Below are 45,531 nucleotides of genomic sequence, written 5' to 3'. Positions count from 1 at the left end.
CAGCAGCCCCGCGATCGCCCGCAGCAGCGTCGACTTGCCCGACCCGTTCGACCCGATCAACCCGATCGCCTCACCCCGGTACGCGGTGAAACTCACCCCCCGCACCGCGTGCACCTTGCGCACACCCGGCGACTCGCCCCGCCGCACGATCCGGCTCAACGCCGCCGTCGCACTGCCCTTCCCCGTCTTCCCGCCGTTCACCCGGTACACGATGTGCAGCTCGTCGGCGATCACGGTGGGAGTGCGTTCGTGCTGCTCAGCCGCGTCCATAGGTGTCCTCCGCCTTCCAGAAGTAGATGAATCCGCCGACCCCGGCGAGCAGCGCCCAGCCCACGGCCCACGCCCACACGTGCGCGGGCAGCCGGCCCGCGTGGAAGCTGTCGATGAGCGCGAAGCGCATCAGGTCGATGTAGACGGCGGCCGGGTTGGCCTCCAGGAGCGCGGTCAGCGCGCGCGGCAGGTCCCGGTCGGCGAGGACCTTGTCGATGCTCCACATCACCCCGGACGCGTACATCCACGTCCGCAGGACGAACGGCATCAGCTGGGCGACGTCCGGGGTCCGCGCGCCGAGCCGGGCGAGGGCGAGCGCGAGTCCGGCGTTGAAGGTGAACTGGAGCGCGAGCGCGGGCACGGCGAGGAGCCAGGACGCGGTGGGCGGCACGCCGAAGCACAGCAGGATCGCAAGCAGCGCGACCATGGAGAAGAGCAGCTGCTGGAGCTGCTGGAGGCAGTACGAGATCGGCAGCGCGGCCCGGGGGAAGTGCAGCGCGCGCACCAGGCCGAGGTTGCCGGAGACGGCGCGCGTGCCCGCGAGGGCGGACTGCTGCGTGAAGGTGAACACGAAGACGCCGGTGACCAGGAACGGCACGTAGTCGGGCACGTCGTGCTTGGTGTTCATCAGGACGCCGAAGACGAAGTAATAGACGGCCGCGTTGAGCAGCGGCGTCATGACCTGCCAGAGCTGGCCGAGCCTCGCCTGGCTGTACTGGGCGGTGAGCCGGGCGGTGGCGAAGGCCGTGACGAAGTGGCGCCGCTGCCACAGCCGGCGCACATAGGTGCCGAGCGGGACGCGGGCGCCGCTGACCGTGAGGCCGTGGCGGGCGGCGAGCTCGGCGGGCGGCAGGGTCGTGGGCGGGGCCGGGGGCCGGGCGGGGGACTTCTCCAGGACTTGGGTCACGTCCGCTGCTTTCGCTCGGGGGCGCGGGGCGCGGGGGCGCCGACGGGGTGGACGGCACGGGGCGTCTCCACGTCGGGACGGGTCCGTACCGTCGTGACGTCGACAGTAGGACGTCCCGACGTCGGGACGCAACCGTTTCGTCGTCACGCTCTATGCTGTCCCCATGACGACGCGCGACAAGAAGCCGGGTGAGCAGGGCCGCAGGGCACCGGCCGGGGCCGCCGTGCTCCGCGAGGATGTGACCGAGGCCATCCGGGCCGCCGTCTTCGAGGAGCTCGCGGCCGTCGGGTACGCGCGCATGTCGATCGAGGGCATCGCGCGCCGCGCGGGCGTCGGCAAGACCGCCGTCTACCGCCGCTGGCGCTCCAAGCTGCACCTCGTCCTCGACCTGGTGTCGGCGGTCGCGGTCCAGGGCCTGCCCACGCCCGACACCGGCTCCCTGGAGGGCGATCTGCGCCTGCTGTACGAGGTGACGTCGCGCGCCCTGCGCCACCCCGTCGCCTCCCAGGTCATCCCCGACCTGATGGCCGAGGCGGCCCGCAACCCGGAGATCGAGGCGGCCCTGCAGCAGGCGCTCCGCGAGGGCCAGCACGGCGTCGCCAGCGGCATCGTGGCCCAGGCCGCCGCGCGCGGCGAACTGCGCGCGGGCCTGGACGAGGAACTGGCCCTCGACCTGATGTCGGGCCCGCTGTACTGGCGCGCGGTGGTGGTCCGCGGCGAGCTGCCCAAGGGCTATGTGGAGCGCCTGACGGGCGCGACGGCGGCGGCCCTCAAGGCGCTGTAGCCGACGGCGGCCGCCCCGGGGGTGTAGCGGGCTACACCCCCGATCTGGGAGCGTCCTCCCTGGCCCCGCACCCGCCCCGACCGGCAGGGTCGAGACGTACGGAAGTCCTCCGCGACCAGCGGACGCCCCGAAAGGCCTCGTCATGAAGTCCCTGCTCTGGCTCGTGCTCGCTCTCGGCGTGATCGTCAACGCGTTCAGCAGCGTCGTCTTCGACGGCGCGCAGCAGGTCGTCATCAGCGTGATCACCGGCCTCGCCGTCATCGGCTCGATCACGGGCCTGGTCCTGACCCGTGAGCGCCACTCGTAACCTGTGCCCATGCGAGAGACGCTGGAGCGCGCCGACCGCGCGTCCATGCAGCTGTTGGCGGGCGCGGGCCTCGCGCTCGTCTCGTACGTGTTCGTCGGTGTGCTGCTCTTCACGGCCGTCGCGTCCCTCATCGTCGTCGGCCTCGGCGTCCTGCCGGAGACGGTGCTGCTGCTGCGGCGCCTCGCCCGGTTCAAACGGCGGCAGGTCGCGCGCGGGTCCGGCGTCGAGATCCCCGAGGCGTACGCGCCGCTGGACGGTCCGCTCACCGCGCGCGTCCGCACGGCGCTGCGGGACCCCGGCACCTGGCGCGATCTGCGCTGGCTCGTCGCGCACTTCGCGTACGGGCTCGTCCTCTTCTACGCCATGCTCGTGCTCTGGGTCTTCGGCGCCTTCGTCGACGGCGTGTGGTGCGGTCTGCTGCGCCGCAGGGCCCTCGTGCTGCCGCTGCTCGGTCGGCTCGCCGCGCTCGACGCGGCCTGGTCACGGGTGCTGCTCAGGCCCGCGCCGCAGGCCCTGCGCGCCGCCGAACTCGCCGAGCGCGTCGAGGAGCTGACCGCCACGCGAGCGGACGCCGTCGCCGCGCACGGCGCCGAACTGCGCCGCATCGAACGGGACCTGCACGACGGCACGCAGGCCCGCCTGGTCGCCCTCTCGATGCGCGTCGGCCTCGCCAAGCGCGCCTACGACAAGGACCCCGACGCCGCCCGCAAGCTCCTCGACGACGCACAGCAACAGGCCGAGGAGGCCCTCACCGAACTGCGGCACGTGGTCCGCGGCATCCACCCGCCGATCCTGACGGACCGGGGCCTGGTCGGCGCCGTGCGCGCGCTCGCCGCGGGCAGCGGGCTCGCCGTGGCGGTGCGCGACGACGGCGTCGAGGACGGCCCCCGGGCCCCGGCCGCCGTCGAGGCCGCCGCGTACTTCGTGGTCGCCGAGGCCCTCACCAACGCCGCCAAGCACAGCGGGGCCGCGCACGCCTCGGTGGACCTGGCCCGGCAGCGCACGGGCCTGCGGATCGCCGTACGCGACGAGGGGCGCGGGGGCGCGGACGAGACGGGTACCGGCAGCGGACTGCTCGGCATGCGGCGCAGGGTCGCCGCGCTCGACGGGATCATGGAGGTGAACAGCCCCGCCGGGGGGCCGACCGTGATCGAAGTGGAGCTGCCGTGCGTGTGGTGATCGCCGAGGACAACGCCCTGCTGCGGGAAGGCCTCGTGCTGCTGCTCTCGACCTCCGGGCACGAGGTCGCCGCCGTCGCGGCCACCGGGCCCGAGATCCTGCCCGCGCTCCTCGAACACCGGCCCGACGTCGCGGTCCTGGACGTCCGCATGCCGCCCGGCTTCCGCGACGAGGGGCTGCGCGCCGCCCTCGCCGCGCGCCGTGAGCTGCCGGGCCTGCCGGTGCTCGTCCTCTCCCAGTACGTCGAGGAGACGTACGCGGCGGAGCTGCTCGGCGGGGGCGCGGGCGGGGTCGGCTACCTCCTCAAGGACCGGGTCGGGCGGGTCGACGAGTTCCTCGACGCGCTGGAGCGGGTGGCGGGCGGCGGCACCGCGCTCGACCCCGAGGTCGTCACGGAGCTCCTGACCCGGCGGCGGGACGACCCCCTCGACTCCCTCACGCCGCGCGAGCGCGAGGTCCTCCACCTCATGGCCGAAGGGCGGGACAACGCCTCCATCGCCGCCGCGCTCGTGGTCTCCGACCGGGCCGTCAGCAAGCACATCGGCAACGTCTTCCTCAAGCTCGGCCTGCCCCCGTCGGACTCCGGCCACCGGCGCGTCCTCGCGGTCCTGGCGTATCTGAACCGGGGCTGAGCCCTGCCCGTGCCGTGTGGACCCGGCCCGGCACGGGTGTGGCACGGCCCGTGCCGGGGCGGGCCGGGGTCAGCTGAAGACGACGGAGCGGAGCTTCAGCCGGTCGCCCAGGATCTTGCCCGGGTTCATGACGTAGAAGACGTCGCCGTCGCAGTCCGCGTCGACGAACACCGTGGCCACGGACAAGGTGAGGTTCTTGGGCGCGTACGCGGGGATCTCCTCCGTCGCGCCGGGGATGTTGATGCACTCCAGGCTCTTGGGGTTGGCGAGGCCGCCGGGGACGGGATCGCCCGCCGCGTTGCGGTAGGTGTAGAGGAAGTTGCCGGTGGCCGCATTCGAGGGTGTGGGGACGGTGACCACGAGCGCGAGCGCGCCGAGAGCGGAAGCGAGGGTGGTGCGAAGACGCATGGGGACATTCCTCTTTCCTTGGTGGTGTTGACCAGGGGGTCAATCACTCGGCAGCACATCTGCCCCGGAGCCATGGAGCGGTAAGCGGAATCGTTCCGGCGCACGGGGGGGGGATCTTGGGGGCGCGAGGGAGTGCGGCAGCGCACGCCGGGTGTGGCCGCGCGCCAGGTGCCGCTCGCGGCAGCCCCCCCGGCACCTCATGCCCGGGGATAGCGGCCCCGCAGCGCCCCACGGGCGGGCAGGAGCGTGCCCGCGCAGACCGTGGCGGAGGTCAGGGCGACGACGAGCGCGGCCTGGAGGAGCGGCAGGCGCGGGAGGGTCCCGGCCGAGGTGAGCGTGAAGGCAGTGAGGGGGACCAGGGCGACGGCCGTGCCGACGGCGAGGCCCGTGAGCGCGACGGCCCCGGCCTCCAGGCGCAGCATGCGCCGGAGCTGGGCCCGCCCGGCCCCCACCCGCCGCAGCAGCGCGAGCTCGGGCTGCCGCCCCACCCCGATGAGGGCGAGGGTGGACAGCACGGAGAGGGCGGTGAAGCCGCCGGTCGCGGCGACGACGGCCCCGGTGACCACGTCGGCCAGGGCCTGGTCCGCGGGCGCGACCCGCACCGCGTCCCGCACGGCACCGGCTCCCTGGGAGAGCCGCGCCCCGGGCACGGCGGACCGTACCGCGGCCGGGACGCCGGGACGCTCCGCGGCCACCAGGACGCGCCGCTCCCCGGGCCCGCCCCCCGACATGTGGCGGACCAGTTCGTCGCGGGGGAGCAGGAAGTCCCCGAGGCCCAGGCCGCGTTCGTAGACCGCGATGACGCGCGGGCGGACCGCGGTGCCGTCGCCGAGGCGCAGGGACACCGGGGAGCCGACGCCCGCGTCCAGGTCACGGGCGCGCTCCCGGCTGATCGCGACCGTCCCAGGGCGCAGCCGGGCCAGGGCGCCCTCGGTGACGGCGGGGTCCAGGGTCCGGAGCGGGCCGGGGGCCGTCACGCCCAGGACGGGGAGGCGGTCCAGGCGCGGGGAGCCCGCCTCGCTGCGGGCCACGACCACCGTGCTGTGGACGACCTCGGTGGCCGCCCGCACCCCGGGCGCCGCGCGCAGCCGGTCGAGGGCCCCGGCGGGCAGGCCCCCGTCGGCCCGGACGACGAGGTCGGCGCGGACGGCGTCGCGCAGCTGGGCGCCCGCCGCGTGCGTCAGCGTGGCGCCCGCCGACAGCTGGACGCCCATGAAGGCCGTGACGAGGACGACGGGCGTGATCGCCGCGCCCAGACGGCCCGCGGTGGCCGAGCAGTTGGCGGCCGCGAGGTGCCCGCCCGGTCCTCCGGCGCGCCGCAGCGGCCCGCCGAGTACGCACAGCGCGCCGCGCGCGATCCACGGCCCGAGCAGCGCGCACCCGATGACCAGGGCGAGGGCCGCGGCGCTCGCCGCGGCGGCGGCCGCCTGGCCGTGCTGCAGCGCGGCCGTCCCCGCCGAGGTGACGCCGACGCCGAGCAGGACGAGCCCGGTGACGCGGCGGGCGGTCCCCGGCTCCGGCTCGCGCAGGGCCTCGGCCGGGCGCGCCTTCGCCGTGCGCGCGCACGCGAACAGGGCCGCGAGGCGGGCGATGAGGAGCGTCACGCCCGCCGTGCCGAGAGGAAGCGCCAACAGCCAGACGGGAGTGGGCAGTTCCAGGCCGGGCGGCAGCGCGTCGCGGGCGGCGAGCAGGGCGCGCAGACCCGCGTACGCCGGGACGGCGAGCACCGCGCCGAGCAGCCCCGCGGCCACGGCGACGCGGCCCACCTCGCGGCCCACCGCGCCGCGCAGCTGCCGCGGTGTCGCGCCCACGGCCCGCAACAGGCCCAGCTCGTGGGCCCGTTGCCGCAGGGCCTGCGCCACCGTGGAGGAGACGACGAGGAGCGCGACGAGGACCACGGAGCCCGCCACCGCGCCGAGCAGCTCCAGGAGGCCCGCGCGGGCGGGCGCGGCGGCCAGGTGTTCCGCCGCGCCCCGGCCGTTCCCGGTGAGGACGCGCAGCCGGGCCGCGTCGCCCTCGGCCCGGCGGTCCGCGCCGCGCAGGCCCGCCCGCTCCAGGGCCGCGCGCACCCGGTCGTGGACGTCGGCGGTGCGGACGCCGGGCCGCGCCACGACGCCGACGGCGTCCACGGTGCCCGTCCCCGGGGCCAGGCGGCGGGCCTCGGCCGCGGTGAAGTAGACGGCCGACCGGGGGCCGTGCGCGGTGCCGACGACCCGGTACGCCGCCTCGGCGTCGCCGACCCGCAGCAGCACGCGGGACCCGGGGGCGTGGCCGCCGCCCACGACGATCTCGCGGTCGTGCCGGGGCGGGTGTCCGGCGCGCAGCGCGTACGGCGCGAGGCGGGCCGCCTCCCAGGGGCGGCCGGTCGCCGCGCGGCCCCCGGCACCGACGGGGAACACCCGGTCCGCCACCGCGTTCCGCACCCCGGGGACCGCGCGCACCACGTCCAGGGCGCGTTCCGGCACCCGGACGCGCTCGGTGAGCCCGGCCGTGGCCGTCTCGGGCTCGGAGCCCCACGGCTTGGTCGTGTAGCGGGTGTGCTGGTCCCCGGCGACCACGAGGTCGGCGGCGGCGTAGCGCTCCACGCGCGCGTGGCCGAGGCCCGCGGAGGCCACGGCGAGCGCGAACGTGCCGAGCAGGGCCGAGGTGAGCACCAGCGCGGCGAAGACGGCCGCCCAGGCCTTGCGGTGGGTGCGCGCCGCGCGGGCCGCGAGCAGCGACGCCGCCTTCACGCCGCCACCGCCGCATGGCCGACGCGGCGCAGCACGTCCCGCACGCGCGGCGCGTCCGGGCGGTGCAGCGCCGCCACGAGCCGTCCCTGCGCCAGGAACACCGCCTCGTCGCACCAGGCCGCCGCGGCCGGGTCGTGCGTGACCATCACGACGGTGTGGCCGTCGTGGTCCACGGCCTGGCGCAGGAGCGAGAGGACGTCGTGGGCCGTCTCGGGGTCCAGGGCGCCGGTGGGCTCGTCGGCGAAGACGACGGCGGGCTCGGTGACCAGGGCGCGGGCGATCGCGACGCGCTGCTGCTGGCCGCCGGAGAGCTCGGTTGGGCGGTCGTCGGCGCGGTCGGCGAGCCCGACGGCGGCGAGCGCCCGGGTCGCGGGGCCGTGCGGGTCGGCGGCGGCGCCGAGGAGCAGCGGCAGGGCGACGTTCTCGGCGACGCTCAGCGAGGGGACGAGGTTGTGGGTCTGGAAGACGAAGCCGACGCGCTCCCGGCGCAGGTCCGTGAGCCGGGCCTCCTTGAGGCCGTCGAGCGCGACGCCTTCGATCCGTACGGTGCCGGAGGTCGGGCGGTCGAGCCCCGCCGCGCACTGCAGGAGCGTCGACTTGCCCGACCCCGAGGGCCCCATGACCGCGAGGAAGCGGCCGCGCGGCACGACCAGGTCCACGGGGTGCAGGGCCACGAGCGTGCCGCGCCGGTAGGTGCGCCCGACGCCGTCGAGCGTCAGCGCGTGGCTCTCGGTGCGTCGTTCGCCGACCGTCTCCCGCGCGGGGCCGCGCCGCCTGAACATGCCGTACGTCCTCTCCGTGACCGTCGCGGCGATCGCGCCGCCCGCCGGAGGAAACGCTAGGAATCAGGGCCGGTGCGCCGCGAGGGAGCGCGGTACCGGAGCGAGGGTGGAGCCTGCTACACCCCCGGGTGTCCGGCGGGGTCGCGCAACAGCTCCACCAGGGCCGAGATGCTCTGGTCGCCGCGGCCCTCGGCCATCGCCCGGCGCAGCAGGTCGTGCATCGGCCCGTGCCAGCGCACGTCGAGGCCGTTCTCGGTGCCGATCTCCTCGTCGTACGGGATGCCCGCGTGGAAGATCTCGACGGAGGAGAGCGGGTCGGCGTAGTCGCCGCGGTCGATCTCCGCCGCGTAGTGCGGCAGCAGGGAGATGATCATCTCCAGCCACTTCTCGGTGTGCGGCACCAGCGTCTCCGCCTTCAGGCCGCGCGCGGTGACGAGGGCGGCGCCCTGGAAGAAGCCGAGCAGGGCGGGCAGCAGGGTGCCGCCGACGGCCAGCTCGTACAGGGCGGCGAGGTCCGGCTCCGGGCCGAGGAACTGGGTGTCGCCGCCCAGGACGCGCAGCGTCTGCTCGTGCTCGTCGAACACGGCCCGGTCGCCGCCGTAGTACAGCAGGGTGTCGGGCTTGCCGACGGCCGTCGGCACGTTCTTGACCGCGCCGTCGAGGAAGCGGGCGCCGTGCCCGGTGGCCCAGGAGGCCATGGTGCGGGCGCCGGACGGACTGCCGGAGTTGAGGGTGACCAGGGCGCGCCCGGCGAGCTCGGCGGCGGCCGGTGCCAGGGCGGCGAGGGTCGCGTCGTACGTCGTCAGGCAGACGACGGTCAGTGGGCTCGCGGCGACGGCCGCGCGGATGTCGGGGGCGTGCGCGGCGCCCTGCTCGACGAGGGGCGCGGCCTTCTCGGGGCTGCGGTTCCAGACGGTGGTGGGATGCCCGGCCGCGAGGTAGGCCGAGGCGAGCGCGGCGCCCATGGCGCCGAGTCCGACGACGGTCACGGGCGTGCGGGCAGGCGTGGGCATGGGGGCTCCAATGCTGGGGTGGGGTGGGGGCGTTGACCGCTCACCCCAGCCTGGATTCAGCTGTCGCGTTCCTCAAGTACCCACTATTTAGTGGGGTACTTACCGTTCGGTGCGCGTGGCGGGGCGCCTGCGCGCCCGGCGGGTCGCTTACGCGCGCTCCGCCTCGGGGTGCAGCCGCAGCCAGCCCGCCCACGCCGACTCGACCATCTCGCGCACGTCCCGCTTGGCCGACCAGCCGAGCTCGGCCGTGATGCGGTCGGCGGCGGCGACGACGCGCGCCGGGTCGCCCGCGCGGCGCGCGGTGACCTCGGCGGGGACGGCGTACCCGGTGACGTCGGCGATGAGGTCGACCATCTCGCGGACCGAGACGCCTTCGCCCTTGCCGATGTTGAGGGTCAGATCGGTGCCCTCGGGCACTTCGGTGAGGCGCCGGGCGGCGGCCACGTGGGCCTCGGCGACGTCGCTGATGTGGATGTAGTCGCGCACGCAGGTGCCGTCGGGCGTGGGGTAGTCGGCGCCGAAGATCCGCGGGGCCTCGCCGTGGGTGAGCTTCTCGAAGACCATCGGGACGATGTTGTAGACGCCGGTGTCGGCCAGGTCGGGGGAGGCCGCCCCCGCCACGTTGAAGTAGCGCAGGCAGGCCGTGCGCAGGCCCGTGGCGCGGCCCGTGGCGCGGGCCAGCCACTCGCCCGCGAGCTTCGTCTCGCCGTACGGGCTCATCGGCAGGCAGGGCGTTTCCTCGGTGACGAGGTCGACGTCCGGCATGCCGTACACCGCGGCGGACGACGACAGGACGAAGGCCGGGACGCCCGCGTCCGTCATGGTCTCCAGGAGGACCCTGAGCCCTTCCACGTTCTCGCGGTAGTAGCGCAGGGGCTGCTCCACGGACTCGCCGACCTGCTTCTTGGCGGCGAGGTGGATGACGCCGGTGACCTCGTGCTCCGCCAGGGCGCGGGCGAGCGGCCCGGCGTCCAGGGTCGAGCCGGTCACGAGCGGCACGTCGGCGGGCAGGCGCGCGGCGATGCCGGTGGACAGGTCGTCGTAGACCACCGTCCGCTCGCCCGCCTCGGTCATGGCGCGTACGACATGTGCGCCGATGTAGCCGGCGCCGCCGGTGATCAGCCAGGTCATGGTCAGCTCGTCCCGTCGTGTCGTCTGTCGTGTCGTTCGTCGTCTGTCGTGGGTCGTCCCGGAAGGTGCAGTCTCGCAGAGGCGGGGTGAGGGGTGTGTCAGTGGGCGTTTCCTCCCGGGCGCAGAGCGCGCAGCAGGCGCCCGAGCCGCCGCCGCGCGACCCCGGCGACGCCGAGCGCGCCCGGCGCGAGCCGCACGGCCAGGTTCCCGGCCTGGGTCGCGTACGGCTGGACGAGCAGGACGCCGCGCCGCCCGTTCGGCACCACCGTGCGGCGCAGCAGGCCGGGTCCGGTCAGCGCCCGGGCCGTGGTCTCGCGGGTCGTGCCGTCGTCGAAGAGCAGCCGCACCCGCAGGTCGAAGACGCCGGTGTCGAGCGCGCCGAGGTCGAGGCGCATCTCCGCCTCCCAGGTGCCGTCCGGCGCCACGGGGCCGAACGCGGCCGTGCGGCGCAGGCCAGGGCGGCCGCCGTCCCGGGGCACGAGCTCCACGTCGACCACGCCGGGACCGGCCTGTGCCACCCGCCCGTACAGCTCGTGCAGGCGCAGCCGCAGCGTGCCCGCGCGCGGGCGCAGCTCGGCGTCGACGGCGAGCGGGAGCAGCCGCAGCGGGCGGTGGAGGAGGTGGTCGAGGGTGATCTGCGGCAGGTCGTCGGACCAGACGGGGGTGGCGTCGGCCGCGCGCGCGTATGGCGGGGCGAGCCGGGCCGGGCGCGCGGCCACCTGCTGGAGCCGGGCCAGGTCGCGGGGGTGCGGCGAGGCGAGCAGGACCCGGGCGATGACGCGTCCGGGCGCGGGCGCGGCCTCCAGGTCGGCGGCGTCGAACTCCGTCAGGTACGCGCGCGTGAGCGCCCACCACTCGCGCTGGTACGCCGTGCCGCGCGCGGGCAGCTCGCGGGTGTACATGCGCAGGGAGTGGTCGAGGAACTTGGCGCGGGCCGCCCGCGCGAGCGCCTTGCCGCCGCTGTCCCCGGACGCGCGCAGGATGTCCACGGCCTGGCGGTGGGCGCCGACGCGGGCCTTCCAGTTGGCGATCCCGGACCGGTCGAGGGAGATCGACAGCTTGGCGGCGGCGCGCCGCACGTGCCACACGTAGACGGGGTCGGGGACGAGCGCGATGCGCGGCGCGGCGGCCAGGACGCGGGCGCCGAAGACGAAGTCCTCGTAGAGGAAGCGCCCTTCGGGGAAGCGGACGCCGTGCTCGCGCAGGAAGTCGGTGCGGTAGAGCTTGTTGACGCAGAGCGTGTCGTGGACCAGGCGCGGGCGCAGCTCGGGGCGGGCGACGAGCGCGGGCTTGCGGTACAGCTCGGGCTGCCAGGGCACCTCGCGCCCGGACGGCAGCTCGCGGCGCACGCACAGCCCGGACGCGACCTCGGCGCCGTGCCGCGCGGCGGCCGCGAGCAGGGCCTCGGCCGCGCCGGGCGGCAGCACGTCGTCGCTGTCGAGGAACATCACGTAGTCGCCGGTCGCGGCGTCGATCCCGGCGTTGCGCGGGGCGCCGCAGCCGCCGCTGTTGGCCGCGCGGCGCAGCACCTTGAGGCGTGGCTCGGTGTCGGCGAGGTCGTGCAGGACCGCGAGGCTGTCGTCCGTCGAGCAGTCGTCGACGGCGATCACCTCCCGTACGACGGGGCCCTGGGCGAGTGCGGAGCGCACCGCGTCCGGGAGGTGCGGGGCGTCGTTGTAGCCGATCACGACGACGGTGACACACGGGGCCGACGGCTGCGCCTGAGGTGAATTCCGTTCCACAAAGGAAATGTTAGATGTTGCCAGGAATTATCCGATTAAGGGCCCGTGGCGGGGCGTCTGTGGCATGTGCGGTTAATACCGGGCAGATCCGAGCAAAGCTCTTCTTCGTGCAGGTCACGCAGGTCACGCAGGTCACGCAGGTCACGCAGGTCACGCGGGTCAAGCAGGGCACGGGACGGCAGCGGCCGGAGCGGCTCCGGGGAGCGGCCGTCGTCCTCGTGCCCGCCCTCGTCATGCTCGCCGTCGGCCTGTGGGGCGTCGAGCGCGGCAACGTCTGGCGCGACGAGGGCGTCACCCTCCAGGTGGCGAGCCGCTCCCTGCCCGAGATCTGGCGGCTGCTGCGCACCGTCGACGCCGTGCACGGCCTCTACTACCTGCTCATGCACACCGTGCTCCCGGCCGGCGCGGGCGAGCTCGCGCTGCGGCTTCCCTCCGTGCTCGCGGCGGCCGCCACCGCCGGGCTCGTCGCCGCCCTCGGGGCGCGTCTCGCCCGCCCGCGCGTCGGCCTGTGGGCGGGGCTCCTGTACGCGGTGACGCCGCTCGCCGGGCAGTACGCGCAGCAGGGCAGGTCGTACGCGCTGGTCGCCGCCGGGGCCGCCCTGGCCACGCTGCTGCTCGTCCGGGCCGCCGAACGGCCCGCGCGGCCGGGCCCCTGGTGCGCGTACGCCGCCGCGGCCGCCGCCACCGCGCTGCTGCACGAACTCGCCGCCCTGCTGCTCGCCGCGCACGCCGTGACGCTGCTGCTCGCCCGCGCGGCGCCCCGCGCACGGCGGGCCTGGGCGGGCGCGGCGGGCCTGGCCGCGCTGCCGCTCGTGCCGCTCGCCCTCGTCTCGCACCGGCAGGCGGCGCAGGTCGGCTGGCTGCGGCCGCCCGACGGCACGGCCGCGGTGCGGCTCCTGCGGGAGTTCACCGGGCCCACGCTCGCGGTCGTCGCCGCCGAACTCGCCCTCGCCGCGCTCGCCCTGTGCGGGCCCTGGCCGCGCCGCCGCGCCGGGCTGTCCCTCCAGGCGGTGGCGCTTCCGCTGCTCGTCGTACCGCCCGTCGCGCTGCTCGCGGTGTCGCAGCAGTGGCCGCTGTACCACGCGCGGTACGTGCTGTTCGCGCTCGCGGGCGGGCCGCTGCTGGTGGCGGCGGGCGCCGACCGGGCGGTGCGGGCGCTCCCGGGCGGGTGCGGGCGCGGCGCCGTGGCCGCCGCAGGGGCGCTCGCCGTCGGCTGCGTCTTCTGGTGGCAGTTCCCCCTGCACCGCAGCGACCGGGCCGCAGGGCGCGGCGAGGACCACGCCGCGCTCGCCGCCGTGGCCGCCCGCGAACTGCGCCCCGGCGACCCGGTCCTGTACCTGCCGCTGATCGCCCGCCGCGTCCCGCTCACCTACCCCGACGCCTTCCGCGGCGTACGGGACGTGGCCCTGCGGACGCCGGGCGCCGCGTCCGGCACGCTCTACGGCCGCGAGGCCGACCCCGCCGAACTGCGGCGCAGGCTCACGGGCGTGGACCGCCTGTGGGTGCTCTCCGAGGCGGGCCCGCTGCGCGGCGCGGCCGGTGACCGGGACGGCGCGGAGGGCGTCAAGCTCGGTGTGCTGCGCCGGGAGTTCACCCGGCGCGCCGAGTACGTGACCGTCGGCGGGGCGCTGCGGCTCTACGTCCGCCGCTGACCCGCGCCGCCGACCCGGGCCAGGACCTCTCCCGTACGCGGCCCCCACGCCACCACCACCGCCTCCGGCGGCACCCGCTGCGCCGGGTCGAGCAGCAGCCAGCGCACGTCGTAGCGGCGGACGACGGCGGCGCGCTCGGCGCGGGTCGAGTCCGGCGCGAGGTACGCCCGCACCGCGCGCAGGCGCCGCTGGCGCGCCTCCTCGGCGAGCGAGGTGTCCGGCCAGGCGGGCGCGACCAGGTTGGCGCCGAAGGCGGGGAGCGAACGCGTGGGCCGGTAGCCGTCGGTGAGCACCACGTCGCCGGGGTGCATCCGGGCCGTCGCCCAGGCGTAGCCGGGCCAGCGCGGCGGCTGGTCGAAGCCGACCGGGTCGAGGGCGCGGGGCACCACCGCGCCCGCCTGGACCTGGCAGAACCCGACGGCCGCCCCGAGCGCGGTGGCCCCCGCGAGCGCGGCGCGGCGCGTCCCCCACGGGCGCGGTGCCGCCAGCTCGACGGCCAGGGCGAACTGGAGGGGGACCAGGGTCAGGCCGAGGATGCGGCCGTACGTGTAGTGGCCGCTGAGCCAGCCGTAGGCGACGACCGCGCAGTCCAGGGCGAACATCAGGACGAGGGGGTCTCTGCGGTCGCGGCGCCAGCGGGCCGCCAGGGCCGGGAGGCCCAGGGCCGCCAGCCAGAAGCGCGCGGGCATCTCCGTGTAGAGCTGTCGGTGGATGCCGTCGACGCTTTGGTCTCCGACCAGGGTGAACGGGTTGAAGTAGGGCCAGGTGATCGCCATGGCCACGGCTGTCGTGACGGCCAGGGCCCAGTGGAACAGCGCGGGGCGCTGTCGTGCTGCGCCCACCCGTGCCGCCCTGCGGCACGATTGCCCGCAGCGAGTACTCGGCCGCACGCCGCTGACAGCGAACGACGCCACCCCGATCACCGCCGCCACCGACGAGATCGGGTGGATGAGCAGGATCAGGCCGCACAGCGCGCCCAGGCCCCCGTACCCCCACGGCGACTTCGGGGGCGTGGCTGACCAGGACCAGGCCCAGAAGGTCAGGCCGATGGCGAAGGTCGACGGGTAGCCGAGGTTGCCCGTCATCGACATCAGGCCGAGGTAGCCGCTCCACCAGGCCGTGCGGGTGCCCCACAGGAGGACCATCGCGGCGAGGGCCAGGACCGGGGCCCAGGCCCGTGGGGTGAGGGCGCGGACGAAGCGGGCGAGTCCGGTGAGCAGGACGAGCAGGTTGAGCGGGCCGGACAGCTTGACCGTCTCCCAGCCGGTCAGGCCGGTGGCCTCGGCGAACAGGGCCTGGGCGACGGCGTACGGCGAGTAGTACGCGCTGCCGTCGCCCGGCAGGTCCGCCATCGGGTGGGCGGGGTGGAGCAGATCGGCCTTGAGGCGTTCGACGACCGCCGCGTGCTGGCCGAAGTCGCAGCACATCGGGACGCGCCAGTACGCGAGCGTCATGCCGAGCCAGAACAGGCCGCCGAACACCAGGAACGGCGTCGGCCGCCACAGCCGTCCCGCGCCGGACGCGGTGGCCCCCGCCGGGGCGCGCCGGGTCAGGAGCGCGGTCACCGCATGAGCCTCTCCGCGACGCGGGCCGCCGCCCGGCCGTCGTCGAGGTCGCAGTACTCCTTGCGGAAGGACGCGTAGGCCGGGGCGTGCCGGGCGGTGACCGAGTCGAGGTCGCGCAGGGCGGCCACGACGTCGGCGGTGGAGGCGAGCAGCGGCCCTGGGGCGCGGGTCTCGAAGTCGAGGTAGAAGCCGCGCACGGTGTCGCGGTAGTGCTCCAGGTCGTAGGTGTGGAAGAGCATCGGGCGGCCGGTGTGCGCGAAGTCGAACATCAGGGACGAGTAGTCGGTGACCAGGACGTCGGCGACGAGCAGGAGTTCGGCGGCGCGGGGGTGGGAGCTGACGTCGCGGACGAAGGGGGCGCGGGCGCCGGGCAGCCGGCCCGAGGTGAGCGGGTGCTTGCGGACGAGCAGGACGTGGTCGTCGCCGAGGGCGTGCTCGGCGGCGCGGAAGTCGAGGGCGGCCTCGTAGCGGAAGCGGCCGGGCGCGGCGGCGAGGTGGTCGCGGTACGTCGGCGCGTACAGGACGACCCGCTTGTCCGGGGCGAGGCCGAGGTCGCGCCGCACGCGCGCGGCGACCTCGGCGCGGTCGGCGGCGAACAGCAGGTCGTTGCGCGGCGACCCGGCCTCCAGGACCTCCCCGTCGTAGGCGAGGGCGCGGCCCAGGTGCCCGGTGGCGAAGCGGTTGGGGGAGACCAGGACGTCCCACTGCCGGGCCAGGCGCGGCAGCGCGTCGAGGTGGCCGTGGTCGGCGTACAGCGTGTCGGTCAGGTCGGTGCCGACGCGCTTGAGCGGGGCGCCGTGCCAGGTCTGCACGACGGTCTGGCCCGCGCGCCGCTCGAAGAAGTCCGGCAGGTGGCCCGCGGTGACGACGCGGCGGCAGCGGGCCAGGGCCTCGTACCAGGCGGCGCTGTGCTCCTCCACGCCGCGCGCGCCGGGCGGCACCGGCGTCTGCTGGTCGTGGGTGACCCACAGGTGCTCGACGTCGGCGCCGCGCCGCACGAGTTCGTCGTGGACGGCGCGCGGCGAGTCGCCGTCGAAGTACAGGACCGCGTCGCGCAGGGACTTGGCGCGCTCGCGCGGGTAGTGCTCGGTGCGCAGCCGGTGGCGCCGGTGCGCGCCGCGTTCGGCGCGCGCGAGCACGGACCCGGCCTCGATCAGGAGCCGGTCGCCGAAGCGCCGGTCGAGGGTGAACTCCCGGCCTTCGAGGGTGCAGTGGTCCGGCAGGGCCGCGCCGAGGGAGGCGAGGACCCGCACCGGCACGCCGGGGCCGCCGTGGCAGGGCTCCCGCAGGAAGGCGTACCAGCGGCCCTGGCGCAGCAGGCCGCCGCCGGGTGCGAGGGTCGCGCGGAAGCGGCCGCCGACGCGCTCCACGGGCACGGTCACCTCGTCGTCGCGGCCGCTGTGGCGCAGCACGAGTTCGGCCGTGGGCCAGCTGGCGGGCGTGGCCGTGCCCTCGATCGTGAGGCCGCCTCCGTCCGTCCAGGCCACGCGGTCGGCGACGGGCTGCCGGGTGAGTTCGACGACGAGGCGGCCCTGGTCGTCGGCGGTGGCGCACAGCTCGCGGCCCGGCCGGGACGCGTACCGGCCCGGCGGCAGGCCGAGGGCGGCGGCGAGCGGAGCCTCCTTGCCGTCCGGCAGTTCGAGCCGGGCCTGCCAGCGGTCGCCGTGCGGGGGCTCGACCTGGGCGGGCGCGTGCTGCGGCGCGGGCGGCACGTCCTCCAGGTCGGCGAGGCGGATCCGGGCGTCGAAGCGGTCGCCGCCGACCGTCACCGGGTAGCTGAACTCCGCCCGGCCGTTGCTCAGGCGCAGGGTCCGCGGCCGTGCGGGTCCGGTGAGGGTGCCGGTGAGCACGACGTCGCCGCCGTCGAGGCGGTGGGCGTCCACGCGCGCGGCGTACTCCTGGATCCGCAGGACGAGCCGCCCCTTGCTGAAACCCGCCGTCAGCCGGAGCCCGTCGTCGAGGTCGCGGACCAGGGACTGGGTGCTCGCGCCGTCCTGGGCGCGCACGGCGGCGCGCCGCACCGAGCCGTGGCCCGCGAGGACCACGCCGAACAGCCAGTTCCCCGGCTGCCAGCGGCCGCCGGTCTTCAGGCGCTCGGGGTCGACGGTCATCTCGAAGCCGGACAGGTCGTAGCTGTGCAGCTGCTGCCGCGAGGCCTCGGTGGCCTCGGGCATGGCGACGGTGCGGGTGGGCACGCGGCGGAACCGGCCCTTGCTGTGGGCGGACTTGAGGATCCCGGTCTTCACGCTCCTGGTGGGGCGGTCGGCCGGGAGGTTGCGCACGTACGCGTAGCCGCTGACGCGCAGCTTCCCCCCGTCGTCCCACGCGGCCTCGCGCAGCCGGGCCACGACGGGCAGTTCGCCGCGGCCGAGCCGGGTCAGCTCGCGCGGCAGCGCGCCGACGCCGGGGAACGCGGCGTGCCGCCTGCGGGCGCCGCGGACCGTGAACACGCCCTTGCCGCCGCGCCGTTCGCGGGCGAGCAGCTCGATCAGCTCGTCGGTGCGCCGCTCGCGCACCAGCTGCCACTTCACCCGCAGGTCCACGGGGAGCCGCCGGGTGAGCTCCGGCTCGGCGGCGGCCAGGAACTCCGCGGTGCCGTCGAGGAAGGCGGCCCGGTACTCGGGCCCGCCCATCGGCAGGCCTTCCAGGAAGTACACGAAGTCGTCGCGCAGACAGGACGCGTCGTACGTCGCCTTCAGCGCGGGCGCGTGCCCGCCGAGGAAGGCGCTGACGTGCGCGCAGGCCGCGATCCGGTCGCGCACGCCCTTGACGTCGGTGCGCCGCCGCGTGATGGAGCCCTCGCGGACCCGCCAGTAGTAGACGTGCTCGCTCAGCACGTCCACGGCGTCGGCGAGGAAGTGCGCGGGGATCATCACCGGCGTGTCCTCGTACAGCCGGCCCTCGGGGAAGGCGAAGCCGTGCCGGTCCCAGAACGCCCTGCGGAACACCTTGTTCCAGGCGACGCGGTCGGCGAGCAGCGCCAGGTCGCGGCCGATGTGGGTGCGGGTGCGCGGCTCGGTGAGCCACTGGTACTGCCAGGCCTGCGAGCGGCCGCGCTCGGTGAGCCGCCACACGTTGCCGGTGGCGAAGTCGGAGCCGCTCGCGTCCAGGCTCGCGATCATGCGGGCGTACGCGCCGTGCGGCACGACGTCGTCGCTGTCGACGAACGTCAGATACGTGGCGCCCGGATTCGCGTGCCGCACGCCGGTGTTGCGGGCGGCGCTCAGACCCGCGTTGGGCTGGCGCACGTAGACGAAGCGCGGGTCGCGGGCGGCGAAGGCGCGCGCGATGTCCGGGCTCGCGTCGGTGGAGCCGTCGTCGACGAGGACGACCTCCAGACCGCCCGAGGATCCGGAGCCGTCGTCGGGGCCCGGGGTCTGCCGGGCGATCGACTCCAGGCACTCCTCAAGGAACTCCTCGACGTTGTAGATGGGTACGACGACGCTGAGTCGGGGCTGCACGGCGACCGGCCTTTCCTGGGCACAGAGGGGTAATACGTCCATTACGGCCGTATCCATCCCGTTTGCCCGGTCGTGTCGCCCTTCTTCGCGCCGATCACCCCTACGAGTGAGGGTTCTTCGGCGGTCCGTACGCATTGGCTACCGTCGGTGCGCATGTCGCGCTTCTCCGTAGTCGTGCCCGTCCACCGCGTCCAGGGCTATCTCAGGGAGTGCCTTGACTCGGTGCTCGACCAGACCTTCGACGACCTCGAACTGATCGTCGTCGACGACGCGTCCCCCGACGGCTGCGCGGACATCGCCGCCGCGTACGCGCGCCGCGACCCGCGCGCGCACCTCGTCCGGCTGCCCGAGAGCCGGGGCCCCGGGCCCGCCCGCGACGCCGGGGCCGCCCGCGCCACCGGCGCCTACCTGCTCTTCCTCGACGGCGACGACCTGCTGCTCCCCGGCGCGCTCGGCGCCGTCGACGCCGCGCTCACCGGGGCGGGCGACCCGGACGTCCTGCTGTTCGGGCACGACAGGCTCAACTGGTGGGGCGACGTGCGCGCCGGCCGCGACGACCTGCCCTGCGACCCGCTCGCCGTGACGCCCGCCGCCTGGAACCGCGTCGTGCGCAGGGAGTTCTGGACCGGGCAGCGCCTGGCGTTCGCGGCGGGCCCCTACGAGGACGTGGTGCCCGCGCACCGGGCGACCCTCCAGGCCGGGGACCGCGTCTCCGTGCTCGACCGGGTGTGCGTGCGCTGGCGCGAGCGGCGCGTCGGCGGCTTCGCCAACGCCCCCGGCGAGCGGCACCTCACCGTGATCGAGCGCTACGAGGAACTCTTCACCGGCAGCTACGACCGCCCGGACGCCGTCGCCCGGCTCTACCCGCACGCCGTACGCCATTTGCTCGCCGTCCTCGGCGACTCCGGGCGCGTCGCCCCGCGCGACCGGCCGGAGTTCTTCCGCCGCGCTTCGAGGCTGCTCGGCGCGCACCGCCCGGAGGGCCACGAGCCGGCCTCCGCCGAGGAGCGCGCCCTGACCGACGGCGCGCACCGCGCCTACGAGCGCCTGGAACGCTCCGCGAGCCGGGGCGCCGCCCTGCGCGCCCAGCTGGCCCGGCGCAAGAAGCAGCTCGCCGCCCGCGTCAAGCGCACCGCCTACCGCGCCGAGCTGCGCACCGCGCGCCTCGACCCGCAACTCGCCGTGTACGGGGCGTACTGGAACCGCGGCGTCGCCTGCAACCCGGCCGCCATCCACGCCAAGGCCCGTGAACTCGCCCCGCACGTCAAGGGCGTCTTCGTCGTCTCGTACCACCACCGGCACCGGGTCCCGCCCGGTGTCGACCACGTCTTCGCGGGCTCGCTCGGCTACTGGCGGGCCATGGCGCGCGCCACGTACCTGATCAACAACTCCAGCTTCCCCGGCGGCTTCACCAAGCGCCCCGGCCAGGTCTACCTCCAGACCCACCACGGCACGCCCCTGAAGAAGATGGGCATGGACCAGCGGCGCTACCCGGCGAGCACCCACAACCTCAGCTTCCAGCGCCTCATGGACCACGTCGACCAGTGGGACTTCAGCCTCTCCGCGAACCCGCACTCCACCGAGACCTGGGAGCGCGTCTACCCGTCCGCGTCCTACCGCGCCCTGGAGCTCGGCTACCCGCGCAACGACGTCTACTTCACGGCGACGGACGACGACGTGCGCCGCGTCCGCGAGGAACTCGGCGTCGACGACGGCCGCACGGTCCTCCTGTACGCGCCCACGCACCGCGACTACCAGAAGGGCTTCCTGCCCCGGCTCGACCTGGAGCGCTTCGCCGCCGCGCTCGGCCCCTCGTACGTGCTCCTGGTCCGCGCCCACTACTTCTACGGCGCCGACGCGGGCCTCGCCGCGCACCCCGGGATCGTCGACGTGACCGGCCATCCGCGCGTGGAGGACCTCTGCCTGGCCGCCGACGCGCTGGTGACGGACTACTCCTCGCTGATGTTCGACTACGCCTGCCTGGACCGCCCGATCGTCACCTACGCCCCCGACTGGCAGGCCTACCGCCTGGCCCGCGGCACGTACTTCGACCTCCTGTCGGGCCACGAGGGCGACACCCCGGGAGCGGTGGCCACCACGGAAGCGGACCTCACCGCCCTGTTCCGCGACGGCACCTGGAACACCCCCGACACCACCCGCCTACGGTCGGCCTTCCGAGCCCGCTTCTGCCCGTACGACGACGGGGGAGCGGCGGAGCGAGTGGTGCGACATCTCTTCTTGGGCGAGGCGTAGCTGCCCCGCTTTTAGGGGCGCGGGGCTGTGTCGATATGCGGCTCCGCCGCGTGGGCGCGAACAACCACATACAACCCGCAGCCGCTAACACTCCTGACGCCGCAGAACGAACCGCGCAACCACAACAGCCAGCACAACCCACAGAAGCAGCACCCCACCACCGGCCAAGGGGGTCAGGTCGCCCGCGTCTTGATGCCCCTGCATCAACCGCAGCCCGGCCCGGTCCGGCAGCAACCGGGCGAGCGGCCGCAACCGAGGCGCCGTAGCCATGACCCCGGAGACAACGAACAGCAGCGGAAGGAGCACCCCGAGCGCGGTCATGGACCGCCGCACCATGAACGTAAGGGCACCGGAAAGGACGGCGAGCAACCCGGCATAGACCCCCGCGCCGGCCACGGCGCGCACGCCCTCGCCGCTCAGCGGAAGGCCCGCGCCGAGCACCGCGCTCCCCGAGAGCAGCGTCACCGCGCCGGTGGCAAGACCCCAGGCGACCCCCGCGAGGCCGAGCAGGGCGAGCTTGGCGGAGAGGAAGAGGCCCCGCCGGGGCACCGCGGCGAGGGTGGTGCGGATCATGCCGGTGCCGTACTCGTTGCCGACGGCGAGGACCGCGAGGATCACCAGCGGCACCTGCCCGAACTGCAGGCCCGTGAACGTCAGCCCCACCGGGTCGAGTTCGCGCTGCCGCCCGGCGTCCGCGGCCCGGTACTCGGGGCCGATCAGGGCGCAGAACAGCAGCCCCACGGCGATGGTGAGCGCGCTGCCGAGCGCGAGCAGGGTCCAGGTGGAGCGCACCGAGCGGAGCTTGATCCATTCGGCGGCGAGCAGGTCACGCATGGGCTACCGCCTCCTTCCGGGGGGCGTCGGTCGCGGGAGCGGTCGCGCGGTACTCGGCGGCGCGCGCGGTGAGCCGCAGGTACGCCTCCTCCAACGACGGCCGTACGGGGGTGAGTTCGTGCACGCTCCAGGCGTGCGCGGCGGCGATGTCCCCGATGCGGGCGCCGGTCAGGCCCGTCACCGTCGCGGTGTCCGGCGCGTCGTCGTACGCCACGTCGGCGCCTTCGGCGCGCAGGGCGGGCGCGAGCGCGTCGAGCCGCGGCGACACCAGGCGGACCGCGTCCTGCCCCGCCGTCAGGAGCGCGGCCATGTCCCCGTCGGCGAGCACCCGGCCCCGGCCGATCACCAGGACGTGGTCGGCGGTGACCGCCATCTCGTGCATGAGGTGGCTGGAGACCAGGACCGTACGGCCCTCGTCGGCCAGGGCGCGCAGGAGTCGGCGCAGCCACTGGATGCCCTCCGGGTCCAGGCCGTTCATGGGCTCGTCGAGGAGCAGCACCTCGGGGTCGCCGAGCAGCGCCACCGCGATGCCGAGCCGCTGCCGCATGCCGAGCGAGAAGCCGCGCACGGGCCGGCGCGCGGCCGTCGCGAGGCCCACCAGGCCGAGGACCTCGTCCACCCGGGCCGCGGGGATGCGGTGCGTGCGCGCCAGCCAGGCGAGGTGGGCGCGGGGGCTGCGCGCCGGGTGGCAGGCCGAGGCGTCGAGCAGCGCGCCCACCGTGCGCAGCGGGTCGCGCAGCCGCGCGTACGGCACGCCGCGCACCAGGGCGCTGCCCGCGTCCGGGGTGCCGAGGCCGAGGACCATCCGCAGCGTGGTGCTCTTGCCCGCGCCGTTGGGCCCGAGGAACGCGGTGACGCTCCCGGGCGCGGCCGTGAACGACAGGCCGTCCAGGACGCGCCGGCCGCCGTAGGACTTGACCAGGTCCTTGACCTCGATCACGCGGCGGCCTCCAGGGTCAGGGTGCGGTCCACCAGGCCCGCGACCGAGGTGTCGGAGTGCGAGACGACGACGAGCGTGCGGCCCTCGGACCGCCACCGGGCGAGGTCCGCGCGCACGGCGCCCTCGGCGGCCGCGTCCAGGCCGTTGAACGGCTCGTCCAGCAGCACGAGCCGGGGCGCGTGCGCGGTCGCGCAGACGTAGCCGAGCTTCTTGCGCTGGCCGAGGGAGAGTTCGCCGACGAGCACGTCGAGCCGCTCGCCGAGCCCGAGGGCCGCCGCGCGCTCGCGCAGCTCACCCGCGGGCACGCCCCACACGCCCGCGGTGAAGCCCAGCTGCTCGGCCGCGGTGAGGTGCTCGTACAGCGGCGGCGGCTCCTGCACATAGCCGCGCAGGGCCCGCACCGCGGGGTCGCCGGGCGCCCGCCCGTCGACGGTGACGCGGCCCGAGTCGGGCGCGGTGAGCCCGGCGAGCACCCGCAGGAGCGTGCTCTTGCCGCTGCCGTTCGGCCCGGCGACGCGGACGGCTTCGCCCGGCGCGACGCGGGCGGTCAGGCCGCTGAGGACGTCCGCCGTGCCCCGGCGGACGACGAGGTCGTCGATGTCTATCACTGGAGCGCTCCGGCTTTCTGCTGGCGGGCGGAGGAGTCGGCGGGCGCCGGGGCGGCGGGCGCCGCCTTGGGCCCTGCGAGGTCGCGGGCGGCGACGGCGCGCAGTACGGCCCAGGCGCCCGCGAGCGCGGCGGCGAGCAGCACGGCGTGCGCGAGCCGGGCCGCCGTGCCGTCGGCGAGGGCCTGGCAGAGCCCCGCGCCCGCCGTGACCGGCACGGTGAGCAGGGCCACGAACACGCCCTCGGTGACGTCCGCGGCCGGGGCCCGCGTCACCCGGCCGTCGGCGAACGTCTCGGCGCGCGGCACGCAGAAATACGTGAGGACCGTGGCGCAGCCCGCGCCGCAGGCCACGGCGGCGAGCGCGAGCAGGGTCTGGGTCCAGGCCGCCGCGCCCCGCACGCCGCACAGCGCGGCCGCGCCCAGCGCGAACGGGCCGATGGCCGCGCCGACCGCGGCGGTGGCCGCCCACGCCTTCGCCGCCGCCCAGGCGCCGGTGGGGCGCGGCGACTGGCGCAGCGCGTCCCAGCACTCCCGGTCCGCCTCGATGCCGCAGACCTGCACGACCTCGCTCGTCGTGATCAGCGCGACCGCCACGAACAGGGCGCCGACGGCGGCCGGGGGCAGCTGCCACACCGGCTGACCGTTCGTCACCACGACGGCCGCGCAGACCGCTCCGGCGAACGCGCCGAACCGCTGGAGCCGCAGCAGGCCGCCCACGGTCTCCGGGTGCCCGCGGAGCAGCCGCAGCCAGGTCACGCGCCACACCGCGCGGTACGGCGACGCGGGCCAGGCCCCGGTGGCGCCGGTGGCCGCGCGGGTGGTCGAACCCGCGGTCGCGGTCGCGTCGCGGCGGACGGTGGCCCGCACCCGCAGCACGGCGAAGGCGGCGAGGAGCAGGGTGAGCGCGGTGTACCCGGCGGCGGCCGGGGCGAGGGCGCCCGGCTCGTGCAGCTCCGTCCACAGCTGGGGACGCGAGGCCGTCACGGCGTCCCCGAGGAGCCGGGCCACGTCCTGTTCGGAGGGCCCCGAGCCGCCCCCGAGCGCGCGCACGAACGGCGCGGCCACGACGCCGACCAGGCCCCCGCCCACCAGGGCGACGGCCAGGCGCGGCAGCTGCGGCACGCGCACCACGCGCACCATGAGCGCCGTCACCAGGGCCACGCGCAGCGCGACGCCGCTCGCCGCCGCGCCCGCCGCGTGCACCGCGAGGACCGGCAGGGCGGCGCGCCCCTCGGCCCCGGCCGCGAGCCACGGCACGGCGATCGCGGCCGCGGCGGTGAGCAGGCCGAGCGCGATCCCGGCGGCCGGGACGACGAGCCGGGCGGTCACCAGCTGGGCGCGGGACACCGGAAGCGTCCGCAGCACGCTCGCGTCGGGCGGGCTCACCAGGGCGCGGGCCTTCGCCGGTTCCGCGCTGAAGAGCTGGAAGAGGAACCACAGGGCCACGGGCGTCCAGGTCCACGTGGCCAGGTCCGTACGGACTGCGGGGCCCGGCGGCGCCAGGACGCCGAGGGTGCGGCCGAGCACGACGAGGGTGCCGAGCACCGCGGCCGCGCCCGCGCAGACGACGACGCGCGCGGCGCTCCGGCGGCGCCGCGCCGAAGGGCCCGTACCGGCGAGGAGGTTGAGGCGCCGCCGGGTGTCGGCGAGCCACAGGGCGTGGACGGTGCGCGGCCAGCTGCCGCCCGGGCGGGCCGTCATGCCGCCTCACCGGCGCGGGCCCCGCCGAACCGTTCGGCGGGGCAGAGCACGGTGGCGGGCACGATCAGCGCGACGAAGGCCACGGCGAGCAGCTTGGGCGCCGTCGCGGACGGCAGGTACAGCGCGAGGACGCCGAGCGGCGCCCACCACAGCACCCCGCCGACGATCATCAGGACGCTGCCCCAGCGGGCCACGGCGACCAGCAGGCCGACGGTCAGCAGCACGACGCCGCTGACCAGCCAGACGACGCTGAGCAGCTGGAGGACGCCCATCACGTCGTCGGGGTCGCCGCTCAGGTCGGCCGAGGCCTCGACGGCCCGCCGCGTCGCGTCGGCCGTGGCCCGGAACGCGGCGAAGTAGGCCACCGCGCACACCCCGGCCGCCGCCGCGAGCACCCCGCCCGCGATCCGCACCCCGGGCCGGGCGATGCCGTCCACCACCACGGTCCAGCAGCGCAGCGCGAACTGGAGGAGCCGGGGGTTTCCCAGGGTGGCGAAGAAGAGGCGGTGCAGCATGGTTCTCCGGGGCGGTGCGTGGGGGGGGGGCGGGGAGGACTCAGGAGGGGAGCAGCCAGAGCGCGGTGGCGTAGGCGGCGGTGACTGCGGCGGCGGTCGCGGCGGCGCGCGGCCACGCGGACCCGGCGGCGCGGGCCGCGAGCAGCAGCGCGCAGGGCAGCAGGGGCAGCCAGGCGTCGAGGTGCGTCACCGTGGGCACGGCCCGCGACACGTCGTGGCCGAGCGCGAGGCCCGCCGCGGTCCAGGCGGTGAGCTTGGCGAGGACGAAGGCTGCCCAGCCGAGCGTGAACGCCCGCCGCAGCCGGGTGAAGTCGTCTGCCCCGCCCGCGCCCTGGACGTCGCCGGGCAGCGGCAGGTGCCGCGTGGCGACCGCGCCGAGCGCGCCCACGAGGACGCCGAGCAGGCCGAGCGTCAGGACGTTGGCGAGCAGGCTGGTGCACCAGGCGATGCTGGTGCCGATGCCGATGGCGCCCTCGGACGCGGTGTCGACGCGCTCCACGACCTTGTCGTGGATCTCGCCCCACAGCGGCACGCTGAACCCGGCCGTGGCGACGATCAGCGCGCTCACGCCCAGGGCGTGACCGCGCCGGGTCAGCAGGCCCTGGCCGAAGGAGCCGGGCGCGGACCCCGCGCGGGCGCCGGAGGCGGGGGCCGCGGCGGCGCCGAGGCCGTCGGGGGCGTCGTCTCCGTAGGCGGGCAGGCCCGCCGCGCCGGTCGTCCTGGTGGTACTGGTCGTCCCGGTCATGCTGCCCGTCCCATCCCGATCGTGCCGTCCGTCTCAGAAGTCTCGGCGGTGCTGAACGCCCCACCGCCCACGGGCACCGCTCCACCCGCGGATGCGCCGCCGGCCGCGGGTGTGCCGGTGGCTGGGGGCGCCCCACCGGCCGTGGAAGTTTCGCTCCTGGTGGATCCCCCACCAGCTCCGGAGCACCCACCTGCGGTGGCGGCCTCGCCAGCCGTGGAAGCCCCACTGCCCACGGCGGCCCCGCCAGCCGTGGAAGCCCCGGTCGCCCCAGAAGCCCCGTTCATCCCCGGCGCCCCCGCCGTCACGTGCTCACCCAGGTCTCGATCGCCGCCGCCACCGTCAGGCCCGCCAGGGACACGCCCCACAGCAGGCACGCGTCCTGGAAGCCGAACCGGCCCCGCGCGGTCACCTCACGCGCGGGCCGCCGCCCGAGTCCGGCGCGCGCCCACGTCACCAGGGGCACCAGACCGGCCGCCGCGGCGAGCGCGAGACAGGCCAGTTCGAGCGGCATGTGCGGCAGCAGGTGCCGTACGACGCCCTGGGTGCCGAGGACGGCGCTGCCCTGGCCCCAGTAGTAACCGGCGAGCGTCCCGGTCAGGAGGGTGAGCGGGATCGTCATCACGCCGAGCGTGGCGACGCCGAGGAAGAGGGCCGCGGAGACGCCGACGTTCCGCGCGAGGATCTCCGCGAACAGGCCCCAGTCGGCCTGCTTGGGGGCACGGCTCACCCCGGTCGGGTCCGCGGGCGCGAACCACCAGCCCGCGCCGAACGCGGCGAGCCACAGGAGGGCGCCGCTGATCACGGCGGGCCACTGCCGCCGGAAGAGCCCCGCGGTCGCGGACTTCCAGCTGCCCATGGCCGTGGGCCGGGCGATCGGCCCGGTCGTCGTATCCATTGCCCCTGTGTCTCCGCGTCGTCTGGTGCCACCGGTCGGTCCCGCCGGGACCCCGCGGCTGCGGGGTCCCGGCCGGATGCGCTGCCTCGGGACTTAGGCGATGACGGCCTTCTTGCCGCCCTTCTTGATGGCCTGCTTGACGCCCCAGATGATCACGGAGCCGACGGCCAGGCCGCCGGAGACCAGGCCGATCGCCGAGGCGACGTCCATGCCGGTCATGATCGACTGGTAGACGACCGAGGCGGAGTCCTTGCTCATGTTGAGCACGTTCTTCAGGAAGAACGGGGTGGCCGTGGCGGCCACCATGAAGGCGCCGAAGACGGTGGCGGCGACGGCGGCGGTGGTCAGGGGACGGCGGGTGGCCGAGCGGTTCATGTCGCGTGTTCCTTTGGATCGATTCATTACGATCGGACGCGTGCCCGCCCCGATTGGCGCGGGGCGGGCACGTCCGGTTCCCGGGCCGGCGAGAGCGCCGGACCCAGTAACGATCTTGTGTGGGATCCCTGGGGCGCCCTACTGCCTGTTGACGGGGCCGTTCGGCAGTTACCGAAGCGTAGGGGTGTCAAATCCGGACATAGGCCCAGGAGTTGGCTGCGGGCTCATACGAGCGCATCGCCGCACGTCAACGCGGCGCCGCTGGGGTAGGTTGAAGCCCGACCACATATTGACGACTTCTTGACTAAATGGATCGCTCGGGGGAGCCCATGCTGAACGTGACGGTCGCGCACCACCACCCGTTGATCCGCAGGGGGCTCGCGCAGTCCCTCGCGGAAGCCGGGGACTTCACGGTCACCTCATTCGGAGACGTCGACGGAGTGCTCGCGTGGGTGCGGACCGCGCCGGACTCGGTCGTCCTGGCGTCGCGTTCCCTGCCCGGCATCGACCGGCTGCTCGACGCGGTCAGAGGCAGCGAACCGCCCCGCGTCCCCGTCGCGCTGCTCGGCGAGGCCGCCGTCACCCGGCCCACCGTCGTGGGCGTGCCCCCGGGCGTCTCGGGCTACCTCCCGGAGGACGCCGACGTCCGCGCCCTCGCGCACGCCGTGCACACCCTCGCCTCCGGGGCCGCGGTGCTGCCCGCCGCGTGGATCCACCGCACCGGCGCCACCACCCCCCGCGCCGAGGCGCGCGACGCGCACGGCGGGGCGCCGCTGTCCCTGCGCGAGCGCGAGGTCCTCGCGCTGGTCGGCGAGGGCCTGACGAACCAGCAGATCGGCCGGCGGCTCGGCCTCAGCGCCGGGACCGTCAAGTCGTACATCAGCGCCGTGTACGCGAAGTGCGGCGTGGACAACCGCGTCCAGGCCGCACTCTTCGCCCACGGCATCGAGCTCTCAGCGGCCTGAGGCCCTCTCAGGCACCGGCCCGTTCGTACGGCGAGCGGATCGGGAAGTAGGCCGTGAGGAACGCCCGCAGGGCGAGGGCCGTCTCCTCGTCCGACACGTCGCCGCCGGGCGTCTCGCCGACGCAGAACGCGGTCTTGTTGCGGGACTGGAGCAGCTGGCCGAGCCGGGCGTGGTCGGCGCGCGCGGCGATGTCCACGAAGTCGTACGCGAGCGAGCCGGGCACGGCCCGGCCCGTCAGATACGCGTAGTGCTGGTACAGCGACGAGACGACGGAGTGGTCGCCGTTGCCCCGGAAGGGGTTGCGGGCGGTCGCCGCGAGCTCGTCGCCGTACCGCTCGGCCAGCTCCGCGAGGACGTCGCGCCGCAGCGCGTACGGCACGTGCAGCAGGCAGTGCGTCGCGGTGCGGCCGAAGTCGCGCCGCAGCAGCGCCCTGTTGTTCTTCGCGGCGGCCAGATAGCCCTCGTCGGCGGCGGACACCGGCAGGTCGGGCACGGACACCGACGACCAGAAGAACCGGGCGATCCCCGAGGGCAGGAAGAACGTGTCCGGGGTCGTGGGGCGGCCGAGGAACATGTCGTCGTTGAAGTACAGGAAGTGCTCCGACAGGCCGTCGATCCGGTGCAGCTGGGTCTCGATGGCGTGCGAGTTGAACGTCGGCAGACAGCCGCCGGGGTCCGCGAACAGGTCGCGGTGGTCGACCACCGTGAGCCCCGGGTGGTCCCCGTCCAGCCAGGCCGGGACCTGGCCCGCCGTCACCAGGTACACGTGCCGCACCCACGGCGCGTACATCGCGAGGGAGCGCAGGGAGTACCGGAGTTCGTCGCGGTTGCGGAAGCGGACCGCGCCGGTGTCGGCCGACGCGCCGTCCCCGGGCCCGCCCAGGGCGGCGGCGCGGGCCGCGCGCCAGGCCGGGTCGGAGTCGTCGACCCAGGTGTAGACGGCGTCGACGGGGAAGTCGACGTCCTTCATGAGCAGCTGGGTGAACACCTCCGCGCTCGGGTACTCCCGCTCGCCGACCCGCAGCCGCGCGGTGGGCGTCAGGGACGGCAGCTCCGCCCCGGCGAGCGTGCTCCCGAACGGGGCCCGCCACGCACGGCCGCTCCCCTCCGGCTCGCCGGTCCGCGTCCAGAACGCCACCGTGCACGCCTGCTGCACGCCGTGGCGCAGCGAGAGCGTCGTCGTGGTGACCGGCTTGAAGACCTTGAGGCCCGCCATCTCACCGACGCTGTCGAGGCGTTCGGCGAGCACCACGCCCGGCGCGGCGTCGCGCGGCGCCACAAGCTCGGCGTACACGGCCCGGCCGTGCAGCGCCTCGGCGAGCGCCTTCAGGGCGGCGTCCCGGTGGTCGTCGGCGACGGCGAGGGTGTGCCCGGACGAGCCGCCGTTCGTCCGCACCAGTACGTACGGCACGTCCCGCGCGTCCAGGGCGGCCGCGGTCAGCTCCAGGTTCCAGGCGGTCATGTGGGCGGTGCGGACGTCGTCGCGCTGCTCGGCGAGCCGCCCCACCGAGCGGATCAGACCGTCGTGGGCCGCCAGGATCTCCTCCTCGCGGGCCCGCTCGTCGGGGGCCGCGGGCGCGTCGAGCGTGTGCGGCGCGGTCGGCCGGAAGCCCGGCCCGCCGGAGGCGACGCCCAGCGCCACCCGGTCCGCGCGCTCCGCGAGCCGCTCCGGCCGGTCGCGGTCCGCGACGAGCCGGGCGTACAGCTCCTCCCACAGCGCGGTCACGCGCTCGGACGAGAAGCGCGCGTACACGCCCTCGCGGGCGGCCCGCGCGTACGCGAGCCGGGTGACGTCGTCGGACATCAACTCGGCCATGGCGGTGGCCAGCTGCTCGATCTCGCCCGGCGGCACGAGAAGGCCGTCCACGCGGTGCCGCACGATCTCGGCGGGCCCCGTCAGGACGTCGTACGCGACGACCGGCACGCCCGCCGCGAGGGCTTCGAGGAGGACCAGCGGGAACGCCTCGTTGTGGCCCGCCGTCATCAGCGTCAGGCCCGCCTTGGCCCACTCGGCGGCCATGTCTTGGCACGGGCCGAGCAGTTCGACCCGGTCCTGGAGGCCGAAGGCGTCCACCAGGCGGCGCAGGCTCGGCTCCCGGTGGCCGCCGCCGAAGATCCGCAAGCTCCAGTCCGGGTGCGCGTCGGCGAGCCGCGCGAACGCGCGGACCGCGTGGTCGACCCGCTTCTCGCCGGTGAGCCGCGCGGCCATCACGATGACCTTGCTGCCGCCGTCGGCGCGCGGCCGGAAGCCGTCGGGGACCGCGTTGGGGATCACCGCGAGCTCCGGCGCCGTCGCGCCCAACGACTCCGCGATCCACTCCCGGGTCCGCTCCGTCAGCGTCACCAGGGCGTCCAGGCGCGGCGCGAAGAGCAGCAGCGGCTCACCGGAGGGGCCGCGCCGCTGGGTCGGCCGGTGCTCCTGGTGCACGGTCACCACGCGCGCGGGCACGAGCCGCACGGCGGCGGCGAGCAGCGCGGGCGTCGTCGTGACCAGGACGTCCGTGTCAAGCCCTGTGAGCGCGGCCGTCAGCTCCACGTCCGCGAGCCGGTCGAACGCCGACTCCCAGGCGGGCGCGATCAGTTCGCTGGGCAGCGCGGCGAGCGCCCGGCACGCGGCCTCGTCGAGCCGTGAGCCGCGCACCGGCCGCTCGGGCGTCACCGTGCGGTCCACCAGATAGCGCACGGCGAGACCCCGGGCCTCGGGGAAGAACGGCTCGGTCCTGGTGCGGAAGACCGACAGGACCTCCACGTCGTGCCGCTCGGCGAGGTGCAGCGCCTGGGTGTACGTGGCGAGTTCGGTGCCGCCCATCTCGTCTCCCCAGCCGAGGAGGTACGTGATCTTCATGAGGTCTCCTTCTGCTCCAGGTCCCGCCCCAGGTCCAGACAGGTCACGGCGAACGCGCCGGACGCGGTGACGTGCGGATGCGCGCGCACCAGACCGCCGCCCTCAAGGGCGACGAGCCGGAACGGCGTGGGGAAGGCCGCGGGCAGATCCCGTACGTCGGTCAGCCAGCGCCCCAGCGGCAGTTCGCCGACGCGGAAGTCCCACACCCACTGGCCGGGCCCCGCCCCGGCCATCGCCGCCAGCGGCAGCGCGAAGCGGAACCGGTCGCCGTCCCACTCGGGCCGCACCGGCACGGCCAGGCCGTCCCGCCGCCGCACGGCGGCCGCCCGCCCCGGCGCGCGGGCCGCGACCAGCCGGCCGTGCACCGTGATGCCGTCCCCGCGCGGCTCGAACCGCACCAGCTCCGCGCGCGGCCGCGCCCCCGTGACCTGCACCGCGGCCCGTCCGCCGCGACAGCGCACCAGGCGCAGGAGCGTGCCGGTGCGCGGATGCGGGGCGTACGGGAGCGTCGGGGTCGGCGGCCCCGGCGCCTCGTTGACGGCGAGCCCCGCACGCCGTACGCGGCCGTCGGCCCCGGTCGTCTCGACCGTGAGCCGCCAGACGCCCTCGCCCAGGACGGGCCCGGCGCCCGCCGCGCCCTCGGCGGCGTCGCGCAGGCTGACGGTCGCGGTGAGCAGCGGCGCGGCGGCCGCGTGCCGCTCCACGGCCTGTCTGCCCGCGACGGCCCGCTCGGCCCGGAACCGGACCCGCCGCGCCCGCCGTACCAGCCCCCCGGTGAGAAAGGTCTGCATCGCCCCACTTTGCCCGCTCCGGGCCCCGGCCCACGGGCGGCACGCGGAAGGCCGCCGCCCGGCTCAGATCCTGGAGTTGGGGGGAGTGCGCTGGGACAGGAGCGCGGCCGTCCGCGCGCCCCCGGAGTCCTCGGCCCCGGACGCGCGGGCGCCCTCAGGACCCGCCGCCGGCGTGGGGCGCCGCTCCGCCAGCGGCACGACCGCGGGCAACGGGACCTTCTCCCCGAGCACCACCCGGCGCACGACGCGCTCCGCCGCGCCCCCGTCGTCGTAGGGGCAGAACCGCTCCCGGAAGGCCCGCCGCAGCTGGGCCGAGCGCGAGCCCCGCCAGTGCCCCGACGCGAAGATGTCGGCCAGCTCGTCCTCGCCGCGCGCCACCGCGCCCGGCGGGAAGGCGCGCACGTCGAAGTAGGTGCCGCGGGCCGCCTCGTACGCCTCCCAGTCGTCGGCGTGCAGGACGATCGGCCGGTCCAGGTTCGCGTAGTCGAACATCAGCGACGAGTAGTCCGTGACGAGCGCGTCCGCCGCCAGGCACAGCCGCCCCGCGTCCGGTGCGCCGGACACGTCGACGCACCGGCCGGTGAGGTCGTCGGGCAGCGGCTCCGCGGCGGCGTGCGGGGCGTGCACCAGGACCGTGAAGCGGGGGCCGAGGCGGCGCAGGAGCCGCTCCAGGTCGACACCGAGCCGCTGGGTGCGCCGGTAGTCGCGGTACTCCGGCGCGTACAGGATCGCCGTCGTGCCGGGGCGCACGCCGAGGCTCTCGCGGATCCGCGCCACCTCGGCGGCGGTGGTGCGCTGGTAGCGGTCGTTGCGCGGACAGCCGTACTCAAGAGTCGTGTACGTCGCCGGGTACGCCCGCTCGCCCGCGAGGGTCGCGTGGCGGTTGGGGGACAGGACGTAGTCCCAGGTGTCGGCGTCGCGCAGCCGCGCGGCGACGTCCGTGCCGCGGGCGGCCGCCGGGCGCTCCAGGAGGTCGGCGCCCTCGTGCCGCAGCGGCGTGCCCCGGTGGGTCTGCACGACGAGCTGCCCGGGGCGCTTGACCAGGCCGCGGTCGAACCCGGCGTCGCTCACCAGGTACGCGGCGCGCGCCAGGGCCGTCCAGGCCGCGGCGGTGCCGGGCGTGAGCCGGTGGGTCGCGGCCGGGACGGTGTGGTGGTGCGCGGGCGCGGCGAGCCACGCGGTGCGCACGTGCGGCGCGTGCTCGCGGAACGCGGCCTCGAGGGCGCCCGGGTCGCCGCTGTGCCCCCGCCCGTCGCCCGCCGTGAACACCGCCAGGTCCGCGCGCACCGGACGCCGCAGCTGGATCCGGTAGTGCAGCCGCAGCAGGGACCCCCGGGCGCGGCCCAGCACCCCGGTGGCGTACCGCGCGGCCCTCGTGCCGAACCGGTGCACGGACCGGAGGACCTGGTACGCGCGGTGCGAGCCGAGCCGCACCAGGACGTGCCGCAGCCGGGCGCCCGCGCGCGGCCGGGAGCCCGGGACGCGGAAGCGGCGGTAGTGGGCGCGCGCCCGGCGCAGGAACTCGGCGCGGCTGTCGTGCGGAAGCCGCTCCGGCCGGGAGTAGATGGCCAGCAGGTGGTCGACCATGCGCCGGAAGACCAGGGCCCGCCACGCCTCCGGCAGGTTGGGGCGCGCGTCGAGGAAGGCGAACACCCGCTCGTACTGGTCGAAGACGTCGAAGTGCGCGCGGCTCGCCGTGCCGAGGATCCCGCCGCGCCGCCGCTGCCGGTAGCGCACGCACACCCGGTCGAGCGTCGCGATGGACTTCGCCGACATCATCAGCGGGTACGTCCACGGCGCGTCCTCGTAGGTGCCGGACGGGAACGTCAGGCCCACCCGCTCGACGAACTCGCGGCGGTGCGCCTTGTTCCAGGCGACCATGAGCAGCCGCAGCAGGCCGCTCCTGTCGGCGAGTTCGAAGGGGGCGGGGCCGTCCTCGTGGAGCAGGTGCGCGAGCTGGTTGCGCACCCGCTCGCCCGTCCAGTACGTCCGCTCGTAGTCGTAGACCAGGACGTCCGGCTCGCCGGTCTCCTTCAGCCGGTCGGCGATGGCCTGGAGGGAGCCGGGCGCCATGCTGTCGTCGGCGTCGAGGAAGATCAGGTAGTCGCCGGTGGCGTGCTCCATGCCCGCGTTCCGCGCGCGGCCGAGGCCCACGTTCTCGTCCAGGTGGACGGCCCTGACGCGGGCGTCCCGGCCCGCGAACTCGTCGATGATCGCGGCGCAGCCGTCCGGCGAGCGGTCCTCGACCGCGATCAGCTCCCAGTCCGCGAAGCTCTGTTCCAGTACGGACGACAGGCACTCGTGCAGATACGCCTGCACCTGGTACGCGGGGACGATGACACTGAACCGGGGCACGGCACATCCATGGGTCGGCGCGGGCACTCTGCCCGGGAACGCCCGGTGAGGTGATCTGGTTACGCGGAGGTGTCCCCATCGGGGGACACCCGTCAAGCGGACGGAAAGGGGACGATCCGGTGCCGGACCGCCCCCCGTCACCCAAGTGGCGCTACCGACAAGGCAGTTGATCTTCCCGGGGGCCCCGGGCGCGCGGGCGCGTGCGCGTGCTCACTTGACGGCGCCCGCCATCACGCCGGACACGAACTGCCGTTGGAACGCGAAGAACACGGCCAGCGGGATCACCATCGAGATGAACGCGCCGGGCGCGAGGATCTGCACGTTGTCCCCGAAGAACCGCACCTGCTGCTGGAGCGCCACCGTGATCGGCGGGCTGCCCGCGTCCGCGAAGATCAGTGCGATCAGCATGTCGTTCCACACCCACAGGAACTGGAAGATGCCGAGCGAGGCGATCGCGGGCGCGCCAAGGGGCATCACCACGCGGACGAAGAGTCGCAGCTCACCGGCGCCGTCCAGACGGGCGGCCTCCAGCAGCTCGCGGGGGATCTCCGCGAAGAAGTTCCGCAGGAGGAAGATCGCGAACGGCAGTCCGAAGGCGGTGTGGAAGAGCACCACGCCCGTCGTCGTCTCGAAGATCCCGATCTTGCCGAAGAGGTCAGACACCGGGACGAGCGCCACCTGCACCGGCACCACGAGCAGCCCCACCACGCCGAGGAACCACCAGTCGCGGCCCGGGAACTCCATCCACGCGAACGCGTACCCGGCGAGCGAGCCGATCACCACGACGAGCAGCGTCGCCGGGACGGTGATGGACACGCTCGTCAGGATCGAGTCGGTGATCGTCTCGTCCTTCAGGAGGCTGGAGTAGTTGTCGAAGGTCAGCTGCGAGGGCGCGCCGAAGACCTTCCACCAGCCGGTCTCGCTCATGTCCTCCTTGGTGCGCAGCGAGCCGAGCAGCAGGCCGAGCGTGGGCACCAGCCAGAACAGGCCGACGAGGACGAGGAAGACCCGTACGGCCGTGCCGCTGAGCAGGGCGGCGATCCGCCCGCCGAGCGACTGCCCGGCCTTCACCGCACCCGTTCCCGCGGCGGCCCGAGTGTGCGTGCTCATCGCTTCGCCTCCCGTCGCAGCCGCCGCATGTTGAACCACATCACCGGGATCACGAGGAGGAAGAGCAGCACCGCGATCGCGCTCGCCACACCGTCGTTCTGGTCCCCGAAGGCCGAGTTGTAGAGCTGCACGGCGAGGACGTTCGCCTCGTCCTTGGAGGAGCCCGGCGGAATCACGAAGACCAGGTCGAAGATCTTCATCACGTTGATCATCAGCGTGACCAGGACCACCGCGAGGACGGGCGCGAGCAGCGGCACCGTCACGCGGCGGAACACCTGCCACTCGTTGGCGCCGTCCACGCGCGCCGCCTCCAGGAGTTCGCGCGGCACGCTCGCCAGGCCCGCGGCGATGAGCACCATCGCGAACCCGGCCCACATCCACACGTAGCTGCCGATGACGGCGGGCGTGATGAGCGAGGGGCCGAGCCAGTTCACGCCGTCGTACGGCTGCCGGAAGTTCGCCGCGGGGTAGCGGAGCAGCGCCCCGTCGGCCTCCTTCGGCAGGGCGAAGGTGCCGTCGTCCGCCGCCGTCGTGGAGGCCACGACCTCGCCGTCCTTGACCGCTTCGATCTTGATGCCCGGGTAGCCGAGCTCGACGGCGTCCGGGACGTTGACCCCGCCGCGGCCCTTGCCGCGGGTGAAGTCCTGCCAGGCCGTGCCGGTGACCTTGCCGGGCTCGGCCGCGGCGGGCTTCGCCGGCTTCGCGTCGTCGGGCATCTTGCCGGGCGGTACGCCGGTCAGCGGCAGGACCACCGGCTGCCCGGCGCGCACGGGCTCGCGGGTGACGAAGGCGCCGCCGCCCGCCTCCTTCATCGGGGACCTCGCGGCGAGGTGCCCGCTCGGGAAGTGCGACGACTCGGCGAACGTGTCGTGCACGCCCACCCACACGGCGTTGGCGACCCCGCGGTCGGGGTTCGCCTCGTACACCAGCCGGAAGATGATCCCCGCCGCCAGCATCGAGATCGCCATCGGCATGAAGATCACGATCTTGAACGCCGTGCTCCAGCGCACCCGTTCGGTGAGCACGGCGAAGATCAGGCCGAGCGCCGTCGCCACGGCGGGCGCGAACACCACCCAGATCGCCGTGTTCTTGACCGCGGTACGGATCCCGTCGTCCTCGAACATCGTCTCGTAGTTGTCGACGCCCGCGAAGTCGCCGCCCGTGTCGAAGAAGCTGCGCAGGACCGAGAACCCGATCGGATACAGCACGAGCGCGCCGAGCAGCACCAGGGCGGGCAGCAGGAAGAGGACCGCCACCGACTTGCGCGTGCGGGTGACGCTCCTGCGGGGACCGGAGCCGCGGGGGCCGGTCGTGGACGTGCGCGCCGTCGGCCTGGCCGGGGGCACCGCTGCGGTGCCCCCGGCGTCCGGAGTCGTCATCGCCCCGTCAGCTCTTCGGGTACGCCTTGGCCGCCGCGTCCTCCAGCGTGCGCTGGGTGCCCGCGACGTTCTTCGGGTTCTTCAGGAAGTCCTGGAGCGCCTTCCACTCGCCCTTGCCGGGCGTGCCGCCGAAGGCGGGGGGCGCCTGGTCGGACATGTCGAAGCGGATGTCGTCGCCGGCCGCGATGAGCGCCTTGGCGATGCCGCGCTGCACGTCGTTCGGGTACGCGGCCAGGTCCAGGTTCTTGTTCGGCGACACGAAGCCGCCCGCCTCCGCCCAGATCTTCGCCGCGTCCGGCGAGGCCAGGAACGTGAGCAGGGCCTGCGCGCCCTCGCCGTCCTTCAGGGCGACCGCGGCGTCACCGCCGACGACCGCGGGGGACGCCTTCCCGACCGCCGGGAACGGGAACACCTTCGCGTCCGTGCCGACCTTCGCCTTCGTCTCGGAGATCGAAAGGGACACCATGTCGCCCTCGAAGACCATGCCCGCCTTCGGCTGGTCGCCGCCGACGAACGTCTGCTTCACCGACGCGGGAAACTCCGTCTGGAGTGCGCCGTCCGCGCCCCCGGCGACGAACCCCTTCTTCCCGAAGAGCCCGCCGAGCGTCGTCAGGGCCTCCTTGACCGACGGATCCGTCCACTTGATCTTGTGCTGGGCGAGCTGGTCGTACTTCTCGGGGCCCGCCTGCGAGAGGTAGACGTTCTCGAACCAGTCGGTGAGCGTCCAGGCCTCCGCGCCGCCCACGGACACGGGCGCGACCCCCGAGTCGTAGACCGTCTGGGCGGTCTTCATGAACTCGTCCCAGGTCTTGGGCTCTTCGACGCCCGCGTTCTCGAAGACCTTGGTGTTGTACCAGACCAACGACTTGTTGGCCGCCTTGAAGTACACGCCGTACTGCTTGCCGCCGACGGACCCGAGGTCCTTCCAGCCCCGCGCGTAGTTCTCGTCCAGCTCCTTCTGCGCCGCCGCGCCGAGAGGCTTGGCCCACTTCTTCTCCACGGCCTGCTTCACCGCGCCGACCTGCGGCAGCATCGCCACGTCCGGGGGTTCGCCACCCGCCACCTTCGACGCGAGGAAGCTGATGATCGGCTCCTGCGCGGGCACGAACGACACGTCGGCGCCCGTCCGCTCCTCGAACTCGTCGAGGACCCTGAGGAACACCTTGCGCTCCGCGCCGCCCCACACCGCCGCGACCGACAGCTTCTGCCCGTCAAGCTTGGGCAGTTGAACGGTGGCTGCGGTCTCCTTCTTGCCGCCGCCCTTGCCGTTCCCGTCGTCGTCCTTGTCGTCGTCACCGCCGCACGCGGTGAGGCCCAGTGCGAGGGCGCCCACCGCCGTGGCGGCCACCATCCTGCCGGTCGTCCGTGTACGAAGAGTGCTGCGCATCACTGCCCCGTTCTCTTCCCCTGACAGTCCCGTTCCGGTCTGTCTACGCCCGGGGACGTGGGGCGGCAAGACGGCCTACGCTGTCAAGTCGCCTATCGTGATGCCGTTGTGACGGTCAGTTCCATGGCTCCTGTCCCTGCTGTGGGCAATCGTCCCGCGGGCCGGGTGGGCACAGCACGCAGGCGCCGCTCAGCTGTGGGGCCTGGGCTGCCCCAGATGCGGCGGGCGCAGCCCGGCGTCACAGCAGGGACGGCACCTGGTCGGCGGCGACCTCCCGCGCCGCACGATCCAGCGCACTGGCAAGGAGCGCCAAGTCCGTCGGCCCGTTGCCCAGTTCGCGGACGGGGCGGCGCGTGGGGGGATCCCCCATGCGGTCCCACTCCAGGGGGACCACGGTGGGCCGCAGCGTCGCCGTACGGGGGATGCGCCCCGTGACCCGGCCCGCCTGGAACGCGGTTACCCGGCCATCGGCCCCGGCCAGCACCCCCCGCCCGGGCGCGGCGTCGTCCACCTCACCCCCAGGCGCGTCCAGCGTGACCTGGAGCCCGGCCCGCCGCCCCACCTCGGTCTCGGCCACGCGCTCGGCGCCCCGCACGGCGGCCACCAGATGCACCCCGAGCCGCTCCCCGTCCCGCGCCACCGCGTCGAGCGCCCGTACGACGGACCCGGCGGCGGGCCGCCCGGGCGAACCAAGCGCGGGCGCGAGCAGGGAGTCGTAGTCGTCGACGACCACGACGAGCCGCGCGAGCGGCGGGCCCGGCTCGGGCCGCGCCCCGGCTCCGGGCGGCCGCAGCCGCAGCGTCGCGCTGCTCGGCACCTCGATGTCCCCGGCACCGACGGCCCCGACGGACCCGGCAGCTCCGACGGCTCCGCCGGGCTCGGCGTCGGGAGCCCCCCGAGGCGCCACGATCCGCCCGGCCACGGCCCGCCCCGTGTGCCACTCGGCGAAGCCCTGGCGTCCGAGCAGCTCGGCCCGCCGCTTCAGCTCCGCGGTGAGGGACTGGGCGAACTCCCGCATCCGCACGGGGTCGTTGGCGGCGAGGTGCGTACCGACGTGGGGGAGGTCCGTGCAGGCCCGCAGCCCTTCGCCGGGCCGCTCGCCCGCACCGGTGCCGCCCGCCGCGCCACCGTCCCGCCCATCGACCCCGCCGTCGACGAGGACGACGCCGAGCCGGTCGGGCCGCTCGGCGGCGGCCAGGGACGCGGCGACCGACCGCAGCAGCTCCGTGCGCCCGCTGCCGGGCGGCCCGGCCACCAGCAGGTGCGGCCCGTCCGCGGCGAGGTCCACCACGACGGGCCCGCGCGCGCCCGCGCCGAGCACTGCCCAGGCCCGCCCGCCGAGGGCGCTCGCGTCGTCCCCGGCGGCCGCCCACCGCGCCATCAGCGAGGCGGGCGTGGCCCGGGCGAGCCCCAACTCGTCCAGGAGCCGCGCGGCTTGCGGCAGCGGCGTCGCCACGCGCGCGTGCCCGCCGCCCGTGCCGTCGGGCCGCAGCGGGGCGAGCGCTCGCGCGAAGCGCTGCGCCCAGGCCGCGGAGACGGCGTCCACCACGGCGACCGTGCCGTGCCCCGCGGGCTGTCCGTCGGCCGCGCGCAGCACCCGCAGGGCCGTCGCCACGTCACCGCTGAGCAGCGCGACCGCACCGCAGGCGCGGAAGGCGGGCGACACCGAGCACGCCGCCTCGTACGTCTCCGTCACCGGCGACGAGGGCGAGGCCGCGGCGGTCTCGGCCAGGCACACGACGTGGATCCCGGCCTTGCCGCCGTCCCGCGCGAGCCGCACGGCGGCCTCCCGCAGCGCGGCGGAGCCGGGGTCGCCGTCGACGACCACGACCGTGCGCGGCCCGGACACCGCCTTCGTCCGCTCCTCCACCGGGGTCTCGCCGGGGCCCGCCGCGGCCGGCTCCGGCTCGTCCAGGCGGCGCAGCAGCTCGGCGGTGCGCGCCGCCGCCTGCTCGCGGTCGTACGCGAGCAGCAGCCGACAGTCCTGGCCGTGTGCGGGCCGCAGGTGCGGCAGCCAGCCGAGCCAGGCCCACTCCTCGGCCCGCGCGCCCGGCGTCCGCGCGCGGTCCGTGCTGATCAGCACGATCTCCAGGTCCGTGGGGGAGTGCAGCGCGGCCAGCTGCGCGAGCACAGACCGGGCGAGACCCGCGAGCCGCTCGCGCGGCCCGGCGAGCCCGAGCGCACCCGTCTCCCCGAGGCTCACCGTCACCGGCACGGCGGGCAGCAGCGCGCTCTGTCCGGGCGCCGCCCGGTCGACCGTGCCGAGGCGCACCGCGAGCGCCTCGGGGTGTCCGGGCCCGCGCTCCCACAGCCGCGTCCCGGGGCCGAGCGCCGTCAGGAGCAGCGCCGCCGCGTCGGGCCACGCCTCGGGCACCGGCTCCGGGAGCGGCGCGCCGTCGTCCCACTCCTCATGCGCTCCCGGGCCCTGCGGGCCGTCGTACACCTCGTCGTACGCCCCGTGCTCGCGTGCCGTCTCGTCGCCGCGCCCGCCGGTCAGCCGCCGGGCCCAGGCGGAGAGGCCGCCGCGCTTGCGCAGGCCGCGCGGCAGGGGCGTCCCGCGCGCGGGGGTGCCGGTCCGGCTCCGCTCGGCGTCGGGCGCACCGCCCTGCCGGGGCACCACGGGAGACTCCGCGACCCCGCCCGCCCCGTCCCCGCTGCCTCCGGAGGCACTCCATTCGGCGGTCCCGAAGGCGTGCTGCGTCACACCGTCTCCGGAGGCGGCCGGGCGGGCGGGGGAACCGGGAAAGCCGTGGGAAGGGGGCGCGGCCTGCGCACCCGGTGCGGTCGGGAAGCCGGACACCCCCGGCGCCCCGGAGCCCTCCGCGGCGCCTGCCGCGGCTCTGGCGCCCCACGCGGCCCCTGCGCCCCCCACGGCCCCCGTACCGGCCACGGTCGCGCCGTCCGCTCCGCCGGCCGCTCCTTCTGCTTCTCCGGCGACCCGCACGCGCACGTGACCCTCGCCGTCCGCCGCGGTGTCGAGGACGCCGCCCATGCCGCTGCCGGTGGTCAGGCGGAGCACGGACTCGCCGATGCGCAGGAGCGAGCCGGAGGCGAGCCGCACCGGCCGGTCGGTGAGGGCGCGGCCGTCCACCGCCGTGCCGTTCGTCGAGCCGAGGTCCGTGACCGTGACGCGGCCGTCCGGGTCGAGCGTGACCGCGCAGTGCAGCCGGGACACGTCCGGGTCGTCCAGGGGCACGTCGGCCTGCGCGGAGCGGCCGACGCGGATCTGGCCGCCGTGCAAGAGGTGCACGCCGCCCGCGTCCGGACCGGCGACGACGTGCAGCTGGGCGGCGGCGTCCGCGAGCTCGGGGCCCGGCTCCGCGGGGGTGCCCACGCACAGCACCGCACCGTCGACCAGCGGGGGCTCGCCGAGCGTGCAGCGCTGGAGGTCGAGGCGCTCCGACTCCGCGTAGAGGACGGCGGGGCCTTCGCCCGCGGCGACGGCGGCGGCGAGGCCTGAGGCGACGGCGGCGAGCGCGGTCCCGGCGGGCGCGGTGACGAGCACGTCGCAGGTCGCCGCGGGGCGTCCCCCCGGCTCGGTCTGGCCGCCACGCGGCCCGAGGACGGTCAGCCGGATCTGCATGCCGTCAGCGGTCCCTTCTGCGCTGGGCGCCCGGCACGGGGACTCGCGCTGTGATTCCCCCCACCGCACACGGGCACGTCGGCCAGTACGAAAGCATCCTCGCACCTGCCACTGACAACACGCCCGCCCCCCACCCGTAAGTGATCTTGATTGGTCGCCTCTGTACGGAAACGTGCCCGGAAAAGTGCGGGAAGCGGGCCAGAAGGAAAATCGTCACCCCACGAGGAAGGAACGAGGAAGGAACAAGGACGGAACCTCCCGCACGGCCCCCTGCCGAGCCCCTACCGGAACCCCTTCCGGAGCCCCTTTCGGACCCCGGTCCGGGGGCGTCGGCAACCAACGGCCCTGGTAGCGCGTCTTCCCTGCGAACAAAGGTCCGCACGGTCGGCGACCACTGGCAAGATCGTCGTCCGGTGCCCCGTCCGGCGGCACTACAGTGGGTCGGAACGCCCATCGCGGCGGGGCCGACCGGGATCCCCGGGTCACCGGGAGCCCAGGACCACAGAGCCAGACCGGATCGGGCGGATCATCCAGATCGGCCGGATCCGGCCAGCACCACCAGATCCAGTCAGATCCAGTTCAGGCCAGCAGAACAGTCGGAACAGTCAGATTCCAGCAGGGAGCGCATGACGTGCGGCCGGTAGGCAGCAAGTACCTGCTCGAGGAGCCGCTCGGGCGCGGCGCCACGGGCACCGTCTGGCGAGCCCGCCAGCGGGAGACCGCGGGTGCCGAGGCGGCCGTCCCCGGCCAGCCCGGCGAGACCGTCGCGATCAAGGTCCTCAAGGAGGAGCTCGCGAACGACGCGGACGTCGTGATGCGCTTCCTCAGGGAGCGCTCCGTCCTGCTCCGCCTGACGCACCCGAACATCGTCCGCACCCGCGACCTCGTCGTCGAAGGCGATCTGCTCGCCCTCGTCATGGACCTGGTCGAGGGCCCGGACCTGCACAAGTACCTGCGCGAGAACGGCCCGTTCACCCCGGCCGCCGCCGCCCTGCTCACCGCGCAGATCGCCGACGCGCTGGCCGCGAGCCACGCCGACGGCGTGGTCCACCGCGATCTGAAGCCCGCGAACGTCCTGGTCAAGCAGGACGCCGACGGCATGCACCCGATGCTCACGGACTTCGGCATCGCCCGCCTCGCCGACTCCCCGGGCCTCACCCGCACCCAGGAGTTCGTCGGCACGCCCGCGTACGTCGCGCCGGAGTCCGCCGAGGGCCGCCCGCAGACCAGCGCGGTCGACATCTACGGGGCCGGCATCCTGCTGTACGAGCTGGTCACCGGCCGCCCGCCGTTCGCAGGCGGCTCCGCCCTCGAAGTCCTGCACCAGCACCTGAGCGCCGAGCCGCGCCGCCCCTCCACCGTCCCCGACCCCTTGTGGACGGTCATCGAGCGCTGCCTGAGCAAGGACCCGGACCGCCGCCCCAGCGCCGAGAACCTGGCGCGCGCCCTGCGCACCGTCGCCGACGGCATCGGCGTGCACGCCTCCGCCGCGCAGATCGCCGCGGCCGAGGGCGTCGCCGCGCTGCTCGCGCCCGACCCGGCGCCCGCGCCCGTGCCGGGCACCCCCGGCGCGGCCGACCCCACGCAGGTCCTGCCGCACACCTCGGGCGCCCCCGGCGCCTACGACCCGGCCGCGGCCACGAGCGTCATGCCGCACACCGGCGGCCCCCAGGGCGCCGACCCCACGGCCGTCATGCCCCCCGTGGGCCCCGGCCAGGGCCCGGACGACCCGCACCCCTGGCAGAGCCAGATGCGCGCTGCCCGCGACCGCAACGACCAGACGCAGGTGCAGCACCTGGACCCCAGCCAGGACCCGCTGCGCCGCCGCCCGCAGCGCCAGGTCGCCCGCCCCCAGCAGCGACCGCCGCAGCCGCAGCCGTACGCCCCCCAGCACCAGCCGCAGCCGTACCCGCCCCAGCAGCAGTACGCGCCGCAGCACCAGCCCCAGCCCTACGCGCCGCAGCATCAGCCGCAGCCGTACGCGCCCGCGCCCGCTCCGGCTCCCCAGCAGCCGCAGGCGCCCCAGCCCGAGCCCCGGCAGCGCCGCCAGCGCAGCGCGAACCCGACGAAGATCCCGGGCCTCGGCTGCCTCAAGGGCTGCCTGGTCGTCCTCGTCATCCTGTTCGTCGCGAGCTGGCTGGTCTGGGAGCTGAGCCCGCTCCAGGACTGGATCGGCACCACGAAGGGGTACTGGGACCAGCTCCAGGACGTCTGGAACAAGCTCTCGGAGTGGAGCTCGAAGATCAACGGATGAGGGCGGGCCCGGACCCCGGTCCGGGCCCCGGTGCGGCAACCCCTGCACGACCCAGGGGATTTGTCGACATCTGAGGGGTGATTTCCGCTCCCGGAGTGAAGGTTGGCGTCACGGACGCGTACTTTTGACGCCAACACACATCCGTAGGAGCAGTCTTGGCACGCAAGATCGGCAGCCGGTACACCGCCCATCAGATCCTGGGCCGTGGCAGCGCCGGCACGGTGTGGCTCGGCGAAGGGCCCGAGGGGCCCGTCGCCATCAAGCTGTTGCGCGAGGACCTGGCCTCCGACCAGGAGCTGGTCGGCCGCTTCGTCCAGGAGCGCACGGCGCTGCTGAGCCTCGACCACGCGCGCGTGGTGGGCGTCCACGACCTCGTGGTCGACGGCAACGACCTCGCGCTCGTCATGGACCTCGTCCGCGGCACCGACCTGCGCACCCGCCTGGAGCGCGAGCGCCGCCTCGCCCCCGAGGCCGCCGTCGCCATCGTCGCGGACGTCGCCGACGCCCTGGCCGCCGCGCACGCCGCCGGAATCGTGCACCGCGACGTCAAGCCCGAGAACGTACTCCTGGACATGCAGGGCCCCCTCGGCCCCGGCGGCGCCCACCCGGCCCTCCTGACGGACTTCGGCGTCGCCAAACTCATCGACACCCCGCGCCGGACCCGCGCCACGAAGATCATCGGTACGCCGGACTATCTGGCGCCCGAGATCATCGAGGGCCTGCCCCCGCGCGCGGCCGTCGACATCTACGCCCTCGCGACCGTCCTCTACGAGCTCCTCGCGGGCTTCACGCCCTTCGGCGGCGGCCACCCCGGCGCGGTCCTGCGCCGCCACGTCACCGAGACCGTCGTCCCCCTGCCCGGCATCCCCGAAGAGCTCTGGCAGCTCATGGTCCAGTGCCTGGCCAAGGCGCCCGCGTCCCGGCTGCGCGCCTCCGAGCTGGCGGCCCGCCTCCGCGAGCAGCTCCCGCTGCTCGCGGGCATCCCGCCCCTGGACGTCGACGAGCCGGACGCGGAGCCGCAGGGCGCGGACGCCCGCGAGGAGCCCCCGCAGGAGCCCCGGCCGCGCGCCCCGCGGCGCGGCGCCGTCCCCCTGGTCCCCGGCGCCACCTCCGCCGACGCCAACCGCGACACCCACACCTCCATGCGCGTCCCCGGCCCCGAGGAGCTGGCGGGCGGCGCCCTGGGCACCGCCCGGGCCCCCCGCGCGGCCGGCACCGCACGGCCCGGCTCGGCCCGGCACCGCACCACGACACGGCGCCGCCGGATCGCCCTCGGGGCGGCGGGGGCGGCGCTCGCCGCCGCGATAGGCGCAGGCGCCTGGTACGCCACCACGGACGACCCCCCGCCCCCCACCACCCCCCAAACCACGGCCCCTCCGGCCCCGTAGCCCCACCGGGCCAGGCATCGCCCCCGGGGCGCGGGGCGGGGCCC

At 75.4% G+C, this 45,531-nt stretch carries 34 protein-coding genes; 9 read left to right on the top strand and 25 right to left on the bottom strand.

Going from position 1 to position 45,531, the window contains the following annotated elements; all coding sequences use genetic code 11:
• On the bottom strand, nucleotides 1-270 hold a 270-nt coding region (locus IG74_RS0139585; RefSeq protein ID WP_030687482.1), incomplete at its 3' end, for an ATP-binding cassette domain-containing protein.
• Nucleotides 257-1,177: an ABC transporter permease gene (locus IG74_RS0139580; protein ID WP_030687480.1), complete on the bottom strand. Its 921-nt coding sequence runs from the start codon at nucleotides 1,175-1,177 to the stop codon at nucleotides 257-259. The genes IG74_RS0139580 and IG74_RS0139585, both read right to left, overlap by 14 nt.
• 163 nt (nucleotides 1,178-1,340) lie before the next feature.
• Between IG74_RS0139580 and IG74_RS0139575 the strand changes: the two genes are divergently transcribed.
• The 4 genes from IG74_RS0139575 (at nucleotide 1,341) to IG74_RS0139560 (ending at nucleotide 4,079) form a co-directional block, all read left to right on the top strand.
• On the top strand, nucleotides 1,341-1,961 hold the full coding sequence (locus IG74_RS0139575) for a TetR/AcrR family transcriptional regulator (protein WP_030687478.1): 621 nt from the start codon (nucleotides 1,341-1,343) through the stop codon (nucleotides 1,959-1,961).
• A gap of 142 nt (nucleotides 1,962-2,103) precedes the next feature.
• Nucleotides 2,104-2,268 (top strand): hypothetical protein, encoded by a 165-nt coding sequence (locus IG74_RS52945; protein ID WP_199818958.1) that lies wholly within the window; start codon nucleotides 2,104-2,106, stop codon nucleotides 2,266-2,268.
• A 9-nt stretch (nucleotides 2,269-2,277) separates the two neighbouring features.
• On the top strand, nucleotides 2,278-3,447 hold the full coding sequence (locus IG74_RS0139565) for a sensor histidine kinase (RefSeq protein ID WP_030687475.1): 1,170 nt from the start codon (nucleotides 2,278-2,280) through the stop codon (nucleotides 3,445-3,447).
• The gene (locus tag IG74_RS0139560; protein ID WP_030687473.1) at nucleotides 3,435-4,079 is read left to right on the top strand and encodes a response regulator transcription factor; all 645 of its coding nucleotides are present in this window, start codon (nucleotides 3,435-3,437) and stop codon (nucleotides 4,077-4,079) included. The genes IG74_RS0139565 and IG74_RS0139560 overlap by 13 nt, the downstream gene beginning before the upstream one ends.
• A gap of 69 nt (nucleotides 4,080-4,148) precedes the next feature.
• On the opposite strand, the gene IG74_RS0139555 is transcribed toward IG74_RS0139560, so the two are convergent.
• From IG74_RS0139555 to IG74_RS0139530, 6 genes are all read right to left on the bottom strand, one after another.
• Complete coding sequence (locus IG74_RS0139555) at nucleotides 4,149-4,487, bottom strand: hypothetical protein (protein ID WP_030687471.1); 339 nt, start codon at nucleotides 4,485-4,487, stop codon at nucleotides 4,149-4,151.
• 197 nt (nucleotides 4,488-4,684) lie between these two features.
• Nucleotides 4,685-7,219 (bottom strand): ABC transporter permease, encoded by a 2,535-nt coding sequence (locus IG74_RS0139550; protein WP_030687469.1) that lies wholly within the window; start codon nucleotides 7,217-7,219, stop codon nucleotides 4,685-4,687.
• Nucleotides 7,216-8,001 carry an ABC transporter ATP-binding protein gene (locus IG74_RS0139545; protein WP_030687466.1) on the bottom strand — a complete coding sequence of 262 codons (786 nt, stop codon included), beginning with the start codon at nucleotides 7,999-8,001 and terminating at the stop codon, nucleotides 7,216-7,218. Before IG74_RS0139545 ends, IG74_RS0139550 begins: the two co-directional genes overlap by 4 nt.
• A gap of 116 nt (nucleotides 8,002-8,117) precedes the next feature.
• A complete protein-coding gene (locus IG74_RS0139540) occupies nucleotides 8,118-9,014 on the bottom strand; it encodes an NAD(P)-dependent oxidoreductase (protein WP_030687464.1) in 897 nt (298 codons plus the stop codon).
• Nucleotides 9,015-9,161: 147 nt separating this feature from the next.
• On the bottom strand, nucleotides 9,162-10,145 hold the full coding sequence (gene galE / locus IG74_RS0139535; RefSeq protein WP_030687462.1) for a UDP-glucose 4-epimerase GalE: 984 nt from the start codon (nucleotides 10,143-10,145) through the stop codon (nucleotides 9,162-9,164).
• A gap of 98 nt (nucleotides 10,146-10,243) precedes the next feature.
• Entirely contained in the window at nucleotides 10,244-11,887 is a 1,644-nt protein-coding gene (locus IG74_RS0139530; protein ID WP_051856347.1) for a glycosyltransferase family 2 protein, read from the bottom strand.
• Between the two features lie 107 nt (nucleotides 11,888-11,994).
• Here IG74_RS0139530 and IG74_RS0139525 point away from each other — a divergent pair, with 107 nt between their 5' ends.
• A complete protein-coding gene (locus IG74_RS0139525; protein WP_234334605.1) occupies nucleotides 11,995-13,539 on the top strand; it encodes a glycosyltransferase family 39 protein in 1,545 nt (514 codons plus the stop codon).
• On the opposite strand, the gene IG74_RS0139520 is transcribed toward IG74_RS0139525, so the two are convergent.
• Nucleotides 13,524-15,104 carry a hypothetical protein gene (locus IG74_RS0139520; protein ID WP_030687457.1) on the bottom strand — a complete coding sequence of 527 codons (1,581 nt, stop codon included), beginning with the start codon at nucleotides 15,102-15,104 and terminating at the stop codon, nucleotides 13,524-13,526. The genes IG74_RS0139525 and IG74_RS0139520 overlap by 16 nt on opposite strands.
• The gene (locus IG74_RS0139515) at nucleotides 15,101-18,565 is read right to left on the bottom strand and encodes a bifunctional glycosyltransferase/CDP-glycerol:glycerophosphate glycerophosphotransferase (protein WP_030687456.1); all 3,465 of its coding nucleotides are present in this window, start codon (nucleotides 18,563-18,565) and stop codon (nucleotides 15,101-15,103) included. Before IG74_RS0139515 ends, IG74_RS0139520 begins: the two co-directional genes overlap by 4 nt.
• A gap of 153 nt (nucleotides 18,566-18,718) precedes the next feature.
• On the opposite strand from IG74_RS0139515, the gene IG74_RS0139510 reads away from it, so the two are divergent.
• Nucleotides 18,719-20,818, top strand: a complete 2,100-nt coding sequence (locus IG74_RS0139510) for a bifunctional glycosyltransferase/CDP-glycerol:glycerophosphate glycerophosphotransferase (protein WP_030687455.1) — start codon at nucleotides 18,719-18,721, stop codon at nucleotides 20,816-20,818.
• An 84-nt stretch (nucleotides 20,819-20,902) separates the two neighbouring features.
• On the opposite strand, the gene IG74_RS0139505 is transcribed toward IG74_RS0139510, so the two are convergent.
• The 8 genes from IG74_RS0139505 to IG74_RS0139470 form a co-directional block, all read right to left on the bottom strand.
• Entirely contained in the window at nucleotides 20,903-21,652 is a 750-nt protein-coding gene (locus IG74_RS0139505; protein ID WP_030687453.1) for an ABC transporter permease, read from the bottom strand.
• Nucleotides 21,645-22,592, bottom strand: a complete 948-nt coding sequence (locus IG74_RS0139500; RefSeq protein WP_030687451.1) for an ABC transporter ATP-binding protein — start codon at nucleotides 22,590-22,592, stop codon at nucleotides 21,645-21,647. Before IG74_RS0139500 ends, IG74_RS0139505 begins: the two co-directional genes overlap by 8 nt.
• Complete coding sequence (locus IG74_RS51515; protein ID WP_051856346.1) at nucleotides 22,589-23,200, bottom strand: ATP-binding cassette domain-containing protein; 612 nt, start codon at nucleotides 23,198-23,200, stop codon at nucleotides 22,589-22,591. Before IG74_RS51515 ends, IG74_RS0139500 begins: the two co-directional genes overlap by 4 nt.
• Nucleotides 23,197-24,900: a hypothetical protein gene (locus IG74_RS51510; RefSeq protein WP_030687447.1), complete on the bottom strand. Its 1,704-nt coding sequence runs from the start codon at nucleotides 24,898-24,900 to the stop codon at nucleotides 23,197-23,199. The genes IG74_RS51515 and IG74_RS51510 overlap by 4 nt, the downstream gene beginning before the upstream one ends.
• Nucleotides 24,897-25,415 (bottom strand): hypothetical protein, encoded by a 519-nt coding sequence (locus IG74_RS0139485; protein ID WP_030687445.1) that lies wholly within the window; start codon nucleotides 25,413-25,415, stop codon nucleotides 24,897-24,899. The genes IG74_RS51510 and IG74_RS0139485 overlap by 4 nt, the downstream gene beginning before the upstream one ends.
• 40 nt (nucleotides 25,416-25,455) lie before the next feature.
• Nucleotides 25,456-26,160 (bottom strand): hypothetical protein, encoded by a 705-nt coding sequence (locus tag IG74_RS0139480; protein ID WP_030687443.1) that lies wholly within the window; start codon nucleotides 26,158-26,160, stop codon nucleotides 25,456-25,458.
• A gap of 301 nt (nucleotides 26,161-26,461) precedes the next feature.
• Nucleotides 26,462-27,055, bottom strand: coding sequence for a stage II sporulation protein M (locus IG74_RS0139475; RefSeq protein WP_030687441.1), 594 nt, complete (start codon nucleotides 27,053-27,055; stop codon nucleotides 26,462-26,464).
• A gap of 93 nt (nucleotides 27,056-27,148) precedes the next feature.
• Nucleotides 27,149-27,430 carry a hypothetical protein gene (locus IG74_RS0139470; RefSeq protein WP_030687439.1) on the bottom strand — a complete coding sequence of 94 codons (282 nt, stop codon included), beginning with the start codon at nucleotides 27,428-27,430 and terminating at the stop codon, nucleotides 27,149-27,151.
• 329 nt (nucleotides 27,431-27,759) lie between these two features.
• On the opposite strand from IG74_RS0139470, the gene IG74_RS46690 reads away from it, so the two are divergent.
• The gene (locus IG74_RS46690; protein ID WP_037826862.1) at nucleotides 27,760-28,395 is read left to right on the top strand and encodes a response regulator transcription factor; all 636 of its coding nucleotides are present in this window, start codon (nucleotides 27,760-27,762) and stop codon (nucleotides 28,393-28,395) included.
• 7 nt (nucleotides 28,396-28,402) lie between these two features.
• On the opposite strand, the gene IG74_RS0139460 is transcribed toward IG74_RS46690, so the two are convergent.
• The 7 genes from IG74_RS0139460 to IG74_RS0139430 all read right to left on the bottom strand — a co-directional run bounded on the left by IG74_RS0139460 (nucleotide 28,403) and on the right by IG74_RS0139430 (nucleotide 41,845).
• Nucleotides 28,403-31,240: a stealth conserved region 3 domain-containing protein gene (locus IG74_RS0139460; protein ID WP_030687435.1), complete on the bottom strand. Its 2,838-nt coding sequence runs from the start codon at nucleotides 31,238-31,240 to the stop codon at nucleotides 28,403-28,405.
• Complete coding sequence (locus tag IG74_RS0139455) at nucleotides 31,237-32,031, bottom strand: hypothetical protein (protein ID WP_051856344.1); 795 nt, start codon at nucleotides 32,029-32,031, stop codon at nucleotides 31,237-31,239. Before IG74_RS0139455 ends, IG74_RS0139460 begins: the two co-directional genes overlap by 4 nt.
• A 63-nt stretch (nucleotides 32,032-32,094) precedes the next feature.
• Nucleotides 32,095-34,386: a bifunctional glycosyltransferase/CDP-glycerol:glycerophosphate glycerophosphotransferase gene (locus IG74_RS0139450; RefSeq protein WP_051856342.1), complete on the bottom strand. Its 2,292-nt coding sequence runs from the start codon at nucleotides 34,384-34,386 to the stop codon at nucleotides 32,095-32,097.
• A 210-nt stretch (nucleotides 34,387-34,596) separates the two neighbouring features.
• Complete coding sequence (locus tag IG74_RS0139445) at nucleotides 34,597-35,496, bottom strand: carbohydrate ABC transporter permease (protein WP_030687428.1); 900 nt, start codon at nucleotides 35,494-35,496, stop codon at nucleotides 34,597-34,599.
• A complete protein-coding gene (locus IG74_RS0139440) occupies nucleotides 35,493-36,875 on the bottom strand; it encodes a carbohydrate ABC transporter permease (RefSeq protein WP_030687426.1) in 1,383 nt (460 codons plus the stop codon). Before IG74_RS0139440 ends, IG74_RS0139445 begins: the two co-directional genes overlap by 4 nt.
• A 7-nt stretch (nucleotides 36,876-36,882) precedes the next feature.
• Complete coding sequence (locus IG74_RS0139435) at nucleotides 36,883-38,262, bottom strand: ABC transporter substrate-binding protein (RefSeq protein ID WP_030687423.1); 1,380 nt, start codon at nucleotides 38,260-38,262, stop codon at nucleotides 36,883-36,885.
• A 238-nt stretch (nucleotides 38,263-38,500) separates the two neighbouring features.
• On the bottom strand, nucleotides 38,501-41,845 hold the full coding sequence (locus IG74_RS0139430; protein ID WP_030687421.1) for an FHA domain-containing protein: 3,345 nt from the start codon (nucleotides 41,843-41,845) through the stop codon (nucleotides 38,501-38,503).
• A 631-nt stretch (nucleotides 41,846-42,476) separates the two neighbouring features.
• On the opposite strand from IG74_RS0139430, the gene IG74_RS0139425 reads away from it, so the two are divergent.
• Both IG74_RS0139425 and IG74_RS0139420 read left to right on the top strand, forming a co-directional pair.
• Entirely contained in the window at nucleotides 42,477-44,099 is a 1,623-nt protein-coding gene (locus tag IG74_RS0139425) for a serine/threonine-protein kinase (protein WP_030687419.1), read from the top strand.
• A 155-nt stretch (nucleotides 44,100-44,254) separates the two neighbouring features.
• Nucleotides 44,255-45,487 carry a serine/threonine-protein kinase gene (locus IG74_RS0139420; protein WP_030687417.1) on the top strand — a complete coding sequence of 411 codons (1,233 nt, stop codon included), beginning with the start codon at nucleotides 44,255-44,257 and terminating at the stop codon, nucleotides 45,485-45,487.
• The last annotated feature ends 44 nt before the right edge of the window (nucleotides 45,488-45,531 follow it).

The sequence above is a fragment of the Streptomyces sp. NRRL B-1347 genome, from assembly GCF_000720325.1.
In the GTDB taxonomy this organism is placed as follows: domain Bacteria; phylum Actinomycetota; class Actinomycetes; order Streptomycetales; family Streptomycetaceae; genus Streptomyces.
Note: the sequence above shows the minus strand (reverse complement) of the source record. Positions and strands in the feature narration are given on the sequence as shown.

Excerpts from the sequence above, each read along its gene's own strand:
- IG74_RS0139505 (WP_030687453.1), bottom strand. The coding sequence starts at position 21,652 with ATGCGTGACCTGCTCGCCGCCGAATGGATCAAGCTCCGCTCGGTGCGC.
- IG74_RS0139545 (WP_030687466.1), bottom strand. The coding sequence starts at position 8,001 with ATGTTCAGGCGGCGCGGCCCCGCGCGGGAGACGGTCGGCGAACGACGC.
- IG74_RS0139485 (WP_030687445.1), bottom strand. The coding sequence starts at position 25,415 with ATGCTGCACCGCCTCTTCTTCGCCACCCTGGGAAACCCCCGGCTCCTC.
- IG74_RS46690 (WP_037826862.1), top strand. The coding sequence starts at position 27,760 with ATGCTGAACGTGACGGTCGCGCACCACCACCCGTTGATCCGCAGGGGG.
- galE (WP_030687462.1), bottom strand. The coding sequence starts at position 10,145 with ATGACCTGGCTGATCACCGGCGGCGCCGGCTACATCGGCGCACATGTC.
- IG74_RS0139445 (WP_030687428.1), bottom strand. The coding sequence starts at position 35,496 with ATGAGCACGCACACTCGGGCCGCCGCGGGAACGGGTGCGGTGAAGGCC.
- IG74_RS0139440 (WP_030687426.1), bottom strand. The coding sequence starts at position 36,875 with ATGACGACTCCGGACGCCGGGGGCACCGCAGCGGTGCCCCCGGCCAGG.
- IG74_RS0139470 (WP_030687439.1), bottom strand. The coding sequence starts at position 27,430 with ATGAACCGCTCGGCCACCCGCCGTCCCCTGACCACCGCCGCCGTCGCC.
- IG74_RS0139480 (WP_030687443.1), bottom strand. The coding sequence starts at position 26,160 with ATGACCGGGACGACCAGTACCACCAGGACGACCGGCGCGGCGGGCCTG.
- IG74_RS52945 (WP_199818958.1), top strand. The coding sequence starts at position 2,104 with ATGAAGTCCCTGCTCTGGCTCGTGCTCGCTCTCGGCGTGATCGTCAAC.
- IG74_RS0139565 (WP_030687475.1), top strand. The coding sequence starts at position 2,278 with ATGCGAGAGACGCTGGAGCGCGCCGACCGCGCGTCCATGCAGCTGTTG.
- IG74_RS0139510 (WP_030687455.1), top strand. The coding sequence starts at position 18,719 with ATGTCGCGCTTCTCCGTAGTCGTGCCCGTCCACCGCGTCCAGGGCTAT.
- IG74_RS0139455 (WP_051856344.1), bottom strand. The coding sequence starts at position 32,031 with ATGCAGACCTTTCTCACCGGGGGGCTGGTACGGCGGGCGCGGCGGGTC.
- IG74_RS0139430 (WP_030687421.1), bottom strand. The coding sequence starts at position 41,845 with ATGCAGATCCGGCTGACCGTCCTCGGGCCGCGTGGCGGCCAGACCGAG.
- IG74_RS0139555 (WP_030687471.1), bottom strand. The coding sequence starts at position 4,487 with ATGCGTCTTCGCACCACCCTCGCTTCCGCTCTCGGCGCGCTCGCGCTC.
- IG74_RS0139475 (WP_030687441.1), bottom strand. The coding sequence starts at position 27,055 with ATGGATACGACGACCGGGCCGATCGCCCGGCCCACGGCCATGGGCAGC.
- IG74_RS0139540 (WP_030687464.1), bottom strand. The coding sequence starts at position 9,014 with ATGCCCACGCCTGCCCGCACGCCCGTGACCGTCGTCGGACTCGGCGCC.
- IG74_RS0139460 (WP_030687435.1), bottom strand. The coding sequence starts at position 31,240 with ATGAAGATCACGTACCTCCTCGGCTGGGGAGACGAGATGGGCGGCACC.
- IG74_RS0139435 (WP_030687423.1), bottom strand. The coding sequence starts at position 38,262 with ATGCGCAGCACTCTTCGTACACGGACGACCGGCAGGATGGTGGCCGCC.
- IG74_RS0139575 (WP_030687478.1), top strand. The coding sequence starts at position 1,341 with ATGACGACGCGCGACAAGAAGCCGGGTGAGCAGGGCCGCAGGGCACCG.
- IG74_RS51510 (WP_030687447.1), bottom strand. The coding sequence starts at position 24,900 with ATGACGGCCCGCCCGGGCGGCAGCTGGCCGCGCACCGTCCACGCCCTG.